We start from the raw sequence: 45,663 nt of genomic DNA on the forward strand, positions 1-45,663 counted from the left end.
CCTTAAACGTGGATTCATGGCTGGATCAGGAGCACCTTGTTTTGCTGCTACGGTAATTTCCCGCGCAAGTTTAGAAAATATTTTCGAGCGCATTGCATCTTGACGCCCTTTACGGTGCATAATATTTTTAAATTGTGAATGGCCAGCCATAGTTTTCCTTCCTATTTTAGGGCTTTCTTTCCAGTTGGATACTCTTTAGAATTTAAGGCGACAAAACACGCATCCCACCAGAATAAATGTGCCACAGCATGAGGTGAAGTAATCGAATAAACCCTTTATAAGAAAATTCATCTTAAAGGTAAAGACACCTTAGTTGAGGATCATTACAAGAGAGATCTCTTGTCGTTGAGCAAAAATAACGCTATAACAGAATGTAATCTCATGGCAAAATGGTTTATTCCATGCCTCGCTTTGTTTTAGGAGTGGTTGGAGAGACCTAACATATAAAAAGTTCTAGTGCTCTTGAGTGGGCGGTAACCGGCCTCATAGAAGAGGCGCAGAAGAGGATTTATAAAAAATGGCAACGCAACTTTTGATGCCCAAAGCAACAGCTGTTTGGTTGGTTGATAATACAGCTCTTTCTTTTGATCAGATTGCAGAATTTTGTAAATTGCATGTTTTGGAAGTAAAAGCTATTGCCGATGGTGATGCGGCTTATGGTATTAAAGGTTTAGATCCGATTAGTTCTGGGCAATTGACGCGCAGTGAAATTGCACGGGTGGAGGCTGATCAAAACGCACGCTTGAAAATTTCTCAATCTAGGGTGCATATTCCTGAAAAAAAACGCAAAGGGGCGCGCTATATCCCTCTTTCTCGACGCCAAGATCGTCCCAATGGTATCCTATGGTTGGTTACGAACCATCCTGAGTTGAAAGATGCACAAATTGCACGGTTGATTGGGACAACAAAAGCGACAATTGAACAAATCCGCCTTAGAACCCATTGGAATAGTGCAAATTTGGTTCCTCTTGATCCTGTAGGACTTGGTTTGTGTTCGCAAATCGATTTAGATTTTGAGCTCCAGCGTGCGGCGAAAAATCGCCCTGTTGCTGCAGAAGAAGATAGGTCGTTGCTTCCCGCTTCTGTGACGGAAAACGCTGCCCTAGAGGAAAATGAGAGTGAAGAAAATCTGCATAAGACTTTTGATGCTGATAAAGTTTTTGCAAAGCTGAACGCGCTGCAAAAAAATCGTCAAGATCAAGATGATGCATAAAAAGCCATGACGTATAAGGGAAACATTTCTTATGGAAATGTTAGAGGAGTGGCTGGAGAGAAGAAAAATTGGCAGAGACTCAAAAATAAAAATGATGACCAAAAAAACAGAAAAATTTCGTCTTCATTAGGAATTAACGGTTATTCTTGAAAATATTTTTAAGAATTTACCCTTCTTTACGACACTCAAGGAGAAACGGACTATGCGCTCTACCCAAAAAACCTTCTCTCATTCCTTAGCTGTCCTCTTTTTTTTCGCACTATGCTTGGCTGGGTGTGGCAAAAAAAATGTCGGTGCACTTAACGGTATGAATGGCGCTTATATGAATGATGCTGGTTTGAATCAGGTGCCACCAGGCTCAGGACAAGAATTTACGGTTAATGTGGGTGATCGCGTGTTTTTTAGTCTCGATTCTTCTTCACTTGATGCTGATGCTGAACGTATTTTAACGCGCCAAGCGGAATGGTTGCTTCATTATCCTTATTATTCTATTATGATCGAAGGTCATGCTGATGAGAGGGGAACACGTGAATATAACTTGGCACTTGGACAGCGCCGTGCTGTTGCTGTACGAAACTATTTGGTGTCTCTAGGTGTGTCTGAACAACGGATTCAAACAATTTCTTACGGAAAAGAAAGACCTGTAGCGGTCTGTGATGATATTTCCTGTTGGAATCAAAATCGACGTGCTGTGACAACGTTGAGTGACATGAATAGTCATTAAAAAGAAGATTGTTTGTTTCAACTATTCAATAAGCTCTTAAGGGGAAAAAGGAATGTATCGTAAAATCAATTGGAAAACACTCTTTTATATGGCGGTTTTTATAGCTTGTTCTACTTCACTTGTTCAAAGTGCGGCACGAAGGGCTTCCGAATATCCTGCACATGATACGGATAAAGTTGATGAAGTTGATAAGGCATCTAGCGCGGAGGAAAAAGCCACTGACACTGCTGATAAGGCTATTGATGCTGTGAAGAAAGCACCTGAAGCAGCTGATAAAGCAGCATCTAGCGCGGAGGAAAAAGCCACTGACACTGTTAATAAGGCTATTGATGCTGTGAAGAAAGCACCTGAAGCAGCTGATAAAGCAGCATCTAGCGCGGAGGAAAAAGCCACTGACACTGTTAATAAGGCTATCGATGCAGTGAAGAAAGCGCCTGATGCAGCTGATAAAGCAGCATCTAGCGTGGAGGAAACAGCTACTGACACTGTTAATAAGGCTATTGATGCAGTGAAGAAAGCGCCTGATGCAGCTGATAAAGCAGCATCTGATGTGGTGGAAACAGCCACTGACACTGTTAATAAGGCTATTGATGCAGTGAAGAAAGCACCTGAAGCAGCTGATAAAGCAGCATCTAGCGCGGAGGAAAAAGCCACTGACACTGTTAATAAGGCTATTGATGCTGTGAAGAAAGCACCTGAAGCAGCTGATAAAGCAGCATCTAGCGCGGAGGAAAAAGCCACTGACACTGTTAATAAGGCTATTGATGCAGTGAAGAAAGCGCCTGATGCAGCTGATAAAGCAGCATCTAGCGCGGAGGAAACAGCCACTGATACTGTTAATAAGGCTATTGATGCAGTGAAGAAAGCGCCTGATGCAGCTGATAAAGCAGCATCTAGCGTGGAGGAAACAGCCACTGATACTGTTAATAAGGCTATTGATGCAGTGAAGAAAGCACCTGATGCAGCTGATAAAGCAGCATCTAGCGCGGTGGAAACAGCCACTGACACTGTTAATAAGGCTATCGATGCAGTGAAGAAAGCACCTGAAGCAGCTGATAAAGCAGCATCTAGCGCGGAGGAAAAAGCCACTAGTGTTGTGGAGCACCAAGGGATTATTTTAGAGAATCAACAGGCTTTATTTAAAGATTATGATTTAGATAAGCTTTTGCATAAGATACGAATGGTGCTTGAGCATAACAATCTAAAAAATGTTAACAAGCAGTTTTATGGGCTTTTTGATAAAAAATCCCCGTCTGTTTATTCTTGCTCTTTTGAAAAGTCCGCTGTGGATGAAAAATCTCAGACTGTAAAAGAAGAGATAGAGCAGGAGCATAGTACAGGTGATCAGACAAAGGTTGCTGCTGTGGAAGCTAAGGTGGAGAGCCATGATCATGAAAACAGTCAACATTTTAACAAAGTGCATGAAGTAAGTGCTCCAATTGAAGCACATCAGAGTGACAATCTTTCTTCTTCTAAAGCTTTGTATAAGGAAGGGTATGATTTTATTCGTTCTGCCAACTATGTTGATGCTGAAAAAAGCTTTTGCGCTTTTCAAAATCGTTACAAAAAAGATTCTTTGAGTGATGATGCTTTATTTTGGTTGGCTGAATCTTTGTTGGGACAAAAACGCTATCATGAAGCAGCGCAAGTTTATCTTACCGCATGGTATGCAGATAAAAAGAAGCTCTATACCTCCGAGATTTTGCTGAAATTAGCAAGAAGTATGATCGCTCTTGAGCCAAATAAAGACGATTGTGCTCATTTTTTGAAAAAATCAAAACATCAAAAAACATTAGAGTCTATTTTTTGTAAACCTGCAAAATAAATAGCGAGGTTGTTTTCGGTGTGCGTTAGACTGGCAAGAAATCTCTTTAAAACATCGGATTTTATTCAGTGTCAGAAGTTGATTCTTGCCGTCTCAGGGGGAAGTGATTCTTTGGCTTTGATGTTTTTGGTCAAAGAGCATTTGGAAACTCTCTCAGTTCCTCCAGAAATGATTGTTGTCACGGTTGATCATCAATTGCGTAAAGAATCAACGCGTGAAGTAGAAACTGTTGCGAAAATTTGTCGAGTCCATCACATTAAACATATTGCTGTGCGGTGGGAAGGTGAAAAACCAAAGACGCATATTGCTTCCAGTGCTCGTGTTGCACGCTATGATCTCTTGGTTAAAGAAGCACAAAAACAAGGCGCATCAGTTATTATGACGGGCCATACACTCAATGATCAGGTTGAAACCTATCAAATGCGGTATCAACGTCTCCAAAAAAATAGAGGTGCGTTGCACGGTGAAGTTGGTGCCATGCGTGATGAGGTTTATTCCAGTGGTTTTGCCGGTGTTTTGCGCGGTGAAGCCGAAGGTATACATGATGAGGATCATGCCAGAGAAACGGGAAAAAATATTGCCGAAAAAAACTATGGTCCCCTATATGAGCGTGGTTTATCCTGTATTCCGCGTGAGGCGTTGTTGCATAGAAAAGTGCGTTTAATTCGGCCGCTCCTTGGTGTAAAACGCCAAACATTACGGAATTATTTACGCTTACAAGGACAAACATGGATTGATGATCCAACCAATGAAGATCGCAATTTTGAACGTGTGCGCGTGCGTCAATCTCTTCATCCTGAAAAATTGGCTTATATTGCTCAAAAAATAAATGAAGCCGCATTGCAGCGTCGTCAACAAGCGAAAAATATTGCTGATTTGATCTTAGCGCTGGATATTACTGTTAAACATGGGCGTTGTTTCATAGCAAAGCCTGCGCTATTTTTACAGAAACATTCCAGTTTTCCTTTTGTGGTGGGGCTCTTTGCGGTGTTGATGGGAGGGGGATTTTATTTGCTTCCCAATCAAAAATTAAGCATGCTTGTTCAAAAACTCTGTCTCGATTCTCCAGAAAAGAAGCGTTTTACTTATGCGGGCTCTGTTATTGAATATAACAAGTACGGAATTTCTTTGTGGCGTGAAGGGCGGAATATGAAAGAGGCTATCGTTGAGCCAGATAAAACTTTTATATGGGATGGGCGCTATCAGATCACAAATCATGGATCTGAGGCTATAAAGATTGGAGCCGCAAATTTAGAACAGCTGAAATTTTTATTGAAAAATAGCGATTTTGAGCTTGAAAAGCCTCATTTTCCCTCTTTACAATCGCTGCTGATGATCTCAAATCACAAAGGGTATGATATTCCAGAGTTGATTTCTCAAGCAGTTGTTCATAAACATGTTATAATCAAGCGGATTATGGCACCTTTCGATTGGCTTTCTTCACGAGAAGATGCTGCTGTGGTAAATATTGTGGAACCTTTTTTTAATATTGAGGTGAAAAGATAAAGGAAAATTACGTTAAAAGAAAATAAACAGCTTCTCATCCCTTGGCAAGGGGCTGACAAGGTTATATGTTAAGGGGAACTGTTTGAAATCTATATTTGATTAAGTGGGCTGAATATGAATTCCAATTACCGCTCTCTCCTCATTTGGGGAGTTATTGCCTTCATTTTGATTGTGTCGTTTTCTCTCTTTAATGGAGATAGTCAGCGTTCTGGTGGTGGAGAAGTCTCCTATTCTGAATTTTTGCAAAAAGTTGAGAATAATGAGTTGAAATCTGTGACCATTCAAGGTCAAAAATTAACAGGACAAACCATTGAACATAGAGCTATTTCAACCTATGCTCCTCGTGATCCAGGTTTGATACAAAAATTGGAAAGCAAAAACGTTAATGTTAAAGCTATTCCTGAAAGCTCTGGAAATAGCATTTTCCTCAATCTTCTCTTTTCCTTATTGCCTGTTATTATTATCGTGGGGGCGTGGGTCTTTTTTATGCGGCAAATGCAAAATGGATCACGCGGTGCAATGGGATTTGGGAAATCAAAAGCGAGATTGCTTAATGAAGCGCAAGGACGTGTTACCTTTAAAGATGTTGCTGGCGTTGAAGAAGCAAAGCAAGATCTTCAAGAAATTGTTGAATTTTTACGTGAACCACAAAAATTTCAACGCTTAGGGGGGCGTATTCCACGCGGTGTTTTGCTTGTTGGTCCTCCAGGAACCGGTAAAACTTTGCTAGCACGTTCTGTGGCAGGTGAAGCTAATGTGCCATTCTTTACCATTTCAGGGTCTGATTTTGTTGAAATGTTTGTTGGTGTTGGGGCGAGCCGTGTGCGCGATATGTTCGAACAGGCTAAAAAAAACGCACCTTGCATTATCTTTATCGATGAAATCGATGCTGTTGGACGTCATCGGGGGGCTGGACTTGGTGGTGGAAACGATGAACGTGAACAGACCTTAAATCAGTTGCTTGTCGAAATGGATGGGTTTGAGCCCAATGAAAGTATTATTCTTATTGCTGCAACAAACCGTCCCGATGTGCTTGATCCCGCGTTGTTAAGACCAGGGCGTTTCGACCGACAAGTTGTTGTGCCAAATCCTGATGTTTCTGGGCGTGAACAAATCTTGAAAGTGCATGTGCGCAACGTGCCTTTAGCACCTAACGTTGACTTAAAAATTTTGGCAAGGGGAACACCAGGATTTTCCGGTGCGGACCTGATGAATTTGGTAAATGAAGCTGCTCTTATGGCTGCGAGCCGTAATAAAAGAGTTGTCACGATGCAAGAATTCGAAGATGCCAAAGATAAGGTGATGATGGGGGCTGAACGTCGTTCAACCGCTATGACACAAGAGGAAAAGGAACTCACTGCTTATCACGAAGCAGGACATGCTATTGTGGCTCTTAATGTGCCGGTTGCTGATCCTGTCCACAAAGCAACAATCGTTCCAAGGGGAAGAGCATTGGGAATGGTGATGCAATTGCCTGAAGGTGACCGCTATTCCATGAGTTATCGATGGATGATTTCTCGTTTGGCCATTATGATGGGTGGACGTGTGGCTGAAGAATTAAAGTTTGGAAAGGAAAATATCACATCCGGTGCTTCTTCTGATATTGAGCAAGCAACTAAATTGGCGCGCGCAATGATCACACGGTGGGGATTTTCTGATCTGCTTGGAAATGTAGCTTATGGCGATAACCAAGATGAAGTCTTTTTGGGTCATTCTGTTGCGCGAACACAAAATGTCTCTGAAGAAACAGCGCGCATGATTGATATGGAAGTGCGTAAGCTTATTGATGATGCCTATAAAAATGCGACTAACATTTTGAAAACAAAAAGAAAAGAATGGTTTGCTTTGGCACAAGGTTTGTTGGAATATGAGACTTTAACGGGAGCTGAAATTAACGAAGTTATTGCAGGAAAGCCTCCTTCACGCACACAGAAAGATGAGGGTGCTGCGCCACGGGGATCTTCTGTTCCAAAAACTGGAAAAATGAAGACAGAGACAACAGTGGTAGATGAAAAAGATGCTGAAGCAGCCCCTCATAAAGCAGAGACCGATAAAGGCAAGGCAGGTAAAGCAGAGGAAGCTGTTGGGAAAAAAACAGCAAAATCCGGTAATGTTGAGCCTAAGGAGGCTCAGTCTAAAGAAGTGCAATCGGATGAGACTGAGAAAAAAGCGCAAAGCACAAAAGGTACCACAAAATCAGTCAACCGCTCTAAAAGTAATGCTGAAAAGAAGTCCAGTACTGCGGGAGATGATAAAGAAAAATAAGAACTGTTTAATAACGCTTGAGTAACGATGTTTTAGGAAAATTTCTAAATTCTTTGAGAAAGGCGCAAGCAAAGCTTGCGCCTTTAATGTAATATTTGCAAAAATATGGAAGCAAAAAATTAAGCAAAGCTGTTGTATGATGACAGTTTTAGCAGGCTATAAGGCGAGGTGGTATTTTCCTTTACGGATTTAGCAAGGTGTGAGGCTAGGCGATAGATTTCCTTGCGGATTTGGTAAGGTTTGAGGTTAGGTGCTGGGTTTCTTTACGGATTTAGCAAATGTGTGAGATTATCCTTTGGTTGTGTTCAAGAGATGTGTAAAGCATTTTGAGGAGATAATATTGCTTGTATGTGTGAGGGTGTAAACATAATTGGTTGAGAGGGGTTTAGATGTGTAGATGGTGAATAGGGTTCTTGATTGTCTAAATGCATGAAGGTTTAGACCAATGATCTGATTTTATATGGGGAGGGGGCCTATTGTACCAAGGGGGCTTGTTAGGGTTTTAAAGAAAAGCCAAGGGAAGAGTTATATATTAAAGGAAAGAGGCATGGTGCAAAAATATTTTGGTACAGATGGAATTCGGGGGAAAGCCAATTCATTTCCTATGACACCCGATTTTGCCATGAAGGTGGGGATGGCTGTAGGGGTTTTATTTCGCTCACAACATCAATCGCGTCGTGTGGTGATTGGCAAGGATACACGATTATCTGGCTATATGTTGGAAAATGCTTTGGTTTCAGGGTTGACTGCTGCGGGGATGGAAGCTTTTTTATTGGGGCCAGTGCCAACACCTGCTGTTGCAATGCTTTGCCGCTCTTTGCGAGCGGATCTTGGGGTGATGATTTCTGCTTCTCATAATCCGTTCTATGATAATGGAATTAAACTTTTTGGTCCTGATGGTTTTAAACTTTCAGATGATATGGAAGCGAAAATTGAACAATTGATCGATACAGATCTTTCAAAGTCTTTAGCAAGTTCTTCTGAAATTGGTTATGCAAAACGGGTTGAGGGGGATATTTATCGTTATATTGAATATGCTAAACGAACTTTGCCGCGTGATGTTCGCTTAGATGCTTTGCGTATTGTTGTGGATTGTGCCAATGGAGCTGCTTATAAAGCTGCTCCCCGTGCTTTATGGGAATTGGGGGCTGAGGTTTTTGCTATTCATGATGAGCCTAATGGTACCAATATTAATCAAAAATGTGGATCAACCGATTTAAGCTCTTTAAAACGAAAAGTGCATGAAGTGCGTGCTGATGTGGGGATTGCTCTTGATGGAGATGGAGATCGTGTTCTCATTGTTGATGAAAAAGCACAAACGGTTGATGGAGATCAGTTGATTGCTGTAATTGCTGAAAATTGGCATAAAATGGGACGATTACGGTGCAATGGTGTTGTCACAACGATTATGTCAAATCTTGGACTGGAGCGTTTCTTGAACAGTAAAGGGTTGCACCTTGTAAGGACAAATGTTGGAGATCGTTATGTTGTCGATGCCATGCGCCAAAAGGGATATAATGTTGGTGGTGAGGCTTCTGGGCATATCGTGCTTAGTGATTTTGGTACAACGGGCGATGGTTTGGTGGCTGCATTGCAGATTTTAGCCTGTATGAAAGAAAGTCAAAGCCCTATGAGCCAATTGTGTAAACGGTTTGAACCTGTGCCGCAAATTTTAAAAAATGTAACGATTAAAAATAAAAATGTACTGAAAAAAAATCCAGTCAAAGCGGCAATCGATAAAGCAACGCAACAATTGGGAAAAGAGGCACGGCTGGTGATCCGCGCTTCTGGAACTGAGCCGCTTATCCGCCTTATGGCTGAAGGCGATGCACGAGAAGTATTGGACACGGTCGTGACAGAGTTGATGGATGTTATTATCCATCATGATGTACGCATGGGTACTGCACTTGAGGAATCTTGAATTTTTTGAGAAAATTATCAGATCATCTTTTGATAAAGCTCTTATTGTAATGCGGGATGTTGGCAATTACAAAAAGGTATGGTAGCTATGTTAGTGATGTAATAACGGTAATGGATACTCTATCTACTAATCAATTAAATAAAAAAGAGAAAAATAGAGTTCTCATAAATATAACGCGTAGAGTGTTCTATAGTTCGTAAGATATTAAAACCATGCCTTCTTTTGCTTGTTCGTAAACTAGTTATTATTTTAACAGAGTTTATAGCAGGGGGGAGTTTATTAGTGTTATTCATTCTTTTTGCTGGATATACAGTGGGGGCAGATCCTTATGAACATCAAACAGCAATGGTCATTGGTTATATCGTCGTTATGTTTCTAAGTGCAGCTGCCAATTGGGGATATGATGCGCTCCTACTACGTTTAGCTTCCCTAATTATAAACTTATACTTTTCCGATAATGAGTAGAATAATGAGAAAGAAATGAGAATGATCAATTTTTTCACGACAGTTCTAATGTTTATAAAGTAAAAAAAGCCCTGTGATGTAAAAATTATGAACATTTTTTGTATCTTGGAGGGTTACACTCTATATTAATTTATGCTTTTAAGATTTAAACATAAAAGGATTGAAGCCTGCTATAATACTGGTACGACTAAAGGGTTTAGCACCGCCCATGCTCAAAAATTAAAGCGTATTCTAGGTGCCTTTGAAGTTGCTATATCGCCAAATGATTTCAATTTTCCGTCTTTTTGATTACATCTACTAAAGGGCGTTCTCAAAGGTTATTGGTCAGTTACCGTAAATGGAAATTGTCGCGTAATATTTCGCTTTAATGGCATAGATGTCGAAATGGTTGATTATCTGGATTATCATTAAAAAGGAGATCCAAACAATGATGAAGAATCCTTCACATCCCGGTGAATTATTGCGTGAAGATGTGATCAAAGAGCTTGGTTTATCCGTTAATGAAGCAGCAGAGCGGCTTGGTATTCTCGAGTGGCACTTTCTAGAGTTTTAAATGGAAAAGCCGCTATGAGTGCTAATCTTGCTATTAGGCTTGAAATGTCTGGTGTAAGCACAGCACGTGCTTGGCTTGCTATGCAAACAAATTATGATTTATCAAAAAAAATCCTTAACAACAGTCTCATGATCAAGATTGCATAAAAGAGTATCAAACGGCGGTTAAGTTTTTGCAACAGAGACATGTGGAAGAGCAAAATAATGCGATAGCGCGTACAAAATCAAAAGATGTGAACGCGGGTAAGATAAGGAATAAAATCTTGTTTCTGTAGTCTGTTTGGCTATAATAAATATAAGCAAAGGAGGGTTTTATATGTTGAGTGAAGAGGAAATTAAGCTGCGTCGCTTCTATGCTGAAAATGCATTGGCAAGCCAACGTTTAGAGGGATTAGAGCCAGATCCAAAAGTCGTTGCGCAAATGGAACGTGTTATTATTGGAGAGCTTGAAACAAGTGATATCCTCAAAGATTATATGGAGCGGGTAAAACGTGGGGAAGTATAAGGGGAGCGGTGATCCTTATACTGATCCTGAAACTGGTGTGATGTATAATCGGCTTGGTATTAAAGATGAAGCCACACTGCAGCGCGTAGAATCTACGATTTCTTATGTAAAATCTTTCGAATTTGTACATACTCCTATTGGTGGTAAGTTTGATCTGGATTACATGAAAGAGATTCATAGAAGACTGTTTGGCGACATATATGAATGGGCGGGACAAGTTCGTTTAGTGGATATTGCCAAAGGCAATAGTATGTTTGCTAGTTATAATCAGATTGAAAGTTATGCACCGAAGATTACAAAAAAGCTTGCAAAAGAACAGTATCTGCGTGGTCTTGGTGCTTATGACTTTAGCCAAAGGGCTGGATATTACATGGGCGAGTTGAATGCGTTGCATCCGTTTCGAGAGGGGAATGGGCGTACTCAGCGCGAATTTATGGTGCAACTTGCTCGTGAAGCTGGTTATCATATCAACTGGAAGGGTATTGAGCGACAAGAAATGACACGTGCGTCAATTGAAGCACATTTTGGTAATTCAGAATATCTGTCTGCACTCATCTATAAGAACCTTACCAAGTTTACAGAAAATAAAAGGGATGATGTTTCTCAAGGTATTGGCAAAAATATTGCTTTTTGCGTTGATCTTAATAAAGAGTGCTTGGAACAACAAAAAGAGAAGATTGAAACTCCTTGGGATAGAGAAAAGACAAGTTTTGCTAAACGTCAAAAAGAAGAACTTGAACAATTACAAAATGATTTGAATGTTGTTGCAAAAGCAACAGAACGAGAGCCATACCTTGCGGCTTATACGGATAACTCTAATCTAGAACAGAAGGTGCTAAGCGCTCTTAGAAATAAAAAATCTTACATTGATATGTTTAAGGAGTTAAACAGTCATTTAGCATCTATTTATAAAGATCCACAAGAGGCTGCGCTTAGGATTGAGCAAACGATTTTAGCAGGGAAAGGCGATAAACTCTCTGATATTTTGGATAGGGCACCTGATAGAGCGGGCGAACTGCGTGGATCAGATCGTTTTATCGATAAATTGAAGGCTACAGGAAAAGAACGAAAAGAAGCGCTTTATCATGTTCCTCTTGCTATTTCTTCTATTAAAATGCTTCAATCCTTTTATGAGAATTCTTATGAGACGCTGATGGTTAGTGTTACACGGGAGCGTGAACAGTTAAAAGTAGAGGTTCCGTCACTTTCACAAGAAGCAGTGACTTTTATGAAAAATGTTGAAGCTGGTCGTGATAGTTATTCAAAGATACCAGAGCAGGTTGGTGAAGAATTTTTAAAGCTGAAAAGTGCTTTAGATAAACGTTTTGGACAGGATGCTATTCATAAACAAGACTTTGACTTGTCAAAAGCAATCACGCCAAATCAGCCTCAAGATAAAAAGCTTGTGAAAGAGCTTCAAACAGCAGTTAAAGTTTTGCAACAGATACATACGAAAGAGCTAAATAATGTGATAGCGCAAACAATGTCAAAAGAAATTACACGATAAAGAAATTTAGAACATTAGAAACTTGTTATAATAACTCATTTGAGCCATACATAAGAAGGTAACTAAAGGAGGTTTACTATGGGCATAGCCGTAGATTCAAAAGATGTTATTCGAGCAAATATAGATAAGAAGTTGAAAAAAGAAGCCGGTGAAATATTAGCAAGTTTAGGACTTACGGTGTCTGATTTCATACGAATTTCCTTAGCTAAAGTTGTTGATGAAAGAGGATTGCCGTTTGATATGTCTATTTCTAATGCGAAAACGCTTAAAATTTTTGAAAAGAATGCAAAAGGATAAGATGTATACTTTGCGAAAGATATGAATGAGTTATTTAAGTCATTTCGACAGTTTTTAAAAAGCATCACGGCGTTTGAAAGGATCGTAATAGATTTCTGTTACACGAAATTTTCCTTCGAGGCGTTTGCATTGGATGATGACATCTATCATCGAGATTAATAAGCCGCGGATATCATCGCGTGCTAAATTACCACCACCGTCACTTTCTTTGACTAAAAGGGTCATTTGTTCGAAGGCTGCAAGTGCTGTTGAGGCGTGGACGGTGGTAATGGAGCCGGGGTGACCAGAGTTGACATTACGGATGTAGTAAAAGGCTGTACCATCACGCAGCTCTTGTAGAAGGATTCTGTCGGGGCGCATGCGTAAGCCTGATTCAAGCAGTTCTTTTGCGCCTGCTTTTGCTAAGCCTTGGTTATCTTTTGAATAAAAAAGTTGGACTTTGTTGGCGTGCGGAACGACAAGTTCTGGCGTGTCTTCAATGGTGAGAATTCGTTCATATTCAGGGATTTTTGCAATTAAAGCTTTAGAGAGGGTTGTTTTCCCAGAACCGGTTTTGCCCGATATTAAGATATTTTGTTGTGTAATAACGGCTTTTTCTAAAAAGGTGCAAAAGTCTTTGGCGATAAAGAGATCTGTTAGCTCTTTGTCTGTATCAGAGAGTTCGGATAACCGTTCTGTCATTTGTTGCGCGGGTGTGAAACTGGTGTTTTGGGCGACAGAAAACAGATTGTTTTCATGTAAACTTTCAAGAGAAAAAGTGCGTGATGAAGGTTTACGAATGGTCATACTGATGGTATTGGCTGCAACTGCTGGAGGCATAACAATTTGTATGCGTTCGTTGTTTGGCAGTGTTGCGGAGAGAACGGGGTTTTCTACACTGATTTTTTGTGTTGTGTAGGCAGCAACAACTTTTGCAATCCCTTCTAGTTCGCTGTAGGTTAGTTCTTTTAAGATGTGGGTTTGCCAACCATTGGGACCCTCAACGATTACTTCGCCGGGGCGATTGACAACAATTTCAAATAAATTTTCATCATTGAGGAAATCATCTAAGATCTTTAATTTTGTTAAGACGATGGAGGCGCGTTCTGCATTTTTTGCTGATGGCATAATGTGACTTTATTGGCTTTTATTGAACTTGAGAATGAAAAAAGGAATAGCTGGGAGTAGAGCGGTTTCTTTTGCTCTTTACGGTTAGTTTATAGACAGAGGAAAAATCGAGATCTTTTGCTACGAAAATGTTGACGAGTTCGCCTTGAAATTTTTCTAAGGTAGGAGGGATGTTGATTTGATTTTCAAGGGCAATACTGGCGGCATCTTTTCCAGTGTTGTTTGCGCCTTCAAAACCGCCGCCTCCAGAGTTGTTTGAACCTTCTTTATTGGAATTGCCTACTATTTTATTTGTTAGGGCGGTTGTGGCACCATCAATAACGGTCAACAAAAGGGAAGAGCCAAAGCGTTCCCACCAATGGGTGTTGATGTTGCCATCAAAACCGGCTCTGCCTAAACTGTCGGTTGCGGGTGAGGCAAGGTCGATGATGACACCGGTTGGGGTTTTTGCTCTTGTCCAGAGTACAAAGAGGCGAGATTGACCTTGTTTTATCCCTCCGCGGTATTCGCCAATCACTTGGGTTCCTTTATCAAGCAAAACAACGCGCCCATTGTCAGAGAGGATATCACGGTTGATGATGCAGCTTGCAAAGCCTGGTTGCTCACTGTTTAATGCGGTTTCTAAGATACAGGGAATAGAGGTTCCCATGGCGATGATAAAGTTTCTATTGCCGATGAGTTTTGCTTTTGCTTTTGCTTCTTCTGTTTTGGTAGGCTTTAATAGGGTTGCAAAATTTTGTGTGTCTTGAAGGGCAGGAGAATTTTGCGCATTCGCGAGATTTTCAAGGGCATGGAGTTTGTCAAAGGGGTTTAGAGTGGTGTTGACGATGTCTTTTAATTGAGATTTAGAGCCTTTGGCAAAAGCTAAAACAGGGGCACGTCTTGCGGCATCAAGTAGTGGGTCATCTTTTTTGGGTTCTTGTGCGAGTGGTTGTGGGGGTGGTAAGGTTATTGGTGCTATGTTTGCACGCGGGTCAGAGGGCGCGAGCTCTAAAGGGGCGAGGGAATTGTGAAAGTTTTGTGCTTGTTTTTTATGAGCTTTTGCGGTGTCTTTTTGTTCTGTGGGGGTGGATAAGATGTTCCAGAGCACATAGCCGCAGATTCCTATACAGGCGATTGCGACAACTATTTTTTTGCCGGCGGTTTTGGCGCTATTGTTTTTGCCATCCCCAATAGATCCTCGATCTTCGATGATTGGTTTATCACTCATAAGTTGTCCCCTTCAATTCCCGCTTATTTAAAGATCTGATGCAATTTTACGTTCAACAGATGGTGAGGTTGTTCCGGTATTTGGATTTGTGCCTTTTGGTTGATAGGCTTCGTTAAAGACGCATAGGACGTTTTTTCCCTGTCTTAGGGTGAAGCGTGCGCTAATGGCATGGACAATCACCATGTTGCCTCTTGTGGTTTTTGGAACCAGCGATTCTGTACCGTCATTGCTGACAATGTAAATGGCAGGGATTTCTTGGTTGTCGGGAAATGTAAATGTTGTTGTTTTGCCATTGTCATAAACGGAGGCGGGTTCGAGCGTGCTTGATCCTTGAGCGGTGTAAGCCCAATTGCGTGGTCCATAGGTTTCAGAAGCGTTGAAGACATTATCAATACGCTGGGCTTGTTGTTTTTCTTGTCGCATAAGGGCTGCGAGTCTTCTTTGTTCTGCTTCTTCTTGTGGGTAGCGAAATTTCACAAGGAAATATGTTTCTTGTCCAGATGAAATTTCCCCATCTTTGACCATGAGTTCAAATTGATAGGAGCGCTTTGAGCCATCAAGCTTTGTGGTGACGACTTGGAGATTGGTAATGGGTTGGACTTCTCGGGCTTTAAGGAAAAGAATATTGCCAGCGGGGGCGACTTCCCATGCAACGCTGTTGCCAATTGCCACATGGGCAATTTCTTCATTGGGAGAAAATTCTATTTGTACCGATGAGCGTATAGAGCCAATAATTTTTGTGACATTATAGGCATCATAGTTGATAAAGCGAATGCGGCTATCGCTTGGCGCACGGGTGGGAAAAATACTGGCATGGCTCAAGGCTATAGGAGAAAGGGTAATAGCGATGTTAAGAATGAGAAAAAGAATTTTTTTTGTCATGATCAGTTGACCACTTCCGGATCGGTTCTATATTCATTAACAATAAACCCTAGAGGATTTATCAAACGGTTTTGGACAGAGATAGGGGCATTGATGTATTCAAAGGTAAGTGTTGCAACCCAGTGGGTGATGAATTCTTTTTTGGTTTCGTTGTCATGAATGGTTCTGTAGTAACGCACTTGGGCAACATCGTCATTGATAAAGGAGATTGATTTTATTGTTATTGTAACGGCGGCGTGTTTATAGAGAATTTGAGGACTTTGGGGATTTCTTGCTCCATACCAGCTGGCAAATCTTTCCTGTTCTTCAGAAGAAGAGAGGAGAGAGACTGTTTGGAAGTTGTGTTGTGTTTCTTCTGTGGTGAAGCCTTCACGGGAGCGGACATATTTTGCAGCAAAGTAGCGTGTGATTGCTTCGTCGACATTGGTGGGACCTTCTTTTAAGGCTTCCACAACTTCAACAATGCCGGTTGAATTGTCCACACGGATGACAAAAGGTTCCACGGTTTTAAGGGGCGTGAGGGTGATGACCGCGAGAGAAGACATTATTGCAACAGCAACCGCGATGCCGGCAATGGCAAGCGAGACGCGGGTGGTGCGGCGTGAGGCGAGCATGCGATCTTGATCGAACGAGCGTGCTTCAGCAATGTATTGTTCTATGTCTTTTTCTTTCATGCTTTTTGCCCGCAATTTTTGTAAGATTTGATTTCTTCATCCGTTAATTTTTGTGCCAGAAGCGTTTCCAGCTTCCCTTCTTTTAGGGGTGAAGGGGTGTTGTTACTGATGATAATGGGCGTGGGCGTGGGTTTTTTCCCTTCCCAATTCCACATTGATCTGTTGAGTGGACGTTTAGAATATCCATCACACTTTGGGAGTGACTTCAGTGTGTTTGGTGAAGACACACAGCCACTGAGAAAGAGAAATGGTAAGATGACCCCAATTTTTTTAAATTTCCGCATTTGAACTTAGGCCTTTTTTAATAGTGATGCTAGTTTTTTAACGCCCTTCGTTATCGTGTTGGCTGTTGCTTTAGCAGCTTTACCTGTTAGTTGAGCCGTTGTTTTAGCGACTGGTCCTGATCCTGTAAGAGAAGCCCCCCCAGAGGCTAAAGCTGATGCGATATCAGGGAGTCTGAGGAAAAGGTGAATACCACCAATACCAACAACCAAGAACTGAATTAAAGTAGTGAAGATATTTTTAATATCTCCTGAAAAAACGTCCATTGAAATCTTGACATATAAACCACCAAGCAGCACGACTAACACATATAAAATGATGAAGTTTGCAACTTGCCCTAACCATGCTTCTGTGAATTTTCTGGTTGAGGAAAACATATAGAGGCTTATGAAGAGTGGTCCTATTGATATGACAAGAAACAAACCCAATTTAGCAAATAATGAAACAACAAAACCGACTAGACAAAATAAGATAGCAGCAACTAGGCAGATAAAACCAGCAATCCATGTCGCAATAAACTTCCCCATTTGAGTCAGACCTGTGTACTGGTTTGCTGCGTCCAAAACCTGTGCTCCAGCTTTGCCTATCATATTGTCCCATACATTTCGATCCACATGTGCTCCTTGTGTGACATTTGAAATGGCATTCGGCAGATCATGGAAAAATATACCACTGACCCACTCATTATAAAGAGCAGCCTTTGTGGCAAGTGAAACAACGATGCCGAGTTTGAAAGTTGTCACTATAAATTCCCATAAGGGCATGGAAGAGCGCCCATAGATGATATTGTAGCCCATAAATATAATGTAAATTGTACAAGATAGCTTAAGCGGAGCACCTAAGCTTGATGAAAGATTGACAATGACGTCATTCATTGTCTTTGTAAGGGGCTCCATCAACATATTGTCGATATAAGAAAATATGCCTTTGCTTTCTACTGCCATTGAGATGCTCCGCTCTTCATTATGTCTTAATTATTATTCTGTTGTTCTTCTGCCGCGCGCTCTTTTGCTCTTCGTTCTTCCTCAGCACGCTCTTTCGCTTCTTGTTCAGCTAATTTTTTTTTAGTATTAGCTTCCATTTTTTGAAGTCTGGCTCTCATTTCGGCTTCGGAATCTCTAATCATTTTTTGAAACTTTTCATCATCTTCACGCTCTCTTTCTGCTGCTTTTGCTTCATATTCTTTCTGAAGTTCTAAAAATGCTAACCGCATGTTTTCACAATTTTTTGAAGTTCCTGCAAATCCACATTTCGCATCCCACTCTAGGCGTAATTTTTCATCTTTTTTAAATTCAGCGACGCTATAGGTTTTTTCACAACCAGCTGTGATGAGTCCTGTGCAAAGCAGCAATGTTGTTATGAGAACTTTATTCATAGATATTCCCCTTCTTTCTTTCAGTTTTACAAGGTTTGAGCACAATTTTTAAATTATGCTAGGTTATCGGTTTTTTATAACCAGTGATGATAAATCTAGGGCAGCGACATAATCTTGCCATAAATCTATTGTATAGTCTGTAAGGTTCTTTAAGTTGAGCAGCTAAAGCGCAATAGCGATGTGTAATGGCGCTATCCATTGTTTTTGTAAGGGGATCCATCAACATATTGTCTATCTTAGTGAATATGCCTTTGCTTTCTACTGCCATTGAGATGCTCCGCTCTTCATTATGTCTTAATGGTTATTTTGTTGTTCTTCTGCCGCGCGCTCTTTTGCTCTTCGTTCTTCTTCAGCGCGTGTTTCCGCTCTTTGTTTTTCGAGTATTTTTTGAGTCTCAGCTCTCATTTTTTCACGATCAGCTTTTTGTTTCGCCATAAATTCTTCATATCTTTTGCGATCGTTCTCTTCCGCTTGACGCTCTCTTTCTGCTGCTTTTGCTTCATATTCTTTTTCAAGTTCTAAAAATGCTAACCGCATGTTTTCACAATTTTTTGAAGTTCCTGCAAATCCACATCTAGCATCCCACTCTAAGCGTAATTTTTCATCTTTTTTAAATTCTGCAACGCTATAGGTTTTTTCACATCCAGCTGTGATAAGCCCTGTACAAAGTAGCAATGTTGTTATGAGAACTTTATTCATGATTAATGGGTGTCCTGTTGTTTTTCGGACTCTTTTTGTTCTTGATTATCTTCAAGAAGTTCATTTGCAAGGTTATGGTAATATTCCTTTTGAAGTTCAAGTTGTGCTAATCTTAGGTTTTCACAATTTTTTGAAGTTCCTGACCATCCACATCTTGCTCCCCATTCTTCCATCAATTTTTTATCTTTTTTAAATTCTGCGACGCTATAAGTTTTTTCACAGCCAGCTGTGATGAGCCCTGTGCAAAGCAGCAATGTTGTTATGAGAACTTTATTCATGATTAATGACTGTCCTGTTGTTGTTTAGCGCGCTCTTCTGCTTCTCGTTCGGCTTTTTCTTTTGCTTCTTGTTCTTCTTCAGCGCGTTCTTTCGCTCTTTGTTCTTCTAGTATTTTTTTAGTCTCAGCCTCCATTTTTTCAAGTTTAGCCTTCATTTTAGCTTTAAATTCTTCATCTAGTTTGCGATTATGTTCTTCAGCTTTTTTCCGGCGTTCCTTTTCAAGTTCTAAAGCTGCTACTCTTAGGTTTTCACAATTTTTTGAAGTTCCTGACCATCCACATCTTGCTCCCCATTCTTCCATCAATTTTTCATTTTTTTTAAATTCTGCGACGCTATAGGTTTTTTCACAACCAGCTGTGATGAGCCCTGTGCAAAGTAGCAATGTTGTTATGAGAACTTTATTCATTATTTATTGTCCTGTTTCTTTTCAGATTCTTGTTTATCGTCATTTGTCGAGCCAAAGCCTCTCCATTTTTTACGGGTTTCAAATTCAGCTTGCTCTGCATTTTTACAATTTTTCGAATTCAAATCCCCTGACGTCAAACATTTCACTAATACTTCTTCCATCAGTTTTTTATTTTTTTTAAGTTCTTCTACGCTGTAGGTTTTTTCACAACCAGCCGTGATCAGCCCTGTGCAAAGTAGCAATGTTGTTATGATGATCTTGTTCATATTCAAGCCCCTCTTTTTTCCTGTTTATTGACCACGCATTTTTTGGGCCAAAGCTTTGGTTCGTGCTTTAAATTCTTCTATTTCACGTCTTTCTGCAGCTTTTTCTTCTGCTTGTTGAATCATCATGGCAGCTTGCATTTGTAGTATTTTTGCTTGGAGGTCTGCTTGTACCGCTGCTAATTGTGCTTGAATGCCTTGAATTTTACCCGCATCTTCAGTACTTCCAAGTTCGTCAAGGAGCTTGGTAATATTTTTTTGTGTTTCACTGGCTTCTTCGTAGACGTCTTGTCCTTTGGCTGCTTGTCCTACTACGCGCTGTTCGGCTTTTTTCACTTCTTGTGCGTAAAAAGCATCTACTGCCTCTTTTGAGTCTGCGCCCCCCGCGGGCTCTTTGTATTTAAGTTCTTCTTGCCATTTTTGCGTGTTTTTGCTGCCGCCACCGCCACCGCCACCGCCGCCACTGCCCATCGATTGTTGAAAGTGGTTAAAATCTGAAGGAAGGGCGCCACTGCTCCCTTGCTTGTTAAACATGTCTTTCAATCCCGAGATGTCAGGCTTGACATTCAAGGAGTTATATAATTGTTTCGCTTGATCGAGTTGGCTCTTTAATTGCTCAAGCTGTTGTGCACCTTGTTGAACTTGCTGTTTTGCTTTATCAACTTGTTGCTTCAATTGTTCAAGTTGCTTTCCCCCTTGCGTAAAAGATTGTAAATCGAATGTAGGCATTTGTGCAAAGGCATTTGTTTGAAAGCCAAATGAAGCTGCGCAAAGAGCTGTTGCCAATAAAAGTTTTTTCATTGTTTTGACCTTTCTTGAAAAATAGGAAGCCATTTTTCTGGAGATTCACCAACTTCATCCATAATGGTCTCTAGGAGTTCAATATTCTTGGTGGTGCCACTTAAAATGGCTATTTCATCATCAAAGCCGCGTAAATTCAGTTCTGCTACAACAGAACTTTGTCCTTGTTTGATGAGAAAACGCCGTGACTCACGGCTTAATTCTGATTGTATCAGGTTAAATTCTCTGTCCGATAATTTAAAACCTTCTACATAATCCCCATGATTGCCCTTTTGATTGGGAAAATAAATCTGTGTGGGGCATTGCTCTATAATGGTGTGAGCAATGGTCGAATTGATCGCATCTTTGGGAGATTGCGTTGCAAACAACATCAAACCATTTTGTTTACGAATAGTTTTCAGCCTGTCTTGCGCAAAGGCTTTAAAGGAATCATCCTCTAAGGCTTTCCAAAACTCATCAATGACAATGATAATACGACGTCCATCAATCAGAGACAAAATCCTATGAAAAAGATACATCATTAAAGGTGGACGAATTTCATCATTGTCTAAAAAATCCGTCATGTCATAACCAATAAATTTTGCATCAATGCCAATGTCGTCATCAGGATTGTCAAAAACCCACCCTAAGGCATTGCCTTTACACCATCTTTCTAAACGACCCGATATCCCCTCCCTATGCGTGGTGTCAAAAAACATTTGTAAGGCAGAGATCGTCCGTTGTTCTTTTGGCAACAAGGCAAGCTGCTCAACAGCCGCCGTAATGTCTTGTCTTTCTGATTCACTGATCTTTTGATCTTCAGAAGAAACAAGCTTTATAATCCATTGGCGTAAAAAAACTCTATCTGCTGGATTGTTATAGTCTAAGCCTTTTAGCGGTGCTATGCCTGTCGGTCTACCATTCTTCAAGGGCATATAAGTGCCGCCACCCGCTCTGACAAAAAGTTCTGCACCCCGATCTTTGTCAAAAAAGACCATATTGGGATCATGCTTTTGAAGTTGTGCTAAAAGAAAATTGACAATAACCGTTTTCCCAGAACCAGAGGGACCACAAACAAACGTATTGCCTAAATCACCAAAGTGAAAGTTAAAATAAAACGGTGAACCAGCAGAGGTTTTCATCAAGGCTACCGCTGGTCCCCACACATTGCCATCTATTTTTCCAACCGGAAAAGAATGAAAAGGAGAAAGCGCTGCATAATTGCGGCTTGTTATTGCACCAGAGCGGGTGCGATAAGCATAATTGCCAGGCAATTGTGCCCACCAAGCCGCCGCTAACCCTAAATCTTCCCGCGCAATCACAGCCCCACCATCTGTAAGACGAGAACGCGCTTTGGCAAGATTATCCGCTAACTCTTGCGGCGTATCAGCAAAAACTGCCAATGATAAATGATGTTCCCCTAAAACAAAACGATTGGATTCAAGATCATCAAGCGCATCATCTAGCTCCATAATTTGTGAGCCCGCACGGTCTCCTGCATTGACCATTTGGTTTTGTTTGCGCCCCATAATCTGCTTGGCAATGTTTTTGCTCTTGAAAACAAAAGATTGGGTGAAAATAAACTCAAAGGGAAGCGTGAGCAAACCATCCGCCATGCCTACCCTGGTTTTTGCTGGATATTCTTTCCAACCAAACATGCCCGCAAACCGTTGTTCCGCCTCATAGCGTATTTCTATGATCTCTTTTCCAAAAATGAGACGGTCTGAATAAACAGTCGAAGCTATCGTCCCCCATGTGAGGGGGATACGTTCACGACGACCTCCCACCAATTGGTGGATAAACTCACTTTGCTGCGAATAAATATTACCTTCATGTTCATAAAGGCTTAGTCTTTTTGCACCATAGCGCTCTAAATTTTGAATAAGATCTGTTGTAATATCTTCAAGCTTGCGAACGGACTCTGCATCAACTTCTGTTTTTTCTTGCTTGGCTTTGCCTAAACGTTTGAAAAACTCCACTAATTTATCCGTTTGATCAATGTGTGGATTCCACAAAATCGAAAGATAAAGATCATTGCGATAAAGCTCCTGTGAAATCATCCGGTCGCGATATTTATCATCTAATTGCTTGGCAAATGCCGATCTGAAAGTCCCATCCGGATAAACAGTTTCACGCTTTCTGATAATATGGCTATAAAGCGCTATCCGTTCATCCGCTATGTTTTTAAACAGATTATTGAGCTGTTCGTGAAGCACATTCAGATCAATAATATCCGCTGTCTCAAAGTTAATCCCTTCAAGTTTAATAACGGACATGAGAGCGCGTGAATCCAGCGCAATGATGTGTTTATTGACATGGCGCACGTAAGGAATGATCGCCTCTGGCTGCTTTTCACGTTTGCGCTCTGTTCTATTCATTATAATTCCTCATAATTACGAATTAATCGTAATGGAGAAATACTTCCCCCACCCCATAGACTCGAATTTCTGGCAAAAATAGATGTCTTTTGCCATGTCAGAAGAATACGAAATTTGTTATGGTCATGCTTTAGGATTTCCTTGAATATGAAATGCGTCGTCACACCAAAGGTGATAAGAAAAATATTGCCTGTCATAATGAACAATATCATCGTTCCTATCCCATTTAATCCCATAGCTTCCACCGTCACGCCTGCAATCATTGCAGGGCGCGTGCAAGCAAGAAATAACGTATCTTCTGTTAGCTTATCGTGCTCTTTCATGGCTTTGAAAGGCTAGAGTCAAGCGAATTAAGACATAAACATTGATGCGATTTGCGATGCACCAAAAACAATGCCGATGCCAACACAAACAAAGAAAGCTTTACGCATTTCAACATAACCAGCAATCCATGCAAGCCCAACACCAGCAATCGCAATGGTTGCAATCGATTTTGCAATTGGTCCTTTTAAAGCATCAACTATTTTTTGAAGAGCAGTTTCAACTTTTCCGAAGCCGCCATCTGCAAATGCTGGTTCACTCAGTGCGATGAAGGCAATAAACAGCATCAATGCTGCTGTTAACCATTTCTTTTGTGTGTTGGATAGAGTACCTTTTGGTAAGGTATGTTCATTAATGAACAAATTATTCATGTTTTTCATGAAAATTTCCCCGCTTTATGTTTAAGTTGATCATAAAATTAATATTCAAAATATTAATCAGGAATTATATAAATGAAAAAAATAAATTTTTCTATCGATAAATTAACAATATTTAATCTTTTCTTAAGTAATAAACAAAAAATATAGTAATATTCAAAATGATACTTTTAAAATATCTTAGAGCATCGCCTAAATATATTGTCTTAATTTATATTATTATTTTGGGATACTTTTATTTCAGTCAACATACTGAAAAACTTATGCAATCTTCTTTTTTTAAAGTGCCAGAAAAGACAATAGAAAACCTTGTTCAAAATCCGAAGTCACAATTGATAGATTATGCAAACCAACAAGATGCAAACCAACAAAATGTGGTGTTACATCCAGAACCACTCGCATCACAATTTTATGAAGAAAATGTGCCGGTTTATTCAGGTGCTATACAGGTTACAAGTGGTGTGACCTTTAAAATGATTACGCTTGTGGATGATGGATGGAGAAAAAAGATTATCCGTGATATCCGCTTATATGGTGTGGAAAGCTGTGAAATGAGGCAATTTGCTTCACGCAATGGAGTTAAGTGGCCGTGCGGTGCTTTTGTTACTGCGTGGCTTGTCTCAAAAACAATCGATAAAAAGGTTACTTGTCGGCAAGCACGTGTCATTCAACAGGTTCATTATGCACAATGTTTTGTGGATGGGGTTGATCTGGCACGTTTGGGGCTTGCAGAAGGGTTAATGGTGTTAACAAAAGATCAGCATAATTTTCCATCTCCAGCAGACTATAAAACTCTACAATCTGCTGCTCAAAAAGCACAAAATGGCTTATGGTCGAGCAAATTTCAACAACCAGAAGATTGGCGAAGAGATCACGGGAGCTATAATCCTATTGACCATTATTGATAAAACGTCCTCTCAAGCGCTATTTAAAAATCAAGACAATATTCCACTACGAACTTTATCAGAAAAAAGTTAATCATAGTCCACACAGTCCTTGGTGGACAACTCTCTTCAGTAAAAATTGTTGTGTTTAAAGCTCGTGTATGCATATAGGTTGCTTACTACAGCGCTATGTAAGAGCGCGTTTCCTTCCCCTAAACAGAATAGTCATTGTAACAAACATGAGTGTTCAGAAAAATATGAACACATTCAAATAGATGACGTGACCTTCGGTCATGAAAAAAAGGCTTATGAAAAAATAGAGAAAAGCAGAAACGAACTATCTCTATCTTCAAAAAATACTACATTGCTTCAAATCAAACCAGAATTTTTAATGCAAGCATTGCCTCATGTTGCTATGTTCATGAAACATGGATTGCAATCTGAAAGAGATTTAATCGGATCCATGGAATTTTTAGCGAAAATGAAAGGGATTTCCTTTCAGGCACTTGAAGAAGCTAAAGAGACTATAAGAAAAGATGTGCTTTCTTTTGCTATAAAAGAAAGCACATTGGGGGATTAGAGTGACAGCTTTACATATTTTACTTTGAAAAGCGGTCTTTTTTACCTTTTTTCCACAAAAAATAAGTTACAAGTCCCAGAATGGGAACTCTCAATTTGGCAAAAGGGAAATGTTGACTGAGAGCTGCAAGGCTGGAAACGGTTGCATCTGTCATTAGTTTTTGGCGTTGTTCTTCTGTCTTTTTTTGTTGGTCATAGCGTTGATAAGCCTTGAAAACCCGACTGATGATAAGACCTAATCCTGCAAGAGAAAGACAAATTAAAAACATGATACTCGCAGCGGCAAGAGGCTTCATAACAGAACATAACGCAATAAAAACGATGATACATAAAAAAAGCAAAGACATGAAGAATGAAATGCCAATAAACCCATAGCAAATTGCTTGAAGGCGTACTTGCTTGACAGTGCTTTTAAGCCCTCCACCGACAAGATGGTTTAAAAGAGGAGCGATAAACTTATGCATTGCTTAACGACGCAGTAATTGAGAAAGAATAAAACCAACCCCTGCGGCAAACAAAACGCTTTTGCCAGGATTTTTGCGAACGCATTGATTCATGGTTTGTTCAAGATCACTGATTTTGTCTTTTGCTTGAGACATCATGTCTTCACCACTTTCTTTCGCTGAATGATATAGTTTTTCCGCTTTGTCTTTGGCGGCGTTAAATTTGTTTGCACCAAGATCTGTCAGGGTTGAGGTAATCCCTGAAATTTCAGTGCGTAACTTTTCTAATTGTCCTTGTAGGTCTTTTTCTTCTACGGCTGTTTTATTGTGCTGTGTTGTTTTGTTCTGAGCCATGATATTCTTTCCCTCTCTTGATTTATTATATTTGTATTGGTGTGTTCATAGTGATCATTTGCATTGGAGTGAAAATTTTCACTGGTTGAGTAACGCCAAAAGTTTTTTTTGGTTCCTTTCATTTTGTCGAATTTAAAACTGTTTTTGATAAAATAAATCTTTCCTATACGATAGGCAATACCCGTAAAGGATTGCATCCGTTGAAAATTGTCTTATGCTTTTGCAGGAAGTTAGCACCATTCTTTAGTTTCTTGTGGCGCAGTTTTTTATAAAAGTTTTTTTAAAAGCGTGTTAAGATTTATTTTTGGGCTTGTGACAGATAACAAACATAGTTTTTGCGATTTTACGGCAGAAGTAATGTCATTTTTATGCTTTTGCAGAAGAAAAAGAAAATAATATTGTTGTTCGTTGCTCTCTATGTATTTGGGGGCTAAACGAGCACTCCCATTATACTTGTGGTCAGTTTAAGATATTGCGATAGTTCTTTTTTTTAAATGTAAGGTATATTTTTATTTTGGGATAGGTGGTACTTCAGTGCACTGGTTGTTAGAGATGTGCATATCCTTTTCTTCAAGAGTTTTATGATATTTTTGCTGCTTATTCTCTGCAAGTAAATATTTTGTTGGGTTTAAAAGAGCTGCTGAAATGAGAGAAGCTTTGCGATATGAGGGATTCATTCAACAGAAACGATGATAAATTATTCTTATAAATTAAAATATTATATGCAATACTCCTTGCGAGTCTATCATTTTGCCAAATTTATGTAATAAATTGATTGGCTAAGATCAACTTGTTGAATTGTTAGAGAAAAATTTCTTGAGTGATTTCTTTAGAATAAGAGAGAGCTTGTGGAATAAAACTATACTTGATTTATCAAGTTTTCTTTCTTAAGAGGAATGCGAAAATGACGTTAAAAGGGTAGTGGCATTGTGGAACAGCGATGCTGTGCGGGGTGACGATCCAGCTCATAAAAAAGATAAGACCATAAGAATGTGAGATAGAAATGGAATCTGAAACAGTACCTTTAGATAATATGTCTGCTGTATTGACAGCGCATGATTTTTCTCCTTTTTCTATGTTTATGGCTGCTGATTGGGTGGTGAAAGCCGTTATCATTATTTTGTTACTTGCTTCTCTTATGTCTTGGACAATTGCTTTTGTGAAAATTATTGAGATCACTTTGGCAAAACGAAGAGTACGTCATGAACTTCAATTGGTTCTTAATGCTCAGACTCTTACACGTTTGGCAGCTAGCTTGAAAGAAAGCAAAGGGGCTGGTGTGTTTTTTCTCAAAGAAGTCCTTAAAGAGGTGTATCTTTCTACACAACAGGTTCATTTTTCTGCTCCTGAAGGGATAAATAAAAGCTCTGGGGAAAGAACCGGTGCAAGGGAAAGTGCACAAACGCTTGAAGACATTCTCTTTTATGAGGAGAGCAATCAATATGAAGATGTTTCCCGCGATGTTCGCGATGTTAAGGTTCGCGATGTTCATGAAGGTTTAAAAGAAAGGGTTCATTCGCTTTTGTCACGCTGCTTGTTGGCTGCTACACGCCGTGTTGCATGTGGAAGCACTGTTCTTGCAACCATTGGCGCAATTGCTCCCTTTGTTGGTCTTTTTGCAACTGTTTGGGGCATTATGAATTCTTTTATTGGGATTGCTCAGTCTCAAACAACGCGACTTGATGTGGTTGCTCCTGGGATTGCTGAAGCCTTATTCGCAACAGCTATTGGGCTTTTTGTAGCTATTCCCGCCGTTGTTATGTATAATAGCCTCATGCGTGCTTTGAATGGTTATCGCAATGATTTAGGCGATATCGCTGCGGCTCTTGAAAGGCTCTTGAGCCGTGAACTTGATAGACAAAGACAACAGAAAAGTCATAAAAAATGAAAGCAAGCCTGAATAATGATTGGGATACAGATGAGAGTGGGTTGCAAAGCGAAATCAATGTGACCCCTTTTATTGATGTTGTATTGGTGTTGCTTATTGTTTTTATGGTTGCTGCACCTTTGGCAACATCTGTCATTCCCGTTCAGCTTCCTTCTATAACTCAAGTACCTTCAGTGGTTCAGTCTGATGAACCTCTTTATGTTACGTTGCAAAAAGATCGTTCTCTTTACATTGGTGATCATCTTGTAGAACAAGCAGCTTTGAGAGAAGCTTTGTTGAGGGAAACTACGCAAAATTTAGAGACAAAAATTTTAATCAAAGCCGATAGCGAAATTGATTATGGTGCTGTCATCGATTTATTAAATCAAATACGCATGGCTGGATATAATAAAATCGGTCTTGTAGGATTGCAAAACTCTACCAATCTTACCTCAAAAGGTGTGATCAATAATAAAACCACAGGGGTAGCGGACGCTACTGTCGATGGAGCGGGTGGTAACGTTGTGGGGCATGTGGATGCCGTAACAACGGGCACTGCGGTAAACGCTAATATTTCAGGAGCTGCTTCTGACCAGTGATAAAAAACAGCCTTTGTTGTAGGAAGCAAAGCATATGACTCAAAATCGTAGAGTGAAATTGATAGAGGGTTCTTTCGTGGATTTATTAAACCAAATACGCATGGGTTTGATATTACGCAGGGGGTTCATATATTGAATCGGTTTTTTAAGATTAAGCTCTACTAATCTTGCCTCAAGAGGTACGATCAAGAAAAACAGCAGGCGCGATTGTTGTGTGTCTTAATACATCTTAAAGCCCTTTTTGCGACGGTGTTCATAAATGGTATAACGGTAAAGCCCCCCGTAAAATAATAAAAAATCTATTGAACCTCACTATCTTTATGCTTAACAAAAGAGCAAGTGAGCACCATTATAGTATTTATATTTTCTCCCAATGTTGTGACAGTGCTGAGTACAAGTATTCATTATAGGTATTTTTCCATTTTTTATCTACATTCTAGCTACGTTTGGAACGTGAGAGACATATTTTTTATTGATGTAATATAAATAGATTTGCAATGAAAGAATCTTACAGTATTGGGATTTCTCATTTGAGTTGCAAGATAATTAATTATTATAAATCAATATGATGTATAGATTGTAGACATTACAAGCGGTATGTGGGCTCTCAATGATTAATGCCAATGTTTTTGTTATGGGGGAGGGGTGTCCGGTGATAACGAAGTTTTGTATAGCGCAAGAAACGTAATTGAGAGATGATTGTTTAGAGGTTCCGTTTAGTAAAAAACTTTGAGAGCACATGCGCACTCCTTCTACACTTTAAAAGCCCAAAGGACTTCCAATGAAAGAGTGGTTGCGAGTGTTATATTTTGAGAGTAGCGATTTTTTCAGAGCTTCTTAAGTATGCCCCGTTGAACCAAAACCTCCTGTTCCACGGCTCTCGTTATGGCTTTGGGTATTTTGCTCTGGTTCAATGGCGCAAACATTGACTTGGGATACGGGAGCGATGACTGTTTGGGCAATGCGCATTCCCCGTTGGATAGAAAAGTCTTCTTGTCCTAAATTGATAAGAAGGACTTTGACTTCACTTCCGGATAATCACACTCAATCGTTCTTGGAGTGTTGAGGCATGTGATGGCGTGTTTTAAGGCTAAGGCAGAGTGTGGATGGATGCGTGCTTCAAGCCCCCCGTGATAAATGAAAAATGAGACCTGTTGGAATAAGTGCCCGCTGCCCAAGGGCAAAGAACAAGCGTTTCTTCTTTACCAATTGCTGTTTGTAAATCCAAGACCGGCAGAACCAGCCGTTGCGTAGTGAGGAAGTTTCCTTGTCCCAAGCGCAAGACGCTGAAGGGATAAAGTCAGGGCATGTGAAGATTGAGAAGAGACAGAGGAAGAGTAAGGATGATTGTTTAGAGGTTCCGTTTAGTAAAAAAACTTTGAAAGCAAACGCGCACTCCTTCTACACTTTAAAAGCCCGAAAGACTTCCAGTGAAAGAGTGGTTAGAATAAGCGAGTGTTATATTTTGAGAGTAGCGATTTTTCAGAGCTTCTTAAGTATGCCCCGTTGAACCAAAACCTCCTGTTCCACGGCTCTCGTTATGGCTTTGGGTATTTTGCTCTGGTTCAATGGCGCAAACATTGACTTGGGATACGGGAGCGATGACTGTTTGGGCAATGCGCATTCCCCGTTGGATAGAAAAGTCTTCTTGTCCTAAATTGATAAGAAGGACTTTGACTTCACCACGGTAATCACTATCAATTGTTCCTGGAGTGTTGAGGCATGTAATGCCGTGTTTTAAGGCTAAGCCAGAGCGTGGACGTATTTGTGCTTCAAAACCTGGTTGAAGATGAAAGATCAGACCCGTTGGGATAAGGGCGCGTTGCCCCGGTGTGAGGACCACGGTTTCTTCTTCTCCAATTGCTGCACGTAGATCAAGACCCGCAGAACCAGCCGTTGCGTAGTGAGGAAGTTCTAAACCTTGTCCGTGTGCAAGACGCTGAACGGATAAAGTCTGGGCATGTGAAGATTGAGAAGAGACAGGGTGATTGTTTAGAGGGGTGTTGGTTTCAGAGTGCGACATGATCAAGGCATTTCCAAAATATGAGGTCTAGAAAGAAATGGTACTTTAACAAAAGATATCCATAAAACCAAGTCGATAAAGGTTTGTTGATATAGGTTGTCCCCAGAGCTTGCTGATCTAGAATATTCCAAAACACCATCTGACACCATTAATGGTATTTTTCAATAATGGCATCATCAATGATGGCTTATACCTAAGGACATGCGCTTATTTGAGATCTAAATTATGTTTACAGATAAGATTTTTTAGATACTACCAATAAGAATACCCGTGGCAAAAACCAGAGCACCACCAATGATGACCTGTAAAGAGGCGCGCCAAAAGGGAGTTGACATGAATTTGTTTTGGATCCAGACGATTGCGCCTAGTTCGAAAAAAACAATGATAAATGCAATAACTGTCGCTACATAAAAAGAGTTGATCAAATAGGGAAGAGTATGGCCCAACCCCCCTAATGTTGTCATAATGCCGCTGGCAAGACCTCTTTTTAATGGCGAACCACGCCCTGATAATTTACCGTCATCGTGGGCTGCTTCCGTGAAACCCATCGAAAGTCCTGCACCAATAGAAGCTGAAAGCCCTATCAAAAAAGTTTGATGTGTGTCTCCTGTGGCAAAAGCTGCTGCAAAAATGGGGGCAAGGGTAGAGACAGAGCCATCCATTAATCCTGCAAGACCTGGTTGAATCCAAGTCAAAAGTGTTTGTCTTTGCGTTTTCGAAGGTTTTTTTACGGTGTTATTGGCCACTGTTGTTTTTTTAGAGGGATGGCTACTCTTGCTTTTTACAAGAGAAGTTCGGTCACATAATGAACCGATAGTGTTTGCACGATTATGGCAAGTAAGGCACAAAAGTTCCTTATAATTTTCAAGCTCTTGAAGCCCCATGGCGGTAAAAACCGCCGCTTCCTTAGAGGAATAAGATTCTAGAGCTTTTGCATATTTCAAATAGAGCGCTGCATGCTGCTCTTTTACTTTGAGCGCTTGAAGCATCATTTTTTGTGCTGAACGAAAGAACAGAGCTTTACGTTGTACAAATGAAAAAAACGATCTCAACATTTTCTGTCCCTCTGCACTTTAGAATAGTTCTAAACCATAAGAAAAATAAACCAAAAGTCAATCTAAAAGTTAAAAACTGAAAAATTGCAAAAAGGTTGCACTGAGAAAAAAGAGTGCTGGGAAGTCAAGAAAGCAAAGGAGATTTATCAAGAAGTATGGTCACATGAAAGAAATGATTGCGTGAAAAAATTAAGAGACAATGTGCTTTATTTTGCTAAAGGGGCGTTTGAATGAAGTGTTTCAATGTATTGATGCTCGAGAATGTAGGGAAAGAAATAGGCTTGGCGTCATCATTCATTTTATGCGTTCAAAAGACTTGTAACAGCTCTTGGAATTTGAGATGATTCTTTAAAAGAGACCTTTTTCAAGGGACAAAAGCCCATTTCGCGAAGGGACCCTGTGAAGAGTATAGAAGGGTAGAGCGATAAAATTTCCATGAAATAATATAAACTCCATTGAGTCTTCTTAATCTTTACGCTTCATAAAAGAGCAAGCCGGCATCATCATACACCTTAGCTCCCAGTGTTGCGACAGTCTTTAGCACGGTTTATTATGGGTATGGCATTTTATTGTACAGTTTTACGCCACTCGATCCCGCTTGTGGAGATGTAAGCCGGTATTCTTATGATATTTATGCGCATTTTAGCGTTGTTACAGCTTTTGCATTTAGGTGGATTTGTTAGCGTGTAACGAATTATCTTTTGTGCTGTAATTGCAGGGACAGATAAAGGTGGGAGTGCATAAATGAAGAGATATTATCATATTAAATTGTTTGATCACACATAAAAATTTATGCTTTATGAAGGGCATTTATTGCCTTGTAACTTGCCTGATATCTTGCATGAAAGCCCAAAATTCAGTAGGATTCCTCTCATTTCAAAACTTCTTATATTGAAGCAATTCAAATCATTTTCTTGTGTATCACAAGGAGGGGTGTGGGTGCTGTATTTTTATTTAAAGTATGGGATGAGTTGAAATGTGAGAAGTGCATAATCTCTACGCGTTAACAAACGTTTTTGATGTTTTTAAAAAAGAGCGAAATTGTGCAGATAAAAAAGGGAGCATATATGGAAAATAGTGATGGTTTGAAATTTTGGCGGCTTTCTGAAAAACTAACAATACTGCAGGCAGCGCTTTTAATAGTTGGATTAAATCCAGGAAAGTATTTGTTTGTCAACAAATTAGAACCAGAAAAAAGTGATATTTACGAAGATAACCTTTCCGTATCATCAGAGAAAACTGCTAATTTCCGTGCAGCCTATCATGCTATCGTTCAAGCGGGAAAAAGCAATCGATTAGAGATAGAATGGTCGTACTATAATTTTTCGGATTTTATAGATGCAGATTCCTCATATGTTCGCGTTGATGATTTAAAAGAATGGCTTTCATCGCGTGGTCTGTACCCTCCATTTTTTTCCCTGAGGATGATGCTGCTGAGACTAAGGACCAAAAATATGCGTTTCAAGATCCAACGCATCCACGTTATGCTCCAAAGCTTGCAGCTATTGTTGCGGCATGGGAAGCGGTGAGTGAGGCTGAGGGTGGTAAAACTGTTAAAGGAACGCTTATAAAGTGGCTTAGTGACAATGCCGTTCAGTACAAGTTGGTGGATGATAATAATTTACCAAGAGAGAAGCTCATTGAGGAATTAGCGGCTGTTGCGAATTGGGAACCTACCGGAGGGGCGCCTAAGACACCTGCCAGCTCTCTTTTATCAAAAGAAAAAAAATAAAAAGATCACTAAAATTGTGCTGTTTTTTTTGATAATTTTGAAGATAATCTCTTTTTCTGGGGGAGATTTTTACTTTTCTTCCCTAGATTATAAGTAGTTGTTTTTCAATGAAAATAATTTTTATAGTGTTCCTCTGACTGTTCAGACGGGGGAAAATAGACATTTTGGGGCAGTAAAATTTACCCTGTAGTTTTCGTAACTTACCTCTCTATTTTTGTTTGATTTTTTTGGTCATTTTTAAAATCCGTTGTCAATTTAAGGAGTGCAACATGATTAAAGTTAATCTTTTTTTTACTATGCGTAAAAGTGTGAAAATTTTTCGGGGAAATGTACGGATATTTGGCAATGTGTTGCGGATGAGGTGGTACATAAATCGTTTAGAATAGGCGTATTATCGTGTTGGTTAAAGTTTGAATGATTGCTGTTATTCAAATAGTCGAAGTTGAGCGTTGTTACAGCTTTTGCATTTAGGTGGATTTTTTAGCGTGTAACGAATTATCTTTTGTGCTGCAATTTCAGGGGTAGGTTTAAGGGTGGGGGTGCATAAATGAGAGAGAGATATTATCATATCAAACAGTGTTCAATTTATCGCATTGCATTTGTGTGAATATAGCTGATCAAATTTTATTTATCATGTAGAGTGGGGAAAAGTTAACAATATTAATTGAATATAAAAAAACATAAACTGTAATCTGAATTACAGTTTATGTTATTAAGTATTAAATAAGCTTACTGTTTAAACTGTATTTAAGTGAAACGTTGTTTAAACGAGCATCCACGCACTGTCTGCAAAAGCATCAAATGCTTTTTGACCCGGTGTACGATAGGGAGCCCGCTTTTTAGAAAACAACCATGAAAAATACGCAATAAGACCCCAAAGTGCTGGTGCAAGTCCCATCATAACTCCTACCTTTACAACACCTTTTTTAAAATCTTGTTCAGTGCTTTGTGTTGAAATATGATCCATAATCATATCAATAGCTTTAACAACTTTATTTTCTTTTGACACTGTAGAAGCAAAACTAGAACCTTGAGAATGACTATTCAAATAATAAGCATTAGCTTCCAAAACCTGTGAAAAGAAAAAGGCTATTGTAACAATATATAACGCGATTTTTTGAAATATTTTCATTATAATGATCCAAATTTAAATAATGATCCAAATTTAAAAGATTTAATCAAAAAAGTTTTTTCATTACACTCTCTAAACAAAACAAAAAAAGCACCGTGGCATCCTATGATGCATAATTTCATTATGTGTTTAATGTGCTGTTAATACAAAGTGTTTAATTGCACATTTTGTATTATATTTTTATGTAATTTCCATAGTTTATTGATTCTGTCAACTTTTCAATTTTAGTTTTTAACTTAAATTATAAGCTGTAGTTTTTTTGTTAATTTAGAAATAAGTTTAAATTATATTATTGTTTTTATTGTATTTATTGTATTTATTGTATTTATTGTATCATCTGTTTTGGTAAGTCGTAAACGCAATTCTATATTATTAACGGAGATATTTTTAATATACAAAATGTTTTTTAAGTAAACAAAATGTAGTTTTATTGTGGTGTAAATGACATATGTTCTGTATGAATTTTTCAAATTTCATAGTATTTTATAAAAATGCTATGGATTATTGATGCAATTTTTAAGATATATTGCGGTGTGAAGTAATCGTTTTTTGTTATCTCGTAAAAACACTATTTTGTGGTATGGTGATGTAAGTTCTGTGTTTAGCGTTATCGTTATCAATCGGTTATCATATGGTAAGTAAACTAATATTATTCAGATTATATAAGCATTATTAGCTCTCTTTACAGAAATAGATGCGTTCAAAGATGAATGGAGTATTCTGTGTAGTCTTAAAGCGTTTGAATCATTAAATGCTCTTTATTTTTCTTTTCAAAAATGCTGGCTTTTTCATCCGCTTCATCCGTATTGAGGGACGTAAATAAACAAGTTGTGAGGTCGAATATCTTTTGGTAAATTGAGCGATTGAACACTTCAAGAGCGCGAAGAACAAGGGATTATTTGTTATGCCAAATTATGAAAAATTTTTTTCAATCTTGGAAAGATATTCCCATTGCGGCAAATCATATAAAGTTTAAGCAACGGCAGCACGGTTTTTTGTGCAATGAAATGATAAATATGTACAACATCTCGGTAATCTCCGTGGGAAACTTTACCAGATCAATAGTACGGATAGTGTCTTCTGCTTACCCCAAATCGCAGATATTTCAAAACAACAACGGTGGAGAATGAATGTTGGATATGTTCTAGGGAAGGTTGCAAAAAATGGCTAAAAAGTTCTCAAAAAAAATACCAAAAATGACGAAAGGAGCGGTTGCCCACTCCTTCGTTCCTATCTCCCCTTTCGGGGAAGCGGCCACCATTACTGATGCCGTATATGGTGATACATATACGCTTATTTTTTTCAAAAGTCAATAGTGTAAATGCGGTAAATGTTTGAGCATCAGAGCTACAACTTTATGAAAATCTTCGCTGGATAATCTTGGAACAGTACGTGAGCAACTTAAACGACTTACAGAAACTGTTGTGACATAATTGCAGATAATCCATGCTTTTTTATTTTCTATGGGAGATTGTATTGGATACGCAGCGGGATTATTGGGTTGTGATTTCGTTGAAAAAGGTAAAACTGTCACATTTCCATATAATTTTGCATTCTTAGAAAGCACTAAAACAGGCCGCTTTTTCCAAAATTCAGGGAGTATCGAATCATGAGGAAAATCGCACCAAAAAACTTGTCTGATGCGTGGTGCCGATTTGATTCGTGGTTTTATGTGAGGTGGTTTTTTGTAAGGAGCATTTAAATCTCTTTCTCTTATATGCTCGCGCCATGCATTATAATCATGTTCCATCATAACACATGGTTCTTCAAGTTTGGTTATATCTAAGGAAATAGGTGATAGGGTAGAAGGCGCTGTGTTCTTATCTTCAGCCATAGCAGACCATTTATATTTATCGGTCCCCTCACTTATTATTTTACGGCTTTTCTATCACGAGTTTTTATCAAAATGTTGCTCATAAGTACAGAGAGGTGAAACCATAAAATGGATATATCTGCTTATTTTTGTCTTTTGCGTACAACGCTAGAGGAGGGATGTTGGTGATAGGAGGGATATTGGTGATAGGTGGGTTGTTGGGTTGGTTTGGCGGTGGGTGGTTTTGGGTGGTGATTGGTGACTGGAGGGTTGTTGGTTTAGGGGGAAGCGATTGGAGAGAACGAGTGCACGCGGCTTCATTTCTATTTTATGGTTAGAGTTTCTTATTGCTTGAAAGGAGTCCTTTTGAGGCAACATAAAAACTGATAAGCATGTAAAATAGACTAGCAACGACATTCCAGCCGGCAAATGAAAGAAAAAGAAAGCGTGCGGATGCTTCAGAACAAGAAGGGGGATGAATGTTGTTTAATTGGTTAAGAAGCTGGTTAATGTCTGAGGTTTTTCTCACTGCGCTTAAACCACAACTGAGGGGGGCTGCCCAAAAGCCATATTCAACACCTGCATGATAAATGGCTAAAACAAGGCTTATACACATTAAGACAAAAACACACAAAAATAAAAGTTGTATCCAAGCAGACATGCGAAAAAAACATGCCCCAAAACCTGCTAAGAGCAAAAAGGGTATGGCACCATAATAGGGAAAACGCTCTATGAGACACAAATCGCAAGGAAGATACCCTCCAAAATATTCAAAACCAAGGGCAAGACCTATTGTAGCGGACAAGCAAAAAGCGAGAAAAAAAGCCCATAAACTTTGTTCTTTTCTGCTGGGTTCAAGATGAAGGTGCTTGTATAAAAGTGGGTGAGAAGACAAAACGCACGCCATTAAGTCTGTTCCTTATAAAAGCTTTTTGTTTAAAAAAGCTATGAAAATCCCATAAATTAAAACGAGACTAACACAACCAATGAGAATAATCCATTTGAAATTCTGTACTAGAAAATTCATTGCTTTTTGCCCAAAATGTTTAATCAGCCACGCGAGAAGATAAAAACGAGCGCCTCTAGAAAAAATACAAATAAGAATGAAAAGTTCAAGACGTACACTCATTACACCGGCCAAAATTGTGACAATTTTGATGGGGGGAAGATGAAAAAAACCTGATGTTATCAGTAAAATGACTAGAAATTGCAGGGTTGCACTATTTTTCAGAGATTCAAAACTTTCAACCTTACCATAAATTTCTAAAATGGGTTTGGCAAGAGTATCATAGGCAAAATGTCCGATAAACCAACCGGCAATGCCTCCTAATACAGAACAGATAGTCGCAATCAAAGCATAGCGATAAACTCGCTTTTGATGGATAAGCAGCATCGGAATATATAAAACATCTATGGGAATTGGAAAAACAGAACTTTCAATAAAGGCAATGAAACCAAGCCAGTGTGGTGCAGTACGCCGATTTGCCAAAGAAATCGTCCAAAGCTTTAATTTGTTTAATATCATGAGGCTTTCTATAAATTTAAGAGGTAAAGACTTTACAAATGAGATTGTTATAAATCCGGTAGAGAAATCCAATAAAGAAAATATTTCATAAAACAGATAAGAAAATGATATGAATTCTTAAAAAATGAGAAGTCTGCTGTTGACGAATCTGTGCTTCTTCATATAGTGCAAAGGAATAATCGACAAGTCTGTATTTTAAGTCCTGTCTTTTGTAGCAATGTGCGGGTGTGGTGGAACTGGTAGACGCGCCAGACTCAAAATCTGGTTCCGAGAGGAGTGTCGGTTCGAGTCCGACCACCCGCACCATCTCATAGAGATTTTCCTTTATCCTGTTATGGCGTATCATGTTAATTTATAAAACATGTGGGATTTATAAATAGTGTTCACTGTTTTGCATGTTGAATGAAAAACCTCGAATACCATAGGATTCTTTCATTTTAAGTTTGTTTATTTTAAGTTTATTTATAGTAAATTAACCGAAATCATGTCTTTTGTACATTGCAAGCTAGATGCGCTATTGTGGAATGAAATTTTACAAAATGTGGAATGAAATTTTACAAAAAATGAATAAAAATGCCTCTTAATAAACCGTTTCAAGGGCATCATTGGGGGGTAGGAGTATATGATGGATGGTGCCAGCTTGCACTTTTATGAAGTGTAAAGATGATGCTCTATAGATTTTATATTCTTGTGGGCGTTATTGCAAAATGGGCGTCAGGGTTTTGAGAGATGTTTCTTGAAAACACGCATGTGAATTACCAACCCAAGTGTCTTGGATTTGAGTGTGTTTGGGATTTGAGTGTGTTTGGGATTTGAGTGTGTTTGGTTTGGAGCGCTGTCGTATGACATGAGGGGCGTGATCCAAAAAAGTCCCGTGAGAAACACAAGCATGAGGCAATGCGTAAACTCCTTTCTTTAAAAGACAGAGCTGTAGAGGCCTAAAAGATAGTGCTTTAGAGGCTTTGAAAGTCGTAAAACCGAAGTAAAAAGAAATAGTAAGGTTGGAAACTGGTTTTTGCCTTGACAATTTCATATTCTCCCCAAATGAAGCTGTCTCCCCGTTACAGAAATTACATAAACAGAGAACCGCAATATCCTCTCTCTACTCTGGTATACAATAGCTGTAAACACTGTCATTTGAAGTGTGGTCATATAGGGTCTGTAAACTTCCTTGAAACGTTACAGTAATTTTTTTTCAGTGTGTGTTGGATATTCTTAAGAGTGTTTGTTTTACTTTAGGTTTAAGGGCATTCCATGGGGAGGCGCCAAGAGGAGCCTGCCCCAAGAGTCCCCAAGAGTTGTTGTGTTTTTACAAACGGACATGATTTTAGAAATGGGTTTTAGAATCTTGATCCTTTGAGAGTGGGGAGGCAAGTCAACATCATCCTATAAAACTGCAATTGATGCACAATATCCATAGTTCTTTTAAAGAAACATCTCTTAATAACTGCTCTCATTTATTTTACGATGGTAGCCAGTGGTATGATGGTAAAGCTTTTATATTCTAAATGTATACATGAAAGGGGGAGAGGATAGGAGCTTGCTTTAAAAGAGGGAGAGGCTTTATTGTTTTGTGACGATTTGTTTACAGTTTAGTCTTGGTTTTTAGAATCTGCGTCTTTTTAGGAGGAAAAGAGGCATAAAAAAAACCCCGTTTTAACAGGGTTTTTTAAGAGTTCAATTTTTCTACAAAACTTAGAATTTATAAGCGATACCAAAGCGAACATCATGCGTTTGAGAAGAGATTTCAAGGTTATCGTCTGCAAATTTCTTTTTCAAAAAATCTGAATAACGATATTCTGTACGCATGATGATATTATCTGTCATTGCAAGATCAAAACCACCACCAATAGTGTAACCAAACATTGTTTTTGTTTTATCTAACACATCGCCAGAAGCAAAAACTGTCGAATCTTCTTGTGATTTTGATAAAAGTGACATGATATATTGCATTTGTGTATAGGCTATACCCCCTGCAACATAAGGCATAAGACGATGGGAAGCAAAACCAATACGCGCGCGTGCAGCACCAGACCATTTTTCTTTCAATGTTACACTGCTGACAACAATGTCACCATAGTTGGGTATCGTTTCATCCTGAGCTGCAGGTTTTATGATAGGAATCCCAGCTTCTTTAAAGGCAATGTTAATAGAGTCTAATTCATCTAGAATTTTCTTTCCATTGTCTGTTTGGGTACTTTTCCTCCCAGACCAGACTATGTCCGTATCAAAACCGAAAACAAGGTTCTCTCCCAGATCAATATTAGAACCTGCATACAAACCTGCTCTCAATCCTGATGGTTTCGGTGATAAATCTCTATCAACCCAAGCCCATTTTCCGTCCCTGGCTTCTTTTGCGTAATCTAGAGTATTTTTACTGGAAAAATATCCAATTTGTCCTCCAAAATAAAAACCAGACCAAGAAAAAGGCGCAGAAACAGTAACCGGTGTGATACGTGACGATGAATCATTTTGCAATGAAACCTTCGGTTTTGATTGCTCAAAGATTACCGTATCTGCTGCTTGCGCTGTTGAAGTGGTAATGAAAGTGAAAATAGATAGTGCGATTAAATATTTTGTTTTCATAAAAACATCCCCAATTCATTTCGGATACAAATCGTATTATATACAAATTGGTTAAAAAAATCTATAGTTAATATCATTATGAAAACTAAAATACGTATAAAATCTATAATTAACCATATTAAAGTGTTTTTAAAACTTGTTTTCGTGCTATTATTCCGCGTTTTTCTTAATTTTTCAGGGTTTGTATATATTCCTTCAGTGTTTTCTATGTTTTAGAAAAAAATATAGTATAGTAAATAAGATTTTAATTTTTTTAAAGAACCATTATTATATATATATATTAAAAACACTCTTTGTTATTCAGTGTTAAATATATTGTCTATAATGATTGATATCATTGTGCTTAATATTCAATTGATCGTAAAAAATACATATTGGCACCATCACATTCTTTGCTCGTTTCTGATATTGCGTAGCTTTGTATTGCGATAGCCTTTTGAGCACTTGAGAGGATGAGCGACTTTATTTCTTTATTTCTTTTTTATCTATATGCCACTTTTGCTTATAACAATCCAAGCGAATAGTTTTGATTGATTGAATGGGATATGAAGAATAAGAAGGAGCAAAGTGCGAGAATCTGATGTTTCATGAGGTTTCTCATGCACCATGTAAAACGATAAATTCTTCTTTTCGTTCGCTTAAAGCCGGAACGTGGATGAGAGCCTAAAAACTGAATGTCGTTGGCAATTTTAAAGAGATTAGCGCGTGCACTCAGGTTTTTGTGGAAATGGGTGAGGGCGTCATGATGGGTAAATGCTCCAAAATTTTTTGCGAACTGTCAAGGGTATCCCCGTCAGAGAGCTGATTGTTTCAGTAAAGGCCAAAACCTTTCGGTGCATTGAGTTTTTTCCAACAGCTGTTCCTCTATTGAGCACTTCTATCTTCACGCTTCATAAAGGAGACATTTCTCAATGCTCCCAAACCCATTTCATGGCGGTGGCTCGTGAATGGTATAAAGATAAAGCCATTGAGCCCCCCTTATCTTTACGCTTCATAAAGAATCAAGCCGGTACGATCATTATATTTACCAGCTCGTGGGTGTTGTGACAGCCCTCTCCACAATGTTGTGACAGTTCTTGGCACTTGAGGCGGTTCGTTAGAGGCGTTTTTAGTCATTTCTTATTTTATACAACTTCTATCCATACATTTATCCCGCTTGTGATGTGGAAGTAAGTGATTTTGATTGATTTAACATGGGACAGATTTAAAATGAGAAAATCCTACGGTATTCAGGATTCTCATTCAATATGAATGACGCGAGATTATCATTATAGATAAATACATTATCTCATTGAGACAAGAGCAGAAATATGGACCAGAGCCTAAAATGAACGCTGTGGGTAATCGTTATCGGTCATCGTCGGGGTGTAAACACCCCGATCTTTTGACAGAAAGATTTGTTTTAAGACGTTTGCATCTTTTTTTAGTGAGTTGTTTATTGGGGAGAAATCATCTTTTTGGGATCAACCAGCCGGTCATAATCAGCTCCAGAAACGCCAGCTTTTATTGCTTCTGCGCGCAAAGTTGTATCATTTTTATGCGCTGCTTTGGCAATTTCAGCAGCTTTTTCATAGCCAATTTCTGGTGCAAGAGCTGTGACTAACATGAGTGAGCGCTCCATGAGCGAGTGAATATGAATGCGATTGGCTCGTAATCCTTGAATGCAATGTTCATCAAAAGAGCGCATGCAATCACCAAGAAGGGTAATTGATTGTAAAACGTTATAGCCAATAACAGGTTTATAAACGTTGAGTTCAAAATGTCCTTGGCTTGCGGCAAAGGTTACGCTGGTGTGATTGCCAAAAACTTGGCATGCGACCATGGTTAAGGCTTCACATTGCGTGGGATTAACTTTGCCTGGCATGATGGAAGATCCGGGTTCATTTTCGGGAAGACTGAGTTCCCCTAAACCTGAACGTGGTCCTGAGCCCAAAAATCGAATGTCATTAGCAATTTTAAACAGATCAGCAGCAAGAGCATTCAAGCTCCCATGGAAATGCGCAAGGGCTCCATGATGGGCGAGTGCTTCAAATTTATTGCTGGCAGTTTGAAACGTTATTCCTGTGAAAGCGCTCACTGTTTGCGCAAAAGCAATGTCAAAACCTTTTGGCGCATTTAGTCCTGTGCCAACAGCCGTGCCACCTTGAGCAAGCATGTGGACATCGGTTAGAGCATTTTCAATGCGCTGAAGATTGGCTTCTAATGCGGCACGATAGCCTGAAAATTCTTGTCCTAAGGTTAAAGGCGTTGCATCTTGGGTATGGGTGCGGCCGATTTTAATGATGTCTGCAAATTCTTGCTCTTTTTGTTTTAGTGTAGCAATAAGAGCTTCAAGGATTGGCAGTAAGTGTTGGCGTGTTTGCAACGTGGTGGCAATGTGAAGCGCTGTGGGAAAGGAATCGTTCGATGATTGACTCATATTGACATGGTCATTGGGATGAACTGGTTTTTTGCTTCCAAGTTTTCCTCCCAAAATCTTACTGGCACGATTAGCAATGACTTCATTGACATTCATATTGCTTTGTGTGCCAGAACCTGTTTGCCAGACGGAGAGTGGGAAATGCGTATCAAAATCGCCGGCAAGCACTTCATCGGCGGCGGCAATAATTGCTTTTCCAATATTTGCTGGTAGTTTTCCTTTGTCCATATTTACAACAGCTGCAGCTTTTTTGATAAGGACTAAGGCATAGATGATGGCAAGAGGCTGCTTTTCACTGCCAATATTAAAATTATGCAGTGAACGTTCAGTTTGTGCTCCCCAATAACGATCTTGACGTACCGAAATCGTTCCAAAGCTATCCGTTTCCTGACGTGTTTCAACCATGATAAGATCCTTTTTTGTTCACGGGTTCTTAAAAAAGCTAAATAACGCGAAAGTGCAATGAGAGGCAAGACTTTGAAGCTTCATTTAGAGAAATTATTTTATGGCTATTCTTGACATTAAGAGATGCAGATTTTATATCTAACTTATACTAGCACTCTCAAGCTATGAGTGCTAGCAAGAACTTTTAAGATTAATGCAATTATGTTCAGTTTTAAGGATTTAAAACATGGCTAATATACAATTCCGCCCACTTCACGACCGTGTCGTTGTCCGTCGGGTTGAATCTGAAAATAAAACGGCTGGTGGGATTATCATCCCTGATACAGCAAAAGAAAAACCTCAAGAAGGCGAAGTGATTGCTGTTGGCAATGGCGCTCTCGATGATAACGGAAAGCGTGTGCCTTTAGAAGTCAAAACAGGAGACCGTATCCTCTTTGGAAAATGGTCTGGAACTGAAGTCAAGATTAATGGGGAAGACCTCCTCATCATGAAAGAATCTGACATTATGGGAATTATGGGCTAATTGAAGCGCTTAACTTTTCATTGTGTACTATTTTGAGAAAACTCCAAGGAGAAATTAAATGGCTGCTAAAGAAGTCAAATTTGGCCGTGAAGCGCGTGAGCGTTTGTTGCGCGGTGTCGACATCCTTGCTAATGCTGTTAAGGTGACACTCGGCCCTAAAGGTCGTAATGTGGTGATTGATAAATCATTCGGTGCGCCTCGCATCACAAAAGATGGTGTATCCGTTGCAAAGGAAATTGAACTTGAAGATAAGTTCGAAAATATGGGTGCACAAATGTTGCGCGAAGTTGCTTCTAAAACCAATGATATCGCTGGTGATGGAACAACAACAGCAACTGTTTTAGGACAAGCTATTGTGCAAGAAGGCGTTAAAGCTGTTGCTGCTGGCATGAACCCAATGGATCTTAAACGCGGGATTGATGCTGCTGTGGATGAAGTGGTGGCAAACCTCTTCAAAAAAGCAAAAAAAATCCAAACTTCAGCAGAAATTGCACAAGTAGGAACTATTTCTGCTAATGGTGCTGCTGAAATCGGTAAAATGATCGCTGATGCTATGGAAAAAGTGGGCAATGAAGGCGTCATTACCGTAGAAGAAGCTAAAACTGCTGAAACGGAATTAGAAGTCGTTGAAGGAATGCAATTTGACCGTGGGTATCTTTCCCCTTATTTTGTCACAAATGCTGAGAAAATGGTCGCTGATCTTGATGATCCTTACATTCTCATTCACGAAAAGAAATTGTCTAATTTGCAATCTCTTCTTCCAGTGCTTGAAGCTGTTGTGCAATCTGGAAAACCACTTCTCATTATCGCTGAAGATGTGGAAGGTGAAGCTTTGGCAACGCTCGTGGTTAACAAGTTGCGTGGTGGTTTGAAAATTGCTGCTGTAAAAGCACCTGGATTTGGTGATCGCCGTAAAGCCATGTTAGAGGATATCGCAATCTTGACATCCGGACAGGTTATTTCTGAAGATGTGGGCATTAAACTTGAAAATGTCACTTTGGATATGCTTGGACGTGCAAAGAAAGTGAATATTTCTAAAGAAAACACCACCATTATTGATGGTGCTGGACAAAAGTCTGAAATTACTGCTCGCGTCAATCAAATCAAGGCTCAGATCGAAGAAACAACTTCTGACTATGACCGTGAGAAATTGCAAGAAAGACTTGCTAAACTCGCTGGTGGTGTTGCTGTTATCCGCGTGGGTGGTGCAACAGAAGTTGAAGTGAAAGAAAAGAAAGACCGTGTTGATGATGCTTTGAATGCAACACGTGCTGCTGTTGAAGAAGGTATTGTTGCTGGTGGTGGTACCGCATTGTTGCGTGCAGCAAATGCGTTGACCGTTAAAGGAAGCAATCCTGACCAAGAAGCAGGTATTCATATCGTTCGTCGTGCTCTTCAAGCGCCAGCACGTCAAATCGCAACCAATGCCGGTGAAGAAGCCGCTATTATTGTGGGCAAAGTGCTGGAAAATAATGCTGACACTTATGGTTACAATACTGCCACGGGTGAATTTGGTGATTTGATTGCTTTGGGAATTGTTGATCCAGTGAAAGTTGTGCGTTCTGCTCTCCAGAATGCGGCTTCAATTGCTAGCCTTCTGATTACAACAGAAGCAATGGTTGCTGAAGTTCCAAAGAAAGATACACCAATGCCTCCAATGCCTGGTGGCGGAATGGGTGGAATGGGCGGAATGGATTTCTAAGCTCTTATTCCATAGAAGTAATAAAGAAACGGGCTTTCTGTGCCCGTTTTTTTTAATGCTTTTTCACGTTTTGCAACCGGTGAATTTGGTGATTTGATTACTTTCAAGAATTGTTGATCCAGTGAAAGTTTTTGCGTTCTGCTCTCCAGAATGCGGCTTCAATTGCTAGCCTTCTGATTACAACAGAAGCAATGGTTGCTGAAGTTCCA

The 45,663-nt window shown here is 39.4% G+C and carries 46 protein-coding genes, 1 tRNA gene and 3 pseudogenes (1 of these 50 cut by a window edge); 22 read left to right on the forward strand and 28 right to left on the reverse strand.

What is annotated here, in order from left to right:
* On the reverse strand, window positions 1–150 hold the 5' portion of the coding sequence (locus ACFIKB_RS02390; protein ID WP_005774608.1) for a YebC/PmpR family DNA-binding transcriptional regulator. It extends 597 nt beyond the left edge of the window; the window shows 150 of its 747 coding nt (coding positions 1–150); it begins with the start codon at window positions 148–150; its stop codon lies off the left edge, out of view.
* A gap of 367 nt (window positions 151–517) precedes the next feature.
* Here ACFIKB_RS02390 and ACFIKB_RS02395 point away from each other — a divergent pair, with 367 nt between their 5' ends.
* The 12 genes and pseudogenes from ACFIKB_RS02395 (at window position 518) to ACFIKB_RS02450 (ending at window position 12,780) form a co-directional block, all read left to right on the forward strand.
* A complete protein-coding gene (locus tag ACFIKB_RS02395) occupies window positions 518–1,213 on the forward strand; it encodes a DUF1013 domain-containing protein (RefSeq protein WP_375611764.1) in 696 nt (231 codons plus the stop codon).
* Window positions 1,214–1,415: 202 nt separating this feature from the next.
* Window positions 1,416–1,937, forward strand: a complete 522-nt coding sequence (gene pal / locus ACFIKB_RS02400) for a peptidoglycan-associated lipoprotein Pal (protein WP_015856939.1) — start codon at window positions 1,416–1,418, stop codon at window positions 1,935–1,937.
* Between the two features lie 52 nt (window positions 1,938–1,989).
* Window positions 1,990–3,762 carry a tol-pal system protein gene (locus tag ACFIKB_RS02405; protein ID WP_375652719.1) on the forward strand — a complete coding sequence of 591 codons (1,773 nt, stop codon included), beginning with the start codon at window positions 1,990–1,992 and terminating at the stop codon, window positions 3,760–3,762.
* Window positions 3,763–3,780: 18 nt separating this feature from the next.
* Entirely contained in the window at window positions 3,781–5,268 is a 1,488-nt protein-coding gene (gene tilS / locus ACFIKB_RS02410; protein ID WP_375635538.1) for a tRNA lysidine(34) synthetase TilS, read from the forward strand.
* A gap of 114 nt (window positions 5,269–5,382) precedes the next feature.
* Window positions 5,383–7,533, forward strand: a complete 2,151-nt coding sequence (gene ftsH, locus ACFIKB_RS02415) for an ATP-dependent zinc metalloprotease FtsH (protein WP_375635539.1) — start codon at window positions 5,383–5,385, stop codon at window positions 7,531–7,533.
* A gap of 547 nt (window positions 7,534–8,080) precedes the next feature.
* A complete protein-coding gene (gene glmM, locus ACFIKB_RS02420; protein WP_375635540.1) occupies window positions 8,081–9,454 on the forward strand; it encodes a phosphoglucosamine mutase in 1,374 nt (457 codons plus the stop codon).
* A 282-nt stretch (window positions 9,455–9,736) separates the two neighbouring features.
* Window positions 9,737–9,919, forward strand: coding sequence for a hypothetical protein (locus ACFIKB_RS02425; RefSeq protein WP_375652720.1), 183 nt, complete (start codon window positions 9,737–9,739; stop codon window positions 9,917–9,919).
* A 300-nt stretch (window positions 9,920–10,219) separates the two neighbouring features.
* Window positions 10,220–10,330: pseudogene (locus ACFIKB_RS02430) on the forward strand (type II toxin-antitoxin system RelE/ParE family toxin); the annotation flags it as partial.
* Between the two features lie 16 nt (window positions 10,331–10,346).
* Window positions 10,347–10,618, forward strand: a pseudogene (locus ACFIKB_RS02435) (HigA family addiction module antitoxin).
* A gap of 169 nt (window positions 10,619–10,787) precedes the next feature.
* Window positions 10,788–10,976, forward strand: coding sequence for an antitoxin VbhA family protein (locus ACFIKB_RS02440; RefSeq protein WP_375652721.1), 189 nt, complete (start codon window positions 10,788–10,790; stop codon window positions 10,974–10,976).
* Window positions 10,963–12,483 (forward strand): type II toxin-antitoxin system protein adenylyltransferase VbhT, encoded by a 1,521-nt coding sequence (vbhT, locus tag ACFIKB_RS02445; protein WP_375652723.1) that lies wholly within the window; start codon window positions 10,963–10,965, stop codon window positions 12,481–12,483. The genes ACFIKB_RS02440 and vbhT overlap by 14 nt, the downstream gene beginning before the upstream one ends.
* Window positions 12,484–12,561: 78 nt before the next feature.
* Window positions 12,562–12,780 carry a type II toxin-antitoxin system RelB/DinJ family antitoxin gene (locus ACFIKB_RS02450; protein ID WP_375652724.1) on the forward strand — a complete coding sequence of 73 codons (219 nt, stop codon included), beginning with the start codon at window positions 12,562–12,564 and terminating at the stop codon, window positions 12,778–12,780.
* A gap of 54 nt (window positions 12,781–12,834) precedes the next feature.
* On the opposite strand, the gene virB11 is transcribed toward ACFIKB_RS02450, so the two are convergent.
* The 16 genes from virB11 to ACFIKB_RS02530 are packed head-to-tail and all read right to left on the reverse strand — an operon-like array spanning window position 12,835 to window position 23,816.
* Window positions 12,835–13,887 (reverse strand): P-type DNA transfer ATPase VirB11, encoded by a 1,053-nt coding sequence (virB11, locus tag ACFIKB_RS02455; protein ID WP_375652725.1) that lies wholly within the window; start codon window positions 13,885–13,887, stop codon window positions 12,835–12,837.
* A gap of 19 nt (window positions 13,888–13,906) precedes the next feature.
* Window positions 13,907–15,097 (reverse strand): type IV secretion system protein VirB10, encoded by a 1,191-nt coding sequence (gene virB10 / locus ACFIKB_RS02460; RefSeq protein WP_375652727.1) that lies wholly within the window; start codon window positions 15,095–15,097, stop codon window positions 13,907–13,909.
* A gap of 27 nt (window positions 15,098–15,124) precedes the next feature.
* A complete protein-coding gene (virB9, locus tag ACFIKB_RS02465; RefSeq protein ID WP_375639103.1) occupies window positions 15,125–15,979 on the reverse strand; it encodes a P-type conjugative transfer protein VirB9 in 855 nt (284 codons plus the stop codon).
* A gap of 2 nt (window positions 15,980–15,981) precedes the next feature.
* Window positions 15,982–16,653: a virB8 family protein gene (locus ACFIKB_RS02470; protein WP_375652728.1), complete on the reverse strand. Its 672-nt coding sequence runs from the start codon at window positions 16,651–16,653 to the stop codon at window positions 15,982–15,984.
* Entirely contained in the window at window positions 16,650–16,937 is a 288-nt protein-coding gene (locus ACFIKB_RS02475) for a type IV secretion protein VblB7 (RefSeq protein ID WP_375652729.1), read from the reverse strand. The genes ACFIKB_RS02470 and ACFIKB_RS02475 overlap by 4 nt, the downstream gene beginning before the upstream one ends.
* 6 nt (window positions 16,938–16,943) lie before the next feature.
* Window positions 16,944–17,879, reverse strand: coding sequence for a type IV secretion system protein (locus ACFIKB_RS02480; protein ID WP_375652731.1), 936 nt, complete (start codon window positions 17,877–17,879; stop codon window positions 16,944–16,946).
* Between the two features lie 26 nt (window positions 17,880–17,905).
* Complete coding sequence (locus ACFIKB_RS02485; RefSeq protein WP_375652732.1) at window positions 17,906–18,310, reverse strand: EexN family lipoprotein; 405 nt, start codon at window positions 18,308–18,310, stop codon at window positions 17,906–17,908.
* Window positions 18,311–18,368: 58 nt separating this feature from the next.
* A complete protein-coding gene (locus ACFIKB_RS02490; protein ID WP_375652733.1) occupies window positions 18,369–18,578 on the reverse strand; it encodes a hypothetical protein in 210 nt (69 codons plus the stop codon).
* Window positions 18,579–18,604: 26 nt separating this feature from the next.
* Window positions 18,605–19,009 carry an EexN family lipoprotein gene (locus tag ACFIKB_RS02495; protein ID WP_375652735.1) on the reverse strand — a complete coding sequence of 135 codons (405 nt, stop codon included), beginning with the start codon at window positions 19,007–19,009 and terminating at the stop codon, window positions 18,605–18,607.
* A 2-nt stretch (window positions 19,010–19,011) separates the two neighbouring features.
* Window positions 19,012–19,287, reverse strand: a complete 276-nt coding sequence (locus ACFIKB_RS02500) for an EexN family lipoprotein (protein WP_375652736.1) — start codon at window positions 19,285–19,287, stop codon at window positions 19,012–19,014.
* Between the two features lie 2 nt (window positions 19,288–19,289).
* The gene (locus ACFIKB_RS02505) at window positions 19,290–19,694 is read right to left on the reverse strand and encodes an EexN family lipoprotein (protein ID WP_375652738.1); all 405 of its coding nucleotides are present in this window, start codon (window positions 19,692–19,694) and stop codon (window positions 19,290–19,292) included.
* Window positions 19,694–19,960 (reverse strand): EexN family lipoprotein, encoded by a 267-nt coding sequence (locus tag ACFIKB_RS02510; protein ID WP_273787721.1) that lies wholly within the window; start codon window positions 19,958–19,960, stop codon window positions 19,694–19,696. The genes ACFIKB_RS02505 and ACFIKB_RS02510 overlap by 1 nt, the downstream gene beginning before the upstream one ends.
* Window positions 19,961–19,984: 24 nt before the next feature.
* Window positions 19,985–20,758, reverse strand: a complete 774-nt coding sequence (locus ACFIKB_RS02515; RefSeq protein ID WP_375652739.1) for a type IV secretion system protein — start codon at window positions 20,756–20,758, stop codon at window positions 19,985–19,987.
* Window positions 20,755–23,115, reverse strand: coding sequence for a VirB4 family type IV secretion/conjugal transfer ATPase (locus ACFIKB_RS02520; protein ID WP_375652740.1), 2,361 nt, complete (start codon window positions 23,113–23,115; stop codon window positions 20,755–20,757). Before ACFIKB_RS02520 ends, ACFIKB_RS02515 begins: the two co-directional genes overlap by 4 nt.
* Window positions 23,115–23,438 (reverse strand): type IV secretion system protein VirB3, encoded by a 324-nt coding sequence (locus ACFIKB_RS02525; RefSeq protein ID WP_375652742.1) that lies wholly within the window; start codon window positions 23,436–23,438, stop codon window positions 23,115–23,117. Before ACFIKB_RS02525 ends, ACFIKB_RS02520 begins: the two co-directional genes overlap by 1 nt.
* 27 nt (window positions 23,439–23,465) lie before the next feature.
* Complete coding sequence (locus ACFIKB_RS02530; RefSeq protein ID WP_375652743.1) at window positions 23,466–23,816, reverse strand: TrbC/VirB2 family protein; 351 nt, start codon at window positions 23,814–23,816, stop codon at window positions 23,466–23,468.
* A 158-nt stretch (window positions 23,817–23,974) separates the two neighbouring features.
* Between ACFIKB_RS02530 and ACFIKB_RS02535 the strand changes: the two genes are divergently transcribed.
* Window positions 23,975–24,718: a nuclease gene (locus ACFIKB_RS02535; protein WP_375652744.1), complete on the forward strand. Its 744-nt coding sequence runs from the start codon at window positions 23,975–23,977 to the stop codon at window positions 24,716–24,718.
* A 151-nt stretch (window positions 24,719–24,869) separates the two neighbouring features.
* The gene (locus ACFIKB_RS02540) at window positions 24,870–25,277 is read left to right on the forward strand and encodes a hypothetical protein (protein WP_375635559.1); all 408 of its coding nucleotides are present in this window, start codon (window positions 24,870–24,872) and stop codon (window positions 25,275–25,277) included.
* A 19-nt stretch (window positions 25,278–25,296) separates the two neighbouring features.
* Here the strand turns inward: ACFIKB_RS02540 and ACFIKB_RS02545 are convergent, their stop codons facing one another.
* Together ACFIKB_RS02545 and ACFIKB_RS02550 are read right to left on the reverse strand one after the other, a co-directional pair.
* The gene (locus ACFIKB_RS02545; RefSeq protein ID WP_375635560.1) at window positions 25,297–25,740 is read right to left on the reverse strand and encodes a hypothetical protein; all 444 of its coding nucleotides are present in this window, start codon (window positions 25,738–25,740) and stop codon (window positions 25,297–25,299) included.
* 3 nt (window positions 25,741–25,743) lie between these two features.
* On the reverse strand, window positions 25,744–26,073 hold the full coding sequence (locus ACFIKB_RS02550) for a YqjD family protein (RefSeq protein ID WP_273787730.1): 330 nt from the start codon (window positions 26,071–26,073) through the stop codon (window positions 25,744–25,746).
* A gap of 1,003 nt (window positions 26,074–27,076) precedes the next feature.
* On the opposite strand from ACFIKB_RS02550, the gene ACFIKB_RS02555 reads away from it, so the two are divergent.
* Both ACFIKB_RS02555 and ACFIKB_RS02560 read left to right on the forward strand, forming a co-directional pair.
* A complete protein-coding gene (locus tag ACFIKB_RS02555) occupies window positions 27,077–27,961 on the forward strand; it encodes a MotA/TolQ/ExbB proton channel family protein (RefSeq protein WP_375635561.1) in 885 nt (294 codons plus the stop codon).
* Entirely contained in the window at window positions 27,958–28,539 is a 582-nt protein-coding gene (locus ACFIKB_RS02560; protein ID WP_375644480.1) for a biopolymer transporter ExbD, read from the forward strand. The genes ACFIKB_RS02555 and ACFIKB_RS02560 overlap by 4 nt, the downstream gene beginning before the upstream one ends.
* An 837-nt stretch (window positions 28,540–29,376) precedes the next feature.
* On the opposite strand, the pseudogene dut (ACFIKB_RS02565) reads toward ACFIKB_RS02560, so the two are convergent.
* From dut (ACFIKB_RS02565) to ACFIKB_RS02575, 3 genes and pseudogenes are all read right to left on the reverse strand, one after another.
* Window positions 29,377–29,843 (reverse strand): annotated as a pseudogene (dut, locus tag ACFIKB_RS02565) (dUTP diphosphatase).
* A 188-nt stretch (window positions 29,844–30,031) separates the two neighbouring features.
* Window positions 30,032–30,562: a dUTP diphosphatase gene (gene dut / locus ACFIKB_RS02570; RefSeq protein WP_375652746.1), complete on the reverse strand. Its 531-nt coding sequence runs from the start codon at window positions 30,560–30,562 to the stop codon at window positions 30,032–30,034.
* A 245-nt stretch (window positions 30,563–30,807) separates the two neighbouring features.
* Complete coding sequence (locus ACFIKB_RS02575; protein WP_375635564.1) at window positions 30,808–31,617, reverse strand: VIT1/CCC1 transporter family protein; 810 nt, start codon at window positions 31,615–31,617, stop codon at window positions 30,808–30,810.
* A gap of 1,067 nt (window positions 31,618–32,684) precedes the next feature.
* Here ACFIKB_RS02575 and ACFIKB_RS02580 point away from each other — a divergent pair.
* A complete protein-coding gene (locus tag ACFIKB_RS02580) occupies window positions 32,685–33,146 on the forward strand; it encodes a hypothetical protein (RefSeq protein ID WP_375652747.1) in 462 nt (153 codons plus the stop codon).
* Window positions 33,143–33,349 (forward strand): hypothetical protein, encoded by a 207-nt coding sequence (locus ACFIKB_RS02585; protein WP_375652748.1) that lies wholly within the window; start codon window positions 33,143–33,145, stop codon window positions 33,347–33,349. Before ACFIKB_RS02580 ends, ACFIKB_RS02585 begins: the two co-directional genes overlap by 4 nt.
* A gap of 763 nt (window positions 33,350–34,112) precedes the next feature.
* Here the strand turns inward: ACFIKB_RS02585 and ACFIKB_RS02590 are convergent.
* Together ACFIKB_RS02590 and ACFIKB_RS02595 are read right to left on the reverse strand one after the other, a co-directional pair.
* Complete coding sequence (locus tag ACFIKB_RS02590) at window positions 34,113–34,481, reverse strand: hypothetical protein (protein WP_375635567.1); 369 nt, start codon at window positions 34,479–34,481, stop codon at window positions 34,113–34,115.
* Window positions 34,482–35,790: 1,309 nt separating this feature from the next.
* On the reverse strand, window positions 35,791–36,315 hold the full coding sequence (locus ACFIKB_RS02595; RefSeq protein WP_375635568.1) for a type II toxin-antitoxin system PemK/MazF family toxin: 525 nt from the start codon (window positions 36,313–36,315) through the stop codon (window positions 35,791–35,793).
* Window positions 36,316–36,479: 164 nt separating this feature from the next.
* Here ACFIKB_RS02595 and ACFIKB_RS02600 point away from each other — a divergent pair, with 164 nt between their 5' ends.
* Window positions 36,480–36,632 (forward strand): hypothetical protein, encoded by a 153-nt coding sequence (locus ACFIKB_RS02600; protein ID WP_375652749.1) that lies wholly within the window; start codon window positions 36,480–36,482, stop codon window positions 36,630–36,632.
* Here ACFIKB_RS02600 and ACFIKB_RS02605 read toward each other — a convergent pair.
* The gene (locus tag ACFIKB_RS02605; RefSeq protein ID WP_015856908.1) at window positions 36,629–37,201 is read right to left on the reverse strand and encodes a disulfide bond formation protein B; all 573 of its coding nucleotides are present in this window, start codon (window positions 37,199–37,201) and stop codon (window positions 36,629–36,631) included. The genes ACFIKB_RS02600 and ACFIKB_RS02605 overlap by 4 nt on opposite strands.
* Window positions 37,202–37,213: 12 nt before the next feature.
* Window positions 37,214–37,819, reverse strand: a complete 606-nt coding sequence (locus ACFIKB_RS02610) for a YqaA family protein (RefSeq protein WP_015856907.1) — start codon at window positions 37,817–37,819, stop codon at window positions 37,214–37,216.
* 221 nt (window positions 37,820–38,040) lie between these two features.
* Here ACFIKB_RS02610 and ACFIKB_RS02615 point away from each other — a divergent pair.
* A tRNA-Leu gene (locus ACFIKB_RS02615) sits at window positions 38,041–38,125 on the forward strand.
* Between the two features lie 1,389 nt (window positions 38,126–39,514).
* Here ACFIKB_RS02615 and ACFIKB_RS02620 read toward each other — a convergent pair.
* Together ACFIKB_RS02620 and fumC are read right to left on the reverse strand one after the other, a co-directional pair.
* Complete coding sequence (locus ACFIKB_RS02620) at window positions 39,515–40,405, reverse strand: outer membrane protein (RefSeq protein WP_375652751.1); 891 nt, start codon at window positions 40,403–40,405, stop codon at window positions 39,515–39,517.
* A 1,435-nt stretch (window positions 40,406–41,840) separates the two neighbouring features.
* Window positions 41,841–43,229, reverse strand: a complete 1,389-nt coding sequence (gene fumC / locus ACFIKB_RS02625) for a class II fumarate hydratase (protein WP_375635572.1) — start codon at window positions 43,227–43,229, stop codon at window positions 41,841–41,843.
* Window positions 43,230–43,455: 226 nt separating this feature from the next.
* Between fumC and groES the strand changes: the two genes are divergently transcribed.
* Both groES and groL read left to right on the forward strand, forming a co-directional pair.
* A complete protein-coding gene (gene groES, locus ACFIKB_RS02630) occupies window positions 43,456–43,752 on the forward strand; it encodes a co-chaperone GroES (RefSeq protein WP_005774667.1) in 297 nt (98 codons plus the stop codon).
* Between the two features lie 58 nt (window positions 43,753–43,810).
* Window positions 43,811–45,454, forward strand: a complete 1,644-nt coding sequence (gene groL, locus ACFIKB_RS02635) for a chaperonin GroEL (RefSeq protein WP_015856904.1) — start codon at window positions 43,811–43,813, stop codon at window positions 45,452–45,454.
* Window positions 45,455–45,663 lie beyond the last annotated feature (209 nt).

Origin of the sequence: Bartonella sp. MR110HLJHH, from assembly GCF_042194225.1 — a bacterium.
Lineage (GTDB): Bacteria > Pseudomonadota > Alphaproteobacteria > Rhizobiales > Rhizobiaceae > Bartonella > Bartonella grahamii.

Excerpts from the sequence above, each read along its gene's own strand:
- ACFIKB_RS02395 (WP_375611764.1), top strand. The coding sequence starts at position 518 with ATGGCAACGCAACTTTTGATGCCCAAAGCAACAGCTGTTTGGTTGGTT.
- pal (WP_015856939.1), top strand. The coding sequence starts at position 1,416 with ATGCGCTCTACCCAAAAAACCTTCTCTCATTCCTTAGCTGTCCTCTTT.
- ACFIKB_RS02405 (WP_375652719.1), top strand. The coding sequence starts at position 1,990 with ATGTATCGTAAAATCAATTGGAAAACACTCTTTTATATGGCGGTTTTT.
- ftsH (WP_375635539.1), top strand. The coding sequence starts at position 5,383 with ATGAATTCCAATTACCGCTCTCTCCTCATTTGGGGAGTTATTGCCTTC.
- glmM (WP_375635540.1), top strand. The coding sequence starts at position 8,081 with ATGGTGCAAAAATATTTTGGTACAGATGGAATTCGGGGGAAAGCCAAT.
- ACFIKB_RS02440 (WP_375652721.1), top strand. The coding sequence starts at position 10,788 with ATGTTGAGTGAAGAGGAAATTAAGCTGCGTCGCTTCTATGCTGAAAAT.
- ACFIKB_RS02450 (WP_375652724.1), top strand. The coding sequence starts at position 12,562 with ATGGGCATAGCCGTAGATTCAAAAGATGTTATTCGAGCAAATATAGAT.
- virB11 (WP_375652725.1), bottom strand. The coding sequence starts at position 13,887 with ATGCCATCAGCAAAAAATGCAGAACGCGCCTCCATCGTCTTAACAAAA.
- virB10 (WP_375652727.1), bottom strand. The coding sequence starts at position 15,097 with ATGAGTGATAAACCAATCATCGAAGATCGAGGATCTATTGGGGATGGC.
- virB9 (WP_375639103.1), bottom strand. The coding sequence starts at position 15,979 with ATGACAAAAAAAATTCTTTTTCTCATTCTTAACATCGCTATTACCCTT.
- ACFIKB_RS02470 (WP_375652728.1), bottom strand. The coding sequence starts at position 16,653 with ATGAAAGAAAAAGACATAGAACAATACATTGCTGAAGCACGCTCGTTC.
- ACFIKB_RS02475 (WP_375652729.1), bottom strand. The coding sequence starts at position 16,937 with ATGCGGAAATTTAAAAAAATTGGGGTCATCTTACCATTTCTCTTTCTC.
- ACFIKB_RS02480 (WP_375652731.1), bottom strand. The coding sequence starts at position 17,879 with ATGGCAGTAGAAAGCAAAGGCATATTTTCTTATATCGACAATATGTTG.
- ACFIKB_RS02485 (WP_375652732.1), bottom strand. The coding sequence starts at position 18,310 with ATGAATAAAGTTCTCATAACAACATTGCTGCTTTGCACAGGACTCATC.
- ACFIKB_RS02490 (WP_375652733.1), bottom strand. The coding sequence starts at position 18,578 with ATGGCAGTAGAAAGCAAAGGCATATTCACTAAGATAGACAATATGTTG.
- ACFIKB_RS02495 (WP_375652735.1), bottom strand. The coding sequence starts at position 19,009 with ATGAATAAAGTTCTCATAACAACATTGCTACTTTGTACAGGGCTTATC.
- ACFIKB_RS02500 (WP_375652736.1), bottom strand. The coding sequence starts at position 19,287 with ATGAATAAAGTTCTCATAACAACATTGCTGCTTTGCACAGGGCTCATC.
- ACFIKB_RS02505 (WP_375652738.1), bottom strand. The coding sequence starts at position 19,694 with ATGAATAAAGTTCTCATAACAACATTGCTACTTTGCACAGGGCTCATC.
- ACFIKB_RS02510 (WP_273787721.1), bottom strand. The coding sequence starts at position 19,960 with ATGAACAAGATCATCATAACAACATTGCTACTTTGCACAGGGCTGATC.
- ACFIKB_RS02515 (WP_375652739.1), bottom strand. The coding sequence starts at position 20,758 with ATGAAAAAACTTTTATTGGCAACAGCTCTTTGCGCAGCTTCATTTGGC.
- ACFIKB_RS02520 (WP_375652740.1), bottom strand. The coding sequence starts at position 23,115 with ATGAATAGAACAGAGCGCAAACGTGAAAAGCAGCCAGAGGCGATCATT.
- ACFIKB_RS02525 (WP_375652742.1), bottom strand. The coding sequence starts at position 23,438 with ATGAAAGAGCACGATAAGCTAACAGAAGATACGTTATTTCTTGCTTGC.
- ACFIKB_RS02530 (WP_375652743.1), bottom strand. The coding sequence starts at position 23,816 with ATGAAAAACATGAATAATTTGTTCATTAATGAACATACCTTACCAAAA.
- ACFIKB_RS02535 (WP_375652744.1), top strand. The coding sequence starts at position 23,975 with ATGATACTTTTAAAATATCTTAGAGCATCGCCTAAATATATTGTCTTA.
- ACFIKB_RS02545 (WP_375635560.1), bottom strand. The coding sequence starts at position 25,740 with ATGCATAAGTTTATCGCTCCTCTTTTAAACCATCTTGTCGGTGGAGGG.
- ACFIKB_RS02550 (WP_273787730.1), bottom strand. The coding sequence starts at position 26,073 with ATGGCTCAGAACAAAACAACACAGCACAATAAAACAGCCGTAGAAGAA.
- ACFIKB_RS02555 (WP_375635561.1), top strand. The coding sequence starts at position 27,077 with ATGGAATCTGAAACAGTACCTTTAGATAATATGTCTGCTGTATTGACA.
- ACFIKB_RS02560 (WP_375644480.1), top strand. The coding sequence starts at position 27,958 with ATGAAAGCAAGCCTGAATAATGATTGGGATACAGATGAGAGTGGGTTG.
- dut (WP_375652746.1), bottom strand. The coding sequence starts at position 30,562 with ATGTCGCACTCTGAAACCAACACCCCTCTAAACAATCACCCTGTCTCT.
- ACFIKB_RS02575 (WP_375635564.1), bottom strand. The coding sequence starts at position 31,617 with ATGTTGAGATCGTTTTTTTCATTTGTACAACGTAAAGCTCTGTTCTTT.
- ACFIKB_RS02580 (WP_375652747.1), top strand. The coding sequence starts at position 32,685 with ATGGAAAATAGTGATGGTTTGAAATTTTGGCGGCTTTCTGAAAAACTA.
- ACFIKB_RS02590 (WP_375635567.1), bottom strand. The coding sequence starts at position 34,481 with ATGAAAATATTTCAAAAAATCGCGTTATATATTGTTACAATAGCCTTT.
- ACFIKB_RS02595 (WP_375635568.1), bottom strand. The coding sequence starts at position 36,315 with ATGGCTGAAGATAAGAACACAGCGCCTTCTACCCTATCACCTATTTCC.
- ACFIKB_RS02605 (WP_015856908.1), bottom strand. The coding sequence starts at position 37,201 with ATGGCGTGCGTTTTGTCTTCTCACCCACTTTTATACAAGCACCTTCAT.
- ACFIKB_RS02610 (WP_015856907.1), bottom strand. The coding sequence starts at position 37,819 with ATGATATTAAACAAATTAAAGCTTTGGACGATTTCTTTGGCAAATCGG.
- ACFIKB_RS02620 (WP_375652751.1), bottom strand. The coding sequence starts at position 40,405 with ATGAAAACAAAATATTTAATCGCACTATCTATTTTCACTTTCATTACC.
- fumC (WP_375635572.1), bottom strand. The coding sequence starts at position 43,229 with ATGGTTGAAACACGTCAGGAAACGGATAGCTTTGGAACGATTTCGGTA.
- groES (WP_005774667.1), top strand. The coding sequence starts at position 43,456 with ATGGCTAATATACAATTCCGCCCACTTCACGACCGTGTCGTTGTCCGT.
- groL (WP_015856904.1), top strand. The coding sequence starts at position 43,811 with ATGGCTGCTAAAGAAGTCAAATTTGGCCGTGAAGCGCGTGAGCGTTTG.